The organism is Novosphingobium sp. (assembly GCF_037133355.1).
Taxonomy (GTDB): domain Bacteria; phylum Pseudomonadota; class Alphaproteobacteria; order Sphingomonadales; family Sphingomonadaceae; genus Novosphingobium.
In genome coordinates, this window is record NZ_JBAXOI010000020.1 from 1 (window position 1) to 54,913 (window position 54,913).

Sequence of the window (54,913 nt, forward strand, 5' to 3'; positions counted from 1 at the left end):
TTCCAATGGGCAGACTCTACATCAGATCGAGGGATCTTTCGGGGGGCAGGTCACGCGCACTTCGCGTTCATCCAGGCCAGCAACTAGCCCGGCTGCCATCAACGCACCTTCGGCCTCAGCCCTTCCGATTTCCCCGGTTCCCACCAGTTGCCCGACATTGAAGGCACTCGTGTTCAAGGTGCTGTTTCTTTCGCCCTCGCGGGCGATTGAGATCGCATCGGTCTCACGTTCCAAGGCCTTGGCCGCGTATTTCGATGCCATGCTTTTTGCGGGCCCACCGTCAAACATCTGCGCCAACTCGATGGGCAAGTCCGGGAGCGCCGCGTCGAAACCGAATTTTTCGGCAAAAGCATATGCCGTACCACTCGCGTGCATCGATGGCGGGGCGACAACATAGCCGCCATCCCCACGGCCATCCAAGCCTTCAAGGCGCTTGGCGAAGTTCCCGGTGCTGAACCCCGGATGCTTGAAATAGGCGTGAAAGCCCCCTCCTCGCCGGCCAGTTATAACTATTGGCCCGTTGAAGGTGCCTAGCATCTCCGCCATCATCTTGTTGTCCGTGACGATCTCCGGGTTGTCGATGTCGAGGACGACAAGCCCCGATATGTTGCCTGTTACAATGCCGACGTTGGCGTGGGGGCTGGGCGTAAATAGCGCAATTAGCTCATCTGGTGTCGCGCGCTGCTGCTGCCTGTGCTTCCATTTGCCGATGGGGTGCTTCCCTGGGCTTCCGCACTGCGGATTGCCGCAAGTGCAGCGACCGTTGAGTATGCCGTGCAAAGCGATGACCGAAAGGCCCTGTGCCTCGTATTCTAGCGCGGCGCGCAGGTTCGCGCGGACCTCCGCCATCTTGGGCGGCACCGCTTGCCCCAGAGCGTTAGCTTTGCTAAAGTGACTGAGTTCCATAATTCAGTTCCTTCCCGCCCGCGCTGCCTTCGCGGGCGTTTTTCTTTCAGACGTACTAATCCCGGCGAGGGTTGAAGGGATCGTCGTGCTGGGTGACCTCCACCTCTCCGGTCTTAGTCTTGTCGTCTTTCTTCGACCCTTCGCTCTCAGGGCGGCGAAACGGAAGGACGTTAGACCGGGGCGGGGTTAGGGGTCGCAATGGGGGGAGGATCGAGAACATATCCATTGCCATCCTCCTTCAGCGCACAGCCGGGAGGGCGCTGAGCCACCGGTCCTGCTCTTCGCGGGTGATGAGGGTTCGGCCGCGAGCGCGCACAGCGCGCAGCTTACCGGCATTGATCTCGCGGTAGATGGTAGCGGGTGAAACTCCGAACCGGGCGGCAACCACGGTAACCCCGTCGGCTTGCCGAGCCGCCTCTACATTGATGGACTGAACTGCTCCCATGACTTGCTCCTCTGCGTGTCAATGTGATGCCGAATATCGCAGAGAATGACGATTTATCATATAGTTACACTTTGTATCCAGATTTGGTGGGATCGAGGAAGTCGGCGGGTTACCCCCATATTCACGTCCAAATTCATGCGATAGTTCGTGCTGAATTTAGGCTGTAGTGCGTTTTTGGGCAGTTTTTTTCCGGCCCAAAGTGAGCGCCAACTTTCAAAAAGCGCAAATTTTGTCGAGGCTGGCGAAATAGAATTTCGGCTCAGCGTTGGGGTACCCTCCGGGGGGCGGGCCGGGTTGCCACCGCCTCGCTGCCGACCAGCCGCTCAATCGAGTGGCGAGAGGCTGCGTGCCATCGGTCGATGGTGGTTCTGTTGGTCCGTCGTGCCACAGTTTGGGATGTGGCCGGGGATCGGGTGCCACTAGGACAAGGATCTCTGCGGCGCTGGCTCTGGTGGCTTTGCTGATTATGTCAGCCGACTACTATCTCGTAGACAGAGGCGTTTTCGTGGTAAGAATAGGGGGCTCCAATCAACCAAGGAGCCTCCCAATGTTCAACGTGATCCAGTTTCCCGCCACTGCCGACCGCGCCATGCGCCGCTTCGAGGTCGCGCTGTCCTGCTACGACATTGAGACGATCGTCGAGCTGGTGCTGGCCAGTGAGGTTGCCGAGGTGAGGGACCGCGCCGCGCGCTGGCTGGCCGAGGTCATGAATGTCCGCGTCTCGGCTTGATCATCACACGGCGGCCAGCCAATGCACAACAAAAAGTGGGGCCCTAAGTGGGGCCCCATTTTTCAATTCCGCCTAAACATCTGATTTTATGAGGTATGTTTGGCTATACTGGCGGACAGGGTGGGATTCGAACCCACGGTGAGCTTCCACCCACGGCGGTTTTCAAGACCGCTGCCTTAAACCACTCGGCCACCTGTCCGCGCTGCGTCCCGCAGGGGCGGGGCGCGTTGGGCAATGCCGATAGCGGGCTGGCGTGGCGGAGCAAAGTGGTTTTGCGAGTTGGGCTGCGGCATTGCCAACGCGTTTTGTTGTTTGAGGGATTCCCAGCCCGCTTCGCCTGTGCAAGTGTTGGTTGTGATGATCATGTCGCACCGCATTCGCCTCTTTCACGCCCCGGCCCTGTGGAGCGCGGTGCTGGCTGCGCTGGTGCTTTCGCTGATGGCGGGGCCGGCGGGTGCGCAGGGCGACGAGGGGGCGGCGGGGTTTGAGGGCTATCTTCAGTATCTGGCAGCACGGGCGCGGGCCGAGGGCGTTAGCGATGCGGCCATTGCGTCGGTGATGACGGGGCTCACTGAAAATCCGCGCGTGATCGCGCTCGACCGGGCGCAGCCGGGCACATCCTCATCGATCCCGGCCTTTGCGGGGTATCGGCGCACCCATGTCGATGCGGTGCGCATTTCCCGTGGTCGGCGGCAGATGGCAGCAGCGGCAGACGAACTGGCTGCGATCGAACAGCGCTATGGTGTGCCGCCCAAGATCGTGCTGGCAATCTGGGGTCACGAGACCAATTACGGCGCCTATACCGGCGATTTCGACTTGGCCCGCTCGCTTGCAACGCTGGCTTATGAAGGCCGACGGCGGGCGCTGTTTGCCGACGAGTTCATTGCTCTTCTCAAGATGGTCGACCGGGGCGTGCCCCGCGCCATGCTGGTGGGCAGCTGGGCCGGCGCCTTCGGCAATCCGCAGTTCCTGCCCAGCGTCTATCTGCGGGTGGCACAGGACGGCGACGGTGACGGGCTGGCCGACATCTGGTCAAGCCGCCGCGACACGCTGGCCTCGATTGCCAACTACTTCCGCGATGCGGGCTGGCGGCAGGGGGAGCCCTGGGGCGTGGCGGTGGACGTGCCGGCAGAGCTTGACCGCAGCAGGCTGGGCACCGCACTGGCGAGCCCGCGCTGCCCGCAGGTCTTCGCGCGGCATTCGCGCTGGAAGTCCGTGGGTGAATGGCGGGCGCTCGGTGTTGTCCCGCGCGCGGCGACACTTGCCGACGATGCTATGGCGAGCCTGCTCGAACCCGATGGGCCAGGCCAGACGGCCTACCTGCTAACCGGAAATTATAGGGTCATCCTCGATTACAACTGTTCGAACCTCTACGCCCTTTCGGTGGGACTTCTGGCTGATGAAATTGCCCGGTAACTCGAACCCCGGTGACCTGAAAGGCGCCGCGCGCGTGCTGGCCGCCGCAATGGCGATCTTGCTCGTGATCGGCGGCGCGCTGGCGGTGCCGGCCACGGCGCGCGAGCACAAGGCGCCGCCTGCGGACAGGACGGGACCTGCGGGCGACTATCCGGTCACGCTGGGTGATCCTTTCGTGATCGGCGGGGTGACCTATACGCCCGCCGATACGCTGAACTACGATGCTGTGGGCAAGGCTGTGCCGAGCGAGAACGATACGGGCTTGGGCCTGGTGAGCGGGGCACACCGCACGCTGCCGGTGCCGAGCTATGTCGAAGTTACCGCGCTCGACAGCGGGCACACGATTGTGGTGCGGATCGACGAGCGCGGGCCGATGAGCGGCGAAGGTCTGGTAGCGCTTTCGCCTCAGGCCTGGGCGCAACTGGGGTTGCTGCCAGCGGCTTCGGCGCCGGTGCGGGTGCGCCGGGTCAACCCGCCCGAGGGCGAACGCGCGGCGCTACGAACCGGGCAGACCACGCCCAAGCGCATGGATACGCCGCCCGGATTGCTCGCGGCGCTGCGGCGCAAGCTTGGGCTCGAGCCGCCGGTCGGGGAGCTGCCGGTAACAATCAAGCCGGCCGAAGTGGCGGTGAAGCTGCCGGCTGCGGGCAAGCCTGCGGCTAAACCGGCCTCGGGACCAAAGACGGCCCTCGCGCCAAAGCCCGCACCGGCGCCGAAGCCTGCGCCCACCCCGAAAATGGCGACTGCGCCTGCGCCAAAGCCCGAAGCCAAACCTGCTCCGACCGTCCGGCCCGCGCCGGGACCGGCGGCGACCGCGCGGCTCTATGTCCAGATTGGCGCCTACTCCCAGCGCGGCAACGCAGAGGCGGCAGCGCGCAAGGCCGGCGGTTCGCTGGTGCGCGCCGGATCGGTCTGGCGCGTGCGTAGCGGGCCGTTCTCGGCCGGGGATGAGGCGGAGCGCGGACTGGCGAAGGCGCGTGCTGCGGGCTATGCCGGTGCCCGGATTGTGCGCGACTAGGCAGCGCCCACGCATGGTCCCAACCACCATGGGGGCCGCGCTTGAAGCTTAGGATCATGACCGGAATGCTCGTTGCCGCGCTGGCCGTCTTGCCGGTGCGCGCGGCAGCGCCCGGCCTGCCGCCCCTGGCGCCCGATGCGCGCGCGATGCCGCAGGTCACGGCGCCGATCGCCTTGCTGATCGACGTGAACGGCGGCCGCGTTCTGTTCGAGCGCCAATCACATCGGCGTTTCGTGCCGGCCTCGCTCACCAAGATCATGACGAGCTATGTCGCGTTCGAGCTGATCAAGGCGGGCAAGCTAAGGCTCGACCAGCGCTTGCGCATGAGTCCGGACGCTTTCACGCAATGGCACCGGGTGGGGAGCACGATGTTCCTCGCGCAAGACAGCGAAACCTCGGTCGCCGAACTGCTCGAAGGGATCGTCACTGTTTCGGCCAACGACGGCTGCGTGGTTCTCGCCGAAGGCGCGGCGGGCAGCGTCGCTGCCTTTACGGCGATGATGAACGCTGCTGCAAAGCAACTGGGCCTCAAGGACACGCACTTCCACACGGCCAATGGCTGGATGGACGAGGGCGAGACTTACGTCTCCGCCGCCGATCTGGCACAGCTGAGCACCGCGCTGATCACCCGGCATCCCGATCTCTACGCCCGCTTTTATGGGCACGAACGGCTTGCTTTCAGGGGGATCGAGCAGCCCAATCACAACCCGCTCTATGGCCATGTGGCAGGGGCTGACGGGGTGAAGACCGGGTTCACCAACGAGGCCGGCTACGGCCTTGTCGGTTCGGCGATCCGCGACGGTCGGCGGTTGATGATGGTTGTGGGCGGCTATGACAACGGCAAGGTGCGTGCACGCGAGTCGCGCGATTTCCTTGAATGGGGCTTTGCCGCGTTCGAGGCGCATCCGCTTTTTGCTGAGGGCGCCACGATCGGCGCGGCGAAGGTGCAGGGCGGTGCGGCGCGCAGCGTCGATCTCGTCGCGCCGCATCCGCTCGCGCTGACCCTGCCACGCGGCGCAGGAACGCGATACACGCTGGCGCTGCGCTACAAGGGGCCACTGCGCGCGCCAATCGCCAAGGGCGACGAGGTGGCAAGCCTTGTCGTGCGTGTGGCGGGCGAGGGCGAGACCCGGCTGCCGCTGGTCGCCGCCGAAGCTGTGCCGGCCGCCGGCACCATGGCGCGGCTGCGCAATGGGCTTTTTGCGATGATCGGCCAATGAGCGGGCGTTTCATTGTATTCGAAGGCGGGGAAGGGGTCGGCAAGTCGACCCAGAGCCGCCTGCTCGCCGAAGCGCTCCGGGCGCGGGGTCTGGAGGTGGTGACCACGCGTGAGCCGGGCGGCACTTCTGGGGCCGAAGCGATCCGCGCACTGCTGCTGAACGTCGAGGGGCCGGGCTGGGGCGCGCGGGCCGAGGCGCTGTTGTTTGCCGCGGCGCGTGCAGACCATGTCGAAACGCTGATCCGTCCGGCGCTGGCGCGTGGGGCGTGGGTCGTGTGCGACCGTTATCTCGATAGCAGCCGGGCCTATCAGGGCGGAGGCAGCGGGCTGGAGGACAGCGACATCCTCACGCTTCACCGCATCGGCAGCGCGGGGCTCCTGCCCGACTGCACGGTGCTGCTGACGCTCGACCCGGCCGAAGCGGCGGCGCGGGTGGCACGGCGCGATGCTGGTGCGCTTGACCGGATCGGCGGACGCGCGGCGGACTATCACGCGCGGGTGGCAGCGGCGTTCCGGCACTTTGCCGAGGCCGAGCCGGAGCGCTTTGCGGTGATCGCCGCCGATGGCGGGCCGGAGGCGGTGCATGCCCGTGTGCTGGCGGCAGTGGAAGGCGCGTGACCCGCTATATCGGCCATGACAGCGCCTGGGCGGTGTGGCGCGCGGCGAGGGCAGGGCAGCGCATGCACCACGGGTGGATCCTCGCCGGGCGCGAAGGGCTGGGCAAAGCAGCCTTCGCGCGCGCGGCGGCGGCGGACCTCGTCGCCGAGCCGGGCACGCCGCAGCCCGCACCGGGCGCGCATCCCGACATCCTCCTGCTGGAGCCGCTGCCGGCGAACGACGACGAGGCGAAGAAGCGCGAGGACGGCAAGGCCTATGCCCGCAAGCGCAGCATCAGCGTGGATCAGGTGCGCGAGATGCAGCGCCGCCTCGTCACGCGGCCAACGCTCGGCGCCCGGCGCGCAGTGATCATCGATGCGGCGGACCATCTCGAGAAAAGCGCGGTCAATGCGCTGCTCAAGAGCCTTGAGGAGCCGCCAGTGGGCACGTTCTTCCTGCTCGTGACGCACCAGATCGGGCGGCTCTTGCCGACGGTGCGCTCGCGCTGCACGGTGCTGCGGTTCCACCCGCTGGGCGAGGAGGAGATGGTGCGTGCGCTGTCGGCCGAGGCGCCGCAACTGGGCGGGGCGGCGCTGGCGGCGGCAATCGCGGCAGGGCGCGGGGCGCCGGGGGCGGCGCTTGCCTTTGCCGAGCTCGACCTCGGGCCGGTGTGGCAAGTGATGGCCCGGCTCGTTGCCGAAGGCGATCCCGACCTTGCCCTGCGCGCCGAGCTTTCATCAGCGCTTGGCCAGCGGCCTGATCGCGAGCGGCTGCTGGCCGCGATCGAGGCGGCGCGGCGCGTGCTGACGGGAGCGCTGGCAAGGGCCGATGACGCCGCGCGGCTGCGGATCGTCGAGGCCCATGCCGCGCTGGCCGGGCTCGCCGCGCAGGCGCCGACCTACAACTTCGAACCGGCGCTACTGCTTCTGGAAATCGGCGGCTTGCTGGCATCGGTGGCGCGCACTAGGGAGGGCGCGGCCTGAGAGGCCTTTCCGAGCCAAGGACACACGCAGCCCATGGGCGAGCCCTATTACATCACGACCGCGATCAGCTATCCAAACGGCAAGCCGCATATCGGCCATGCCTATGAAGCGATCGCCGCGGACGTCATCGCGCGGTTTCACAAGGCGATGGGGCGCGACGTACGCTTCCAGACAGGGACCGACGAGCACGGCCTGAAGATGGCGCAGAAGGCCCGCGACCTGGGGATCACCCCGGCAGAGCTTGCAGATGAAATGACCGGCTATTTCATTGCGATGGCCAAGGCTTTGAATGTCGATTACGACGTGTTCATCCGCACGACCGAACCGCGCCACCATGCCTCAACGCAGGAACTCTGGCGCCGCATGGAAGCCAGCGGTGACCTCTACCTTGATCGCTACGAAGGCTGGTACTCGGTGCGCGACGAAGCCTACTACGACGCCAGCGAACTGATCGAGGGGGAAGGGGGCGAAAAGCTCTCGCCGCAGGGCACCCCGGTTGAATGGACGGTCGAGGAAAGCTGGTTCTTCCGCCTCTCGAAGTATCAGGAGCCGCTGCTCGCGCACTATCGCGACAATCCGGATTTCATTCAGCCGGACAGCCGCCGCAATGAAATGACCGCCTTTGTTTCGCAGGGGCTGCGCGATCTTTCTGTGTCGCGCACCAGTTTCGACTGGGGCGTGAACGTTCCGGGCAGCGACAACCATGTGATGTATGTCTGGGTCGATGCGCTGACGAACTATATCACCGGCCTTGGTTTCCCCGATGAAACAGGCGATTACGCGCGATACTGGCCAGCGGACCTGCACCTCATCGGCAAGGACATCGTGCGGTTCCACACGATCTACTGGCCGGCCTTCCTGATGAGCGCGGGGCTGGCGCTGCCGAAACAGGTTTTCGGCCACGGCTTCCTGCTCAACCGGGGGCGCAAGGAATCGAAGTCGCTGGGCAACGTCACCGACCCGCTGGCGCTGGCGGAGACCTTCGGCGTCGACACGCTGCGCTACTTCCTGATGCGCGACGTCGTGTTCGGGCAGGACGGCGCCTATTCGCCCGAGGCGATCGTGATGCGCTGCAATGCCGAACTCGCCAACAGCTACGGCAATCTGGTGCAGCGCACATGCTCCATGATTTTCAAGAACATGGACGGCGAAATTGCCAAGTTCGCGAGCACCGAGGCGGATGACAGGCTGCTCGCGGCGGTGTTCGAGGCCTGCCACGACGAGCTGCCGCGCGAGTTTGCGGCGCTCAACTTCTCGGGCGGGATCGATGCCTGGATGCGCGCCGTTTTCGCCTGCAACCAGTATGTCGACGAGCAAGCGCCCTGGGCGCTGCGCAAGAGCGATCCGGAACGTATGCGCGCCGTACTGATGACCTTGTTCATGGCGATCCGCGATCTCACCATAGCCATTCGCCCGGTGGTTCCGACGGCAGCGGACAAGGTGCTGGACCAGCTTGGTATTCCGGGGGACGAGCGTAGCATCACGGCGATCGCCAAGGCTGACTGGTTCCTTTCGCGCGTTGGGACAGGCGAACGCCTTGCCGCGCCGACCCCGGCATTCCCGCGGCTCGAGCTGCCGGAGGAAGACGCGGCCTGATGCTGATCGATTCGCACTGCCACCTCAATTACAAGGGCCTGATCGAAACCCAGGCCGACGTGCTGGCGCGCGCGCGGGCGCGCGGGGTTTCAGGCTTTCTCAATATCTCGACGCGGCAAAGCGAATGGGAAGCAGTGGTCGCGACCGCGCATCGCGAGCCCGACGTCTGGGCGAGCATCGGCATTCATCCGCATGAGGCCGATGCCCATGCGGACCTTGGCGCGGAGGCGTTGCGCGCGGCCTCTGCCGATCCCAAGGTGATCGCGATCGGTGAGACGGGGCTCGACTACTACTACGACCATTCCGACCGGCAGGTGCAGCAGGACCTGTTTCGCGTGCATATCGGCGTGGCGCGCGAGACGGGGCTGCCCATTGTCATCCATACGCGGGATGCCGAGGAGGATACCTTGCGCATCCTTGCGGAGGAAATGGCGCACGGTGCGTTTCCTGCCCTGATTCACTGCTTTACCGCTAGCGCCGGATTTGGCCGCGCAGTGCTTGACCTTGGCCTCACGATATCGATCTCGGGCATCGTGACGTTCAAGAATGCCAAGGACTTGCAGGCGTTTGTTGCCGACGTTCCCGACGAGCGGCTGCTGGTTGAAACCGATGCCCCGTTCCTCGCGCCGGTGCCGAACCGGGGCAAGGTCTGCGAACCGGGCTTTGTGGCCGATACCTGCGCCTTTGTTGCGGCGCTGCGCGGCACGACGCCAGAGGCTCTGGCGGAGTCAACCGGCGCCAACTTCTTCCGCCTGTTCGCGCGGGCGCGCGCATGAAGCTTGTCGTACTGGGTTCGGGCACCTCGACCGGGGTACCGCGCATCGGCAACGATTGGGGTGATTGCGATCCCGACGAGCCGCGCAACCGCCGGACGCGCGTGGCCATTACAGTCGAGGGCGCGGATGGGGCGCGGATCCTCGTCGACACGCCAACGGACCTCAGGCATCAGTTGCTCGCCACCGGAATCGCGCGGATAGACGGAGTGGTCTGGACGCACGATCATGCCGACCACACTCACGGGATCGATGACCTCAGGCCGCTGCGCATGGGGCGTGGCGCGCCTATTCCCGGCTATGCGTCGGACGAGACAGTGCGGCGCTTGCGCCTGCGGTTCGGCTATGTCTTCGCCGGGCAGCACGGCTATCCCACGATCTGCAATCTCGATAACCTCGAGCGCGTTCGCATGGTCGCAGGCATCGGCGTCACGCATTGCCAGATGCCGCACGGGCCTGCGCAGACGACGGCGTTTCGCTTCGATCAGGATGGCAAATCCATCGGTTACGCGACGGACTTCAGTGCGATCACCGGCGAGATGGTCACGTTGTTCGACCGGGTCGACGTGCTCGTGGTCGACGCCTTGCGCCGCAAGCCGCATCCGACGCATGCGCATCTTGCCATGTCACTTGAACTTATCGAAGCCTGCCGTGCGCGCCGCGCCGTGCTGACGCATCTCGACAAGAGCATGGATTACCGCACATTGTGTGACGAGACTCCGGCACACGTCGAGCCGGGTTATGACGGGATGGAAATCGCGCTGTGACGCCTGACAAGTTCGTCGCGCTGATCGGGATAGTGATGTCGCTGATCCTCGTGACAGCGAGCGGCGAATTGCGGAAGCTCAAGCTCTCTTCGCACATCTGGATGGCGGTGGCCTGGGCGTCGATAATTCTACTCGCGGCCTTGGCGTTTGCTGGATACCGACGCTGAGCGGGCCATTGGGCATTTAACATAATCATTATTATCAAACTCAAGGATCGGCCTCATGAGCCCCACTTCCGCGGACTCCCCTGCCGCCAAGTCAGGCATCGCGCGCCTGCTTGCGATCATGGCGCGGCTGCGCGATCCACAGCAAGGCTGCGAATGGGACGTGGCACAAACGTTCGCCACGATCGCGCCGTACACGGTCGAAGAAGCATACGAGGTCGCCGACGCCATCGAGCGTAATGACATGCCGGCGCTGCGCGAGGAGCTTGGCGACCTCCTCCTGCAAGTCGTATTCCATGCCCGGATGGCAGAGGAACTTGGCGCGTTCGATTTCGACAGCGTCGCGCAGGCGATTTGCGACAAGATGACCGAGCGTCACCCCCATATCTTCGGCGATGCGATGGATCAGGGCCAATCGCGCGAGGTGCGCTGGGAAGCGCAGAAGGCGGCCGAGCGTGCAGCCAAGGGTGCGACAAGCGCGCTGGACGGCGTCGCGCTGGCGCTTCCCGCCTTGATGCGAGCGGAAAAGTTGCAGAAGCGCGCGGCGCGGGTCGGGTTCGACTGGCCGGACTACGAAGGGCCCCGGGCCAAGGTGATCGAGGAACTGGACGAGCTCAAGGCCGCAGAGAACGACGATGAGCGGCTCGACGAGGCCGGCGACCTGCTGTTCGCTGCGGTCAATGCGGTGCGCAGCTTCGGCATCGCGCCCGAGGACGCGCTGCGCCATGGCAATGCCAAGTTCGAACGGCGGTTCAGGGCGATGGAAGCGCTGGCCGGGCCCGCATTTCCGACGCTGTCACTGGATGACCAAGAAGCGCTTTGGCGGCAGGTCAAGGCGGCGGAGCGCTGACCTTCACATCTGGACAAAGCGGCCAAGTTCGCGCGGGGTCAGCCGCACGGTGAGGCGCTGGACGGGCGCGCCCTGTTCATCTTCGGTTTGAACTTCGGACAGAATTTCACCGTGCGCATGGAGCCACGCGAGCTTCTGACCGTCGGCCATCGGCACTGAAAGTTCGAGCACCTGAGCGCCGCCGGTGAGCAATTCCCCAAGCAGCGAAACGAGATTCTCCACGCCTTCACCGGTCGCAGCCGAGATCGGCACGACCTGCCGGTTTGGCACGCCGGCCCTGATGAGATCGCGGCGCATGGCGCGGTCTTCGCCGGAAAGCAGGTCCCACTTGTTCCACGCCTCGATGATGGGGACCGAGGCCCCCTCCTCCCCGATGACGCCAAGATCGGCAAGGATCGCCTCGACTTCCAGCTTCTGCGCCGCGCTGGCGGGATTGGCGATATCGCGCACGTGGACCACGACGTCGGCGGCAGTCACTTCTTCAAGCGTGGCGCGGAAGGCGGCGACGAGCTGGGTGGGCAGCTCGGAGATGAAGCCCACGGTGTCGGAGAGGATCGCCTTGTCGAGGCCCGGCAAGCGGATCGCGCGCATGGTGGGATCGAGCGTGGCGAAGAGCAGGTCCTCGGCCATGACATCGGCACCGGTCAGCCGGTTGAACAGCGTCGATTTTCCGGCGTTGGTATAGCCAACCAGCGCGACAACCGGCCAGGGCGCGCGCTGGCGGCGTTCGCGGTGGAGCGTGCGGGTGCGGCGAACTTGTTCGAGTTCGCGGCGAATGCGCGCCATACGGCCACGGATCAGGCGGCGATCGGCCTCGATCTGGGTCTCGCCCGGGCCGCCAAGGAAGCCGAAGCCGCCACGCTGGCGCTCAAGGTGGGTCCAGCTGCGCACGAGGCGGCCGGCCTGATAGTCGAGGTGCGCGAGTTCGACTTGCAGCCGGCCCTCGGCAGTGGCGGCGCGCTCGCCGAAGATCTCGAGGATCAGGCCGGTGCGGTCGATGACCTTGCGTTCGAGCTTGTCCTCGAGATTGCGCTGCTGGATGGCCGAAAGTGCGCCGTCGACAATCACCAGTTCGGCGTCCGACTGGTTGATGGCAATGCCGATCTTCTGGACCTGGCCTTCGCCAAACAGCGTGGATGGGCGCACCGCACGGATCGGCAGGGCGAAGCTGTCGACCACTTCGATGCCGATGGCGCGGGCGAGCCCCTCCCCTTCCTCGAGCCGGCTTTCGGCATCGAGCCCAAGGCCGCCGCGCTGCCTCAGATCAGGCAGCACCACAACGGCGCGTGCGCCGCGCGTGACTTCGCCCTGAAGTTCGGTCTCGCGGCCGAATTCAAACCCGCTCATGCGGGCCGGCCCAGGAGGGGAATCAGGATGCCTCCCCCTCCCACTCGCCGGAAAGATCGACATGGCCGGCGGGCTGGATGGTCGAGACCGCATGCTTGTAGGCGAGCTGCACATAGCCCTCGCGCTCAAGCAGCATGCAGAACAGATCGTAGGCGGCGACGCGGCCCTGGAGCATGACGCCGTTCACGAGGAACATCGTCACCTGCACCCCGGCATCGCGCACGCTGGATAGGAATACGTCCTGCAGCAGGCGCTTCTTGGCGGCATCGTCGCCGCTGTGGAAGTGCGCGGCCGCGAGTTGCTGGCCGGGCATGATCGTTGAGATCGCGTGCTTGTAGACCAGTTGCGACTGGCCATCGCGGCGCAGCAGGATCGAGAAATTGTCGAACCAGGTGACGATGCCCTGCAGCTTCACGCCCTTCACGAGGAACATCGTGACAGGAATCTTGTTCTTCCTCAGAAAGTTGAGGAACACGTCCTGCAGATTTTGGCCCTTGCCCCCGGCAATGGGGGTTACTGCCGGAGTGGCGGCCGTTGCGGCGGTTTCAGCGGCGGGGGTGGTTTCAGCCTTGGCCCGGGGGCGCGCAGACAGGGTTCTTCCGGTCATATGCCGTTTTCCTTTCTTTTTTGGCGTGGGACCGCTGAGCGACCCAACACAATCTGGCTTTCCGCCGCTTTTGCCCTGCCCGGCATCGGCCTTGGCCGAATCCGGTGTGAGCATCTGCAGCATAAAGGCCGGTTAGCAGGTGTTATCCTATGCCGGGACGGCGTCCGCGTAAACGGGCAAAATGGGCCGCTTCGGATAGTGACCCGCTTCGGAGCGGATCAGTCGACGTCTTCGTCCTCGCGCCGCTCGGCCATGCCGAGGAGCTTGAGCTTGCGGTGGAGCGCCGAGCGTTCCATGCCAATGAAGCTCGCGGTCTTGGAGATATTGCCCGAAAAGCGGCGGATCTGGACCTTGAGGTACTCGCGCTCGAAGTTCTCGCGCGCCTCGCGCAAGGGCACGCCCATAAGCGCCGAAGTGCTCGAATCGCCACCGAGCCGGGTTGTCACGATTTCGGCGGGAAGCATGTCGGCATCGATGCGCAAGAGCCGCTCGCGCGGGGCCAGGATGATAGTGCGTTCGACCACGTTGCGCAGCTGGCGAACATTGCCGGGCCAGTCGTAGCTCTGCATGGCGGCAATGGCTTCGGGCGAGATCGCGGGGGGCGGCACGCCCTGCTCGTTGGCATAGCGGGCGAAGAAATGGTCGGCGAGCGCGGGGATATCCTCGCGCCGTTCGATCAACGATGGGATCGAGACGGGGACGACATTGAGCCGGTAGAAGAGGTCCTCCCGAAAGCGGCGCTCGGTGATTTCCTTCTCAAGCGGGCGCGAGCTGGAGGAGACGACGCGCACATCCACCCGGATCTGGCGGTGGCCGCCCACCCGCACGAACGACTGCTCGGTCAGCACCCGCAGGATGCGCGCCTGGCTGGAGGCGGGCATTTCCGCGACTTCGTCGAGGAACAAAGTGCCCCCATCAGCCATTTCGAGGAGCCCGGCGCGCACCAGCTTGCCATCGATCTCCTCGCCAAACAGCTCCTGCTCGAAGCGTTCGGGGGTGATGCGCGCGGAATTGACCGTGACGAAGGCATGGTCCGCGCGCGGGCTCCACGAATGGAGCAGGCGCGCGGCGACTTCCTTGCCCGAGCCGGCGGGGCCGGTGATCAGGAGACGGCTGCCGGTGTTGGCAACGCGCTTCAAGGTGGCGCGGACCTGGTTGATCGCCGAGGAATTGCCGGTGAAGCCGTCGGCCATCGACATGCCCTGGCGCAGCCGTGCGTTCTCGCGGCGCAGGCGCTCTGTCGCGGTGGCGCGCTCGACGAGCAGCAGAAGGCGTTCGGCCTCGAACGGCTTTTCGAGGAAATCCATCGCGCCGCGGCCGATCGCGGAGACGGCGGTATCGATATTGCCGTGACCGGAAAAGATGATCACGGGCAGTTCCGGTTCGCGCTTTTTGATCTCGTCGAGCACTTCAAGCCCATCCATCGGGCTGCCATGGAGCCAGACGTCGAGGAGAACGAGGCTTGGCCGTCGTTCGTCGACGGCGGCGAGCGCGGCGGTGCTGTCGGCGGCGGTGCGGCAACCATAGCCTTCATCGCTGAGCACGCCGGCGACGAGCTCGCGGATATCGCGTTCGTCGTCCACGATGAGGATGTCGAGTGCCATGGGTCAGTCGTCCTGCAGTCTGGTCTAGCGGGCCACGGGGATCGCGGGGTTGGCGGAATCGCCGGTTGGTTCGGAAGCGGCCTCGGCGGCGAGCGGATTGCGCGCAAAGCGCATGATCACCGAAGTGCCGCCCTCGGCATTCGCGGCGAAGGCCATGGCGCCGCCATGTTCCTCGACGATCTTGTTGACGATGGCGAGACCAAGACCGGTACCCTTCTCGCGCGTGGTCATGTAAGGTTCGAGAATGCGGTCACGCTCTGCAGGTAGGCCGATGCCGTTGTCCGAGACGGTGACGGTAACGGCATTGCGGTCCGCGCCGAGCGTGACCCCAATGCGGCCGCGATAGGCGATGTCCTGAAGCTTGCCGCGCTGCTCGATCGCCTCGATCGCGTTCTTGAGCACATTGGTCATGGCCTGGCCGAACTGGTGGCGATCGGCCTCAATCGGCACCTGCGTCTCACCCTCGAACGTGAAGGTGATGTGGTTGTGCGCCACTTCCTGCAGGAACAGCGCCTGCCGCACGAGATCGCTGGCGTCTTCCGGGCGAAACACGGGCTTGGGCAGGCGGGCGAACGAGGAAAACTCGTCGACCATCTGCCTTAGATCACCGACCTGACGGATAATCGTGGCGGTCAGTTCCTCGAACAGTTCGGGATCGGTCTCGATCTGGCGGCGATAGCGGCGCTTCAGGCGTTCGGTGGCGAGCTGGATCGGGGTGAGCGGGTTCTTGATCTCGTGTGCGATGCGGCGCGCGACGTCGGACCAGGCGGCGCGGCGCTGGTCGAGCAGCTGGCGGGTGATATCTTCGAAGGTGATGACGTGGCCATTGCGATCCGCCGTCACCTTGACCGCAAGCGTGAGGAGGTCCCCGCCCTTGGCATAGTGGACCACGCCGCTGCGCTCGCCACCCGCGATGAACTGGGCAAGCTGCGGTGCGACCAGGCTTAGCGGGGCGCCGATCAGGCTCGGAACCTCTTTGAAATCGCCGGTATCGAGCATCAGCGCCTGCGCCGAGCTGTTGATCAGGCGAATGCTGCCCTCGCGGTCGATCGAGACAATGCCGGCGGTGATCGATTCGAGTACCGCCTCGATGAAGGCGCGGCGTACTTCCAGCTGGGCATTGGCGCTGACAAGCGCCTGGGTTTGCGCCTCGAGCTGTGCGGTCATGCGGTTGAAGGCGCGGGCAAGCAGGCCCACCTCGTCCGTTCCGCTGCCGGGCTGGACGCGCATCGCGAAATTGCCGCTGCCGACATTGCGCGCGGCTGAGACGAGCTCGATCAGCGGGGCCACCTGCCGGTCGGCGAAGCGCAGCGCGACCCATACGGCAAGCGCGACGAGCGCCAGCGAGATAACCAGCAGCGCGATGTTGAAGCGCAGTTGCAGTGCACGGGCGCGGCGAGTGAGGAAATCGTAGGCCTTGAGCACGCTTTGCGCTCGCTGCCACTGGTTTAGCGCCAGCGCATCGGAATTGCGCGCAACGTAGAGGTAGATGCCGCGTGTGCGGTCGACCGGTGTGACGGCCTCGATGCGTGCGGCAGAAGCGGTGACGACCACGGGCTCGCCTGCGTCGATCCGCGCAAGTTCCGCCGGTGTCACGCGCTCGCGCTGTTCGCTGCGTGCGGGATCGACGATGGCGGCGGTGCGCAATGTGCCGTCGGGCCCGCGCTCGATCAGCGCGGATTCGTTAAGCTTGCGGTTGATCACCTGCCACGAATAGCCCTCGGCAAAGTCCTGGCTGGTGATCGGCGCCTGCCCGAGATAGTCGCGCAAGTCGCCCGCCATGGCGACGCTTTCGTTGCCGACATCGCGCAACTTGTCAGCATAGTAGCCGCGCGCGAGGCTGTTGGCGTTCTCCAGCATGCCGCGCGAATTGTCGGAGAACCAGAACTCGACGCCGGACTGGAACAGGAGCGAGGCGAAGACCACGACGAGCAACGTCGGGATCGCGGCGATCAGGGAGAACAGCCAGACGAGCCGGACGTGGAGGCGACCGCTGCTGCCAAGCCCGCTGCGCGCCGCGCGGCGCAGGGCGAGCCGCCGCCCGATCAGCACGATCAGGGCCATGGCCGGCACGAGCGTACCGATCAGGAGGCTCGTCGTCAGCCGCGAGGGCAGGAGCTGGTTGCTGTTGTTGCTGGCCGAAAGCGCCATCCAGGTGATCGAGACCATCAGCCCCAGTGCGAGGGTCGCAGTCATTTCCAGCAGCAGGAACACGTTGGCGCGCCGCATCACCACCAGAAGGCGGCGATACCACCGGGGCGAGCGCCGCATGCCGCGTTTGCCGTGCTGAACCATCGTTGCCGATATACAACAGCGCTGTTGCACCATTGCAAGTTGATTCGGCGAAAGGACCTTGTTTCGCGGCGGATCGTGTTGCTGTTACGCTACGTTGGGCCCCTTTAAGGCCCCTTCCCACCGCGCTCAGATCCGGCCCACAGCCTCGTCCGGGTCGATAGCGAGATCGGACAGGCGTTTCCGCAGCGTATTGCGGTTGATGCCGAGCAAGCGCGCCGCGCGCAGCTGGTTGCCGCCGGTCGCAGCAAGAGCGTGCAGGAAGAGTGGGCGCTCGAAGGCGGCGAGTGCGGCGCTGTAGAGCTCGCCCTCGGCCGGTTCCTCTTGTGTGAGCCAGCTGGCCAGCGCTTCGGCGAAATCGGCCGCGGGCTCGCTGCGGGGCACGCCGGCAGCGGGAGGCTGCGCGCGGTCGAGTGCAAGCAGCGGCTCGATGGTCGAAACGTCGATCACCTCATCACGGGCGAGCAGCGCGAGGCGGTAGACGAAATTGCGCAGCTCGCGCACGTTGCCGCGCCAGGGCTGACGCGCGAGCAACGCAGCGCCCGCAGCGTTGAGTTGGCGGCGCGGCAATCCCTCGGCAGCGGCGCGGACGAGGAAATGGCGGGCGAGCGCCTCGATATCGTCGGCCCGCTCGCGCAAGGGCGGCAGCGCGATGGGAACGACGGCGAGGCGGTAGTAGAGGTCCTCGCGGAACGTTCCTGCCGCGATCATCGGCACGAGATCGCGGTTGGTCGCAGCCACGATGCGGCAATCAAGCGTGATTTCCTCGGTGCCGCCCACGCGGCGGATGCGGCCCGATTGCAGCGCGCGCAGCAGACGGGTCTGCGCTTCGAGCGGCATGTCGCCGATCTCGTCCAGGAACAGCGTCCCGCCCCGCGCCTGCTCGAACTTGCCAATGCGGCGCGCGACCGCGCCGGTGAAGGCGCCCTTTTCGTGCCCGAACAGCTCGCTTTCGATGAGATCACCGGGAATGGCGGCGGTGTTGACCGCAATGAACGGCCCTGCACTGCGTTTACCGAGCTGGTGGATCGCCTCGGCCACGAGCTCCTTGCCGGTGCCGGATTCGCCGAGGATGAGCACGGTGAGATCGTTGCGCAGCACGCGCGTGATCATGCGGTACACCGTCTGCATCGCCGCGCTGCGGCCGACAAGCGGGAGCCCCGGGGCGACATCCTCGGCGACTTCGCCGGCAGAGACGCTTTCGCTGGCGCCGATCGCCTGGCGCACGGTGCGCACGAGTTCGTCGAGATCGAAGGGCTTGGGGAAATACTCGAAGGCGCCGGTATCGCTCGCGCGGACGGCGGTATCGAGCGTGTTCTGCGCCGAGAGAATGATCACCTGCATGTGCGGTGCGGCAGCGCGCACGCGGCCCAGCGTTTCCATGCCGTCGCCGTCGGTCAGAACGACATCGGTGAGCATCAGGCCGAATTGCCCCTCGGCCAGCAGCCGGTCGCGCTCGGCTATCGAGACACAGTGCGAGACCTTGTAGCCCTCGGCCTCAAGCGCGGCGGTGATCACGAGCGCGATCGAGGCGTCGTCCTCGACGAGGAGAATGCGGCTCTTCATGGCTGCGCGGTTCCGGACTGGCCGCTGCCCGCGACCGGCAGGTGGAGGCGGAAGTGAGTCCAGCCCTTCACTTCGTCGCGGTCATGCGTGACGCGGCCGTTCATCTCGCGCACCAATTTCTGGACCAGCGCGAGGCCAAGGCCCTGCCCGTTCTTCTTGCCGGTAACGAAGGGATCGAAGATGTGATCGCGCAGGCCCGGATCGATACCGGGCCCGTTGTCGCTGACGCGCAGCTCGATGGGCAGGCGCAGCGGCTTTCCTCCGGGTCCGGCGTGGAGCTGGATGCCGCTGGCAAAGCGTGTGCGCACGGCAATGCGCGGCGCGGGCTGGCTCTCGCAGGCCTCGCGTGCGTTCGTGAAGAGATTGAGCAGGACCTGCACCAGCGCATCGGGATTGGCCATGACAGGCGGCAGCGAGGGATCGAATTCCTCTTCGACCGTGAAAGCACCGCCCCGACTTGCCGCGACGACCGCCTGCGCGCGGCGCACCGCTTCGTGGAGATTGCAAGCCGCGCCCGGTTCGCGCCCGCGCCGCGAGAGCGACTGCATCTGGTCGACCAACTTGGCAATGCGGTCGACTTCCCCGGTAATGAGGTCGGTGAGCGCGCGGTCGGCATCGCCAAGCTTGCGGCCTATGAGCTGCGCCGCGCCGCGGATGCCGGCAAGCGGGTTCTTGATCTCGTGAGCGAGGACTTCGGGCGCCCGCAGCGGGGTCCCCTCGCCCGCCCCGGCGCCGCCGCCATCGCCCGATAGTGCCTCGACGCCCACGGCCTCGCCCAGCGCGAGGATCTGCCAGCCCGGGCAGTGCGTGATGGGCGAAGTCATGACGTCGATCCGCCGCGCCGGTGCACCTAGAATGCGGACCGACGAATCGCGCGCGAAAAGCTGCGCCTCGCCTTCGGAAAGGCGGCGCAGGATGAGTGGTTCCTCGAAAGCGAAGACATCCTCGACCGGTTTGCCGACGAGGCGCCGCGCGCCCTGCCCGGTAAGCTGCTCGGCGGCCGGGTTGACCGAGGCAATCGTGAGATCGGGCGCGAGAGTGATCACGGCAAGCGGAAGGCTGGCCACTACACGCTTGGGATCGGGGCGTGCGCTCTCTCCGCCCTTGCGCCAGTCGGCCGGACCGCTCATGCGCCCTGCTTCATGCTGCGACGCGGCTTGCAGGAGCGGCCATGGCGCGGGCGTAGAACTCGGCAAGCGCGGCAAGCACGGCCTTGGGATCGTCGATGAAGTTGACGCGGTTGCGGAACTCGGCCGAGCCGGGCAGCCCCTTGGTGTACCAGCCAAGGTGCTTGCGCGCCATGTTGACCCCGGTCATCGTGCCATAATGCTCCAGCATCGCGTGGTAATGCTCTGTTATCAGAGCATATTGTTCGGCGATCGTAGGGTCTGAGCGGCGCTCGCCGGTATCGAGCCAGTGCATGATCTGGCCGAGCAGCCAGGGCCGGCCATAAGCGCCGCGGCCGATCATCAGCCCGTCCGCGCCGCTTTGCTCGAGCGCATTCGCGGCATCCTCGATCTCGCAGATATCGCCGTTGACGATCACCGGGATCGAAACCGCGTCCTTCACCCTGCGCACGAAGCTCCAGTCGGCCGAGCCTTTGTACATCTGGTTGCGGGTGCGGCCGTGGACGGTGATCATCTGCGCGCCAATATCCTGGGCAATGCGCGCCAGTTCCGGGGCGTTGAGGCTGTCATGGCACCAGCCCATCCGCATCTTGACCGTGACCGGCACCTTGACCGCCTTGACCGTCGCCTCGATCAGCGCGGTGGCGAGCGGAATGTCGCGCATCAGCGCCGAGCCCGCATCGCCGTTGACGACCTTGCGCACGGGACAGCCCATGTTGATATCGATGATCGCGGCGCCCTTGTCTTCGGAGAGCTTGGCGGCCTCGGCCATCTGTGCAGGCTCGCAGCCGACGAGCTGCATCGAGACCGGCTCTTCCATCGGATGCCACGCGGCCTTCTGGATCGATTGGCGCGTCTCGCGGATCGCGGCGGGGCTGGCGATCATTTCGGTGACGTTGAGCCCCGAGCCGAAGCGGCGGACCATGGTGCGGAACGGCATGTCGGACACGCCCGTCATCGGCGCAAGCACGACCGGCTGCGCAATGCGCACGGGGCCGACCATGATCGGAGCGAGCGTGGGGGGCTGGGGACAATCGCGCATGAGGTCTGCCTAAAAAAGAGGCATGCGCTTAGTCGATTGCGCGGTTTGCGGCAAGGACTGTAAGGGGCGGTGCATGACTGGCCCTTCCCCCTCCCCGACTGCCGCAGTTGTCGTTGCCGCCGGACAAGGGCTGCGCGCGGGCGGGACTGTGCCCAAGCAGTTTGCGTTGTGGCGCGGCAAGCCGCTGGTGCGCCATTCGGTGGAAGCGCTGGTGAAGGCGGGGGTCGCGCCGATTGTCGTGGTGATCCCTGCAGCATGGGAACAGATTGCCGCGGACGCGCTGGCCGGGCTGGACGGCGTGCGCTTTGTGCACGGCGCGGCGAGCCGGCAGGGATCGGTGCGTGCCGGGCTGGAGGCACTCGCGGCCGATGCGCCGGTGCATGTACTGATCCACGATGCGGCACGGCCTGATCTGCCAGGCTCGGTAATCGCGGCGCTGGTTGCGGCGCTGGAGAGCCAGCCCGGCGCCATTCCCGTCCTGCCGGTCGTCGACAGCGTTGTGCGGGGCGCGCAGGGCCTGCGCGGGGAATTTGTCGAGCGCGACGGGCTCTACCGCGTACAGACCCCGCAGGCGTTCCGGTTTGAAGCCATTCTCGCGGCGCACCGCGCATGGGGCGGCGCGGAGGATGCAGGCGATGATGCCGCTGTCGCCGAAGCAGCCGGGCTTGCCGTAGCCTTGGTCTCCGGTGACGAACGGCTGAAGAAGGTTACCTTTGCCGAGGATCTGAAGGATGACAGCATGACGAAGGTCCCGGTGCGCACCGGCATGGGTTTCGATGTCCACCGTCTGGCCGAGGGCGAGGAACTGTGGCTCTGCGGCGTGAAGATCGAGCACTCCAAGGGGCTTGCCGGGCATTCCGATGCCGATGTTGCGATCCACGCGCTGGTCGATGCGCTGCTGGGCGCCATTGCTGCGGGGGATATCGGCGATCACTTCCCGCCTTCCGATGCGCAGTGGCGCGGCGCCTCTTCCGATCGGTTCCTGGAGCATGCCGGCAAGCTGGTAGCCGATGCCGGCTATGGCATCGGCAACGTCGATGTAACGATCATCTGCGAGGCTCCGCGCATCGGTCCGCACAAGGCGGCGATGCGCGCGCGGCTCGCGGCGATTCTCGCGATTGACATCGCCCGGGTGAGCGTGAAGGCGACAACCACCGAGCGGCTCGGCTTCACCGGTCGCGGCGAGGGTATCGCCGCGCAGGCTGTGGCAAGCGTGATCGCGCAATCCTGAGGGAACCGGCTTCATGGCACTGATTCGCAAGGTGATGGCTACGGCCGCAGTGGGCGCGCTGGGGCTGGCTGAAGTGGCCGCCGCAGCGCAGGCGCCTGCCTGCCTCAGCGAGCGCGAAGTGACGAGCCTCGTCACCTACGCGCTGCCTGTGGTGATCAACGGGGCTATCAAGACCTGCCGCCCTGCCCTCGCGCCCGATGGCTGGTTCGCCACGCAGGGACCCTCCCTGGTGCAGCGCTATGCCGCCCGCAAGGGGGCGGCCTGGCCCGAGGCCAAGGCGGCGCTGATCAAGCTGGGCGGGAACGACGCGCGGATGAAGGACATGGTCGCGAGCCTGTCGGACGAGGCGCTGCAGCCGTTCGCCGAAGGCATGGTCGCCGCGCTGGTGACCAAGGGGATCAAGCCCGGACAATGCAAGGCGATCGAGCGCGCGACGCGGCTGCTTTCGCCGCTCCCGCCGGAGAACACGGCCGAAATCGTCACCTTCATCCTCGTGCTGGCGGCCAAACCCAAAGTGCGCGGCGCGGTGGGCGCACCGCAGAAGTCCGACCTTCCGATCTGCCCGGCGGCCTGAACCATGGACACACTTCTCCCTCCCGAACTCACCGCGCTTGCTGCGCGGGTGATTGCCGAGAACAAGGCCGTGGGCCGCATGGTCGCCTTGGCCGAGAGCTGTACCGGCGGGCTCGTCGCGGCGGCGCTGACCGAGATTGCGGGCAGTTCTGCCGTGGTCGACCGTGGCTTCGTGACGTATTCCAACGAGGCCAAGCAGGAAATGCTCGGCGTATCGGCAGACCTCATCGATACCTTTGGCGCGGTCTCGGTGGCGGTCGCATGGTCGATGGCGCAGGGCGCGCTCAAGCATTCGCGCGCTCAGGTGGCGGTGGCGATCACGGGGATTGCCGGGCCGGATGGCGGCAGCGAGCAGAAGCCGGTCGGTACCGTGGTCTTTGCACGGGCCGAACGGGGCGAGGACCCGGAAGCGGTTAATGCCGAACTCAAGGTGTTCGAAACCGCCAAGACGCGCGCCGAAGTGCGGCTTCAGGCAGTGCTGGTCGCGCTTGAACTTCTGCTTCCGTAAAGCTTTTCCGCACGCGTTTCGAACGCGTTGACCATCTTGCGGAAGGCGCGATCGAGGTACTGACCGGCCAGTGCCTCGAAAATCGCGCTGCGGAAGGTGAAATCGACGTTGAAGTCGATCACGCAGCCGCCGCCCTCATCGGGCGTGAACTGCCAGGTGTTGGCCAGACGCTTCAGCGGCCCATCGAGATACTCGACCGCGATACGGCGCGGGCGCTCCTTGATGACGCGCGAAGTGAACTTCTCGCGCAGCGCGCTGAACCCGACCATCATGTCCGCCACCATTTCGGTCTCGCTGTCGGACTTGATGCGCGTGGCGACGACCCAGGGAAGGAACTCCGGGTAGCGCTTCACGTCGGCGACGAGGTCGAACATTTCATCTGCCGACCAGGCAAGGCGCCGCTGCTGATTGATCACCGGCATGGGATCAGCCCCTCGCAGCGGCCTTGGCCAACTGCGCCTCACGCGCGGCGCGCATTTCGGCAAAGTCTTCACCCGCGTGGTAGCTGGAGCGCGTCAGCGGGCTGGAAGCGACCTGCAGAAAGCCCTTCGCCCGGGCGATCGCGCCATACGCGGCGAAGGCTTGCGGCGTGACGAAATCGATCACCGGCGCATGCTTGGGCGTGGGCTGGAGATACTGGCCCATGGTGAGGAAATCGATGCCGGCCGAACGCATGTCGTCCATCACCTGATGGACTTCGAGTCGTTCCTCACCGAGGCCGAGCATCACGCCCGACTTGGTGAAGACCCGCGGATCGTGGTGCTTGACCTCTTCCAGCAGGCGCAGCGAGGCATAGTAGCGCGCGCCGGGGCGTATCGTGGGATAGAGCCGGGGCACGGTTTCGAGGTTGTGGTTGTAGACGTCGGGCCCCGCCGCCATGATCGCCTCGACCGCCGCACGCATCTTGCCGCGAAAATCGGGGGTCAGGATCTCGATCGTGGTGTTTGGCGTCGCAGCGCGCAGGGCCTGAATGACCTTCACGAACTGGCCCGCACCGCCATCTGGCAGATCGTCGCGGTCAACCGAGGTCACAACGATGTGCTCAAGGCCAAGCTTGGCGGCGGCTTCGGCAACATGCGCAGGCTCGCTGGTATCGACCTTGCGCGGCATACCGGTCTTGACGTTGCAGAAGGCGCAGGCGCGCGTGCAGACGTCGCCGAGGATCATCACGGTCGCGTGCTTCTTCGTCCAGCATTCGCCGATGTTCGGACAGGCCGCTTCCTCACAGACCGTGTTGAGGCCGAGGCTGCGCATGAGGCCCCGGGTTTCCTCGTACCCCTTGCTCGTGGGGGCCTTGACCCGGATCCAGTCGGGCTTGCGGGGCCGCGCAGGGCGTTCCGGCGCGGCAATCGGGGACTGATCGTTCATGCTGTGCGAGATAGGCGCATGAAGCATGACTTGAAAGATGCATTCGTACGCGGCAACAGACCCGGCATGGCCAAACCTTTCTCTCCCGAGCTCGACCATCTCATCGACGGCTATCGCCGGTTTCGCGAGAACGGATGGAATCCGCGCGTCGAACGCTGGCACCAGCTGCGCGAAGGGCAGGAGCCGCCGGTCATGGTGATCGCCTGCTCCGACAGCCGGGTGGACCCCGCGCAGATCTTCGATACCGACCCGGGCGAGATGTTCGTTGTGCGCAATGTGGCCGCGCTCGTGCCGCCGTTCGAGACCTCGCCCGGCTATCACGGCGTCTCCGCCGCGCTCGAATTTGCCGTGCAGGTGCTGAAAGTGCGCAAGATCGTGGTGCTGGGCCACGGCATGTGCGGCGGCTGCCGCGCGGCGCTGACGCAGGAGCTTGAAGGCACCGAGCCGGGCGAAGGCGGCTTCATCAACGACTGGATCGGCCTCCTGAACGGCGTGCGCGAGGAGATTGCCCACGAACACGGCACCACCGGCCGCCACGCCGAGCGCGCTATGGAGCAGGCCGGCGTCAAGGTCAGCCTCGCCAACTTGCGCACCTTCCCCTGCATCCGCCGCAAGGAAGCCGCTGGCGAGCTTCGCCTGCGCGGCGCGTTCTTCGCGATCTCGGACGGGCTGCTGCATGTGCTGGATGAGGATAGCGGCGAGTTTTCGCAGGTGCAGTGACTGCCCCGATTATCGCCTCAGATTGCGGTCCAGAAATGCAAGCAGCGCCGGCTTGAGGTCGTCCGCCACGGTGCTTCCCAGTTCATCATGGTCGACGCCGGCCAGCATTTGCAGTTCTGCGCGGCCCTTGATGGCCTTGTAGAGCGACCGCGTTTCATCGGGCGGCGTGTTGACATCCTTTTCACCGCCTACAACCATTACCGGCATACGCAGATTGGCGACCGCCCGGACCGGTGCGATCTGCGAGGGCCAAACGCCGAAGCGGGGCAGCGACTGGAAGCTCAGGAACGGCTCGATCAGCGCGGCGGGCCATGATCCGAGGCGGACAGCAATGCGGTTGGCAATGGCGCGGCGAATATCGGGGTAGACCCCCTCCAGCACCAGCGCATCCACATCGAGCGGGCCTTGTGCCCCGAGCAGGCTTGCGGCCCCGCCAAGCGAAAAGCCGATAGCGCCGATGCGCGAACCAGGATTGCACCGGCGCAACCAGGAAAGCGCGGCATGGGCATCTTCGGCTTCAAACAGGCCGAAGCTCTTGCCCGCCGGGGGTCGATTGGCCATGGCCGCGAAAATCGATGGCGAGCACAGCGTAGCCCTGCTGGTGGAGCATGGCGCCAAGCGCGTTCATCTGCCCCCGGTTGCTGCCGTTGCCGTGGAGCAGAAGAATGGCGGGCGCTCGAAAAGTCGCTCCGGGCCAGTAGGTCCCGGCCAATTCGATCCCATGGGCGCTCGGGATGGAGACGATGCTGGCAGGAGTTACGGGCCGCGCTACAGCAGAATTGGTGGCGCCTGTCAGGACACTACCGACCAGCCAGAACCCGCCAAGCACGAGGGCTGACCCGATCAGGATTGCCCGTCTCATCGCCATCGTCCGGTGCCGGGCATTGCGGCACGCAAAAAGGGCGGCCGCTGCGGGCCGCCCTTCCTGTCTACTGCAAGGCCCCGGGTTATCAGGGCTTGGACTTGTCTGCGGTATAGACCGCCCAGAGCTTGGCGAGCGGGGCGCGAACGCCAGTGACCTGCGCGAAGCTGGCCTTGGCGGCGTCGAACTTGTCCTGATCGAGCTGCGCGATGCCGAGGCGCATCAGTGCGCGATCCTTGTCGATCGCACCGCCCTTGGTCAGGGCAAGCTGGTAGAACTCCTCGGCCTTGGCGGGGTTGTCGTAGGACAGGTAGGCATCGCCCGTGGCAAGAGCGGTCTTGCCGTCGGCCGCAGCCTTTGCGTCGCGCTCGAGCGCGGGCAGCGAGGCCTTGTCCGCCGCGATGCGGCCACGTGCCTGGGCGAGCGAATCGCTCACGAACACGTCGCTGGCATCGAGCGCGCCCTTCGACAGGCCGAGCTCGATGATCTTCACCGTCTCGCCAGGCAGACGACGCGGGTCGGCGGCCTGAATATATTCGATGAACTCGCGCGTGATGAACTGCTTGTCGTTGTCGAACGCGCCGGTGTGGAGGAACAGGCGGCCGAGATCGAGCGACTCCTCCTTGCCGAAACTGCCGAATTCGCGCACGAGCTGGCCCGCCCCGAGCCAGTTGAGCGCGTTCGGCTGCGCTTCGATCTCAAGCGTCGACCACTCGATCGCCTGCGGCCCGAGCTTGGCTTTGTAGGCGATCACCTTGGCGCGGGTGAACCAGCCATCGGGGATCGCCCCGCCGGCGGCCTTGCGCGCGTCATAGGCAACCTTGAGCGCCGCGATGCCCTCGGCAGGCTTGCCGGTCTGTGCATAGGAATCGGCCAGCATTTCCGCGACGGTATCGTCGGCGACATTGCCGGCGACGGCCTTGGTCAGCGGATCGATCGCATTGGCATAGTCCTTCGCGGCATAGGCGAAGCTGCCGAGATAGGAGTTGAAGACCGGCAGCTTGGCAGGCTCGACCATGCCGCTGTCGATCATGTTGCGCAGACCGCGGCTGCGCATCGCGTTGTCCTCAAGCACGCCGCCGATCACGACGGCCCAGTTGCCGGCGGTGAAGCGGTCCTGCCCGGTCTTTACCGCAGCTTCGACGGCGGCCAGCTTTGCCGGAGCATCGGCAAGCATGCCCTTGAGCTGCGCGGCGGGCGTGTTTTTGCTCTGCGCGGCCTGCAGGTCGGTCATGATCTTCTGGAACGGGCCGGCAGCAGCGACGAATTCCTTCGAATACGTCGCCTTGGGGGCTTCCTTTTCCTTGGCGAAGGCAGGCGCTGCGCCGATCATGATCCCGCCGGCAGCGAGACCGGTGGAAAGCGCCACGGCCAGCGCGGCACGGGCGGCCACGAACTTCATTGCATTACCCCGCATTGCTTCATCTCCTCTTGGCCGATTGCGGCAGACGGGGCCATTCCCCGTTCTGCACTGCCGCAGGCCCTATCCCAATCGTCTGGCCGGATGGCCCTTCATGACCAAGCCTGACGCGCCGAACCTCTGACGCGAAATCGCCGCCTTGGCAACGTCTTGCTGCAATGCCAGCCCCCGCGTGAACCCGGTTTGAATACCAATTCGTCTCATTGTTCAGGAATTGCCAGCCCCGACCTCGGATCAGGGTTCGCATATGTGGAAAAGCCGGTGGAATCGCGGCGGTTTTCTGGTCTTCGCCTATCCTTTGGCCTAGTGCCAAGGGGGACCACACAAGCGAAACGAAAAAAGCCAACGTGAGCGACGATACCGGCCTGACAGATACCCCCGCCCCGCTGCCGGAACACGAGTTCCAGCGGATCGACATCGTCGACGAAATGAAGACGAGTTATCTCGATTACGCGATGAGCGTGATCGTAAGCCGCGCGCTGCCCGATGTGCGTGACGGCCTCAAGCCCGTCCACCGCCGCATCCTGTGGACCAGCCACGAAAACGGCTTCACTTCGACCAAGGCCTATCGCAAGTCCGCGCGCATCGTCGGCGATTGCATGGGCAAATACCACCCGCATGGCGACAGCGCGATCTACGATGCGCTGGCGCGCATGACGCAGGACTGGTCGATGCGCCTGCCGCTGATCGACGGCCAGGGCAACTTCGGCTCGATGGACCCCGATCCGCCGGCCTCGATGCGCTATACCGAGGCGCGGCTTGCCAAGGTCGCCGATGCCCTGATGGCCGATATCGACAAGGATACGGTCGATTTTCAGCCTAATTACGACGGTTCGGAAAGCGAGCCGCAGGTCCTGCCGGCGCGCTTCCCCAACCTGCTGGTAAACGGCGCGGGCGGCATCGCGGTCGGCATGGCGACCAACATCCCGCCGCACAATCTCGGCGAAGTGATCGACGGGTGCCTTGCCTATATGGCGAACCCGGCGATCACCATCGAGGAACTGATCCAGATCATCCCGGCACCGGACTTTCCGACCGCGCCGCTGATCCTGGGCGCCAGCGGCGCGCGCAAGGCCTATACCGAGGGTCGCGGCTCTATCGTGATGCGCGCGCGCTATGTGATCGAGGATGCCAAGGGCGGACGCGGCGAAGGGCGCAAGGCGATCATCCTGACCTCGATCCCCTATCAGGTGGGCAAGAACAACCTCGTCGAGAAGATCGCCGAAGCGGCCAAAGACAAGCGGATCGAGGGCATTGCCGACATCCGCGACGAGTCCAACCGCGAGGGTGTGCGCGTTGTCATCGAGCTCAAGCGCGATGCCACGCCCGAAGTCGTGCTCAACCAGCTGTGGCGCAACACACCTGCGCAATCGAACTTCCCGGCGAACATGCTGGCGATCCGCGGCGGACGGCCCGAGATCCTGACGCTCAAGGACATCATAGAAGCGTTCGTCCAGTTCCGCGAGGAAGTGATCCAGCGGCGGACCAAGTTCGAGCTCAACAAGGCGCGCGACCGGGCTCATATCCTGCTCGGTCTGGTCGTGGCTGTCTCGAACCTTGACGAGGTTGTGCGCATCATCCGCGCTTCGGCCAATCCGGCGCTGGCTCGCGAGACGCTCATCGCGCGCGAATGGCCGATCGGCGAGATCGCACCCTATATCCGCCTGGTCGAGGCGATCGAGGACGGGGTGCTGGAAGGTGACGGCGGCACTTACCGCCTCAGCGAGACGCAGGTCCGTGCAATCCTTGACCTTCGCCTCCACCGCCTGACCGCGCTGGGCCGCGACGAGATCGGCGGCGAACTCGAAGTTCTGTCCAAGGCGATTGCCGAATATCTGGCGATTCTGGGTGACCGGGAAAAGCTCTTTGCGGTGATGCGCGAGGAACTGGTCGCGGTGCGCGATGCCTATGCGACGCCGCGCCGCTGCGAGATCACCGCGCCTGCCGACGGGATCGAGGACGAGGACCTGATCGAGCGCGAGGACATGGTCGTGACGATCACCCTCGACGGCTACATCAAGCGCACCCCGCTATCCACCTTCCGCGCGCAGAACCGGGGCGGCAAGGGCCGCAGCGGCATGGCGACCAAGGAAGAAGATGCGGTCGCGACGATGTTCGTCACCTCGACCCACACGCCGGTGCTGTTCTTCTCGACCGCGGGCAAGGTCTATCGCCTCAAGGTCTGGCGCCTGCCCGAAGGCGGGCCGACGACGCGCGGGCGGCCGATGATCAACCTGCTCCCCGCGCTCGATGCGGGCGAGACAATCGCGACAGTGCTGCCGCTGCCCGAGGACGAGGCGGAATGGGGCAAGCTTTCGGTGGTCTTCGCCACGGCCAAGGGCAATGTGCGCCGCAACGCGATGGATGCCTTCGCCAACATCCCCTCGAACGGCAAGTTCGCGATGCGCTTCGAGGAAGGCGACGAGGACCGGCTGATCGGCGTCGCGCTGCTCGAGGCGAGCGATGACGTGCTGCTGGCAACCCGCTCGGGCAAGGCGATCCGTTTTGCTGGCGATGAGGTCCGCGAGTTTACGAGCCGTACCTCGACCGGCGTGCGCGGCATGACCTTGCGCGGCGATGACGAGGTGATCTCGCTTTCGATCCTGCACCGCGTCGGCACAAGCGCCGAAGAGCGGGAGGAATACGTCCGCTTTGCGCCATGGAAGGGCGAGAAGGAGGGCGAGCCTTCGATTGCGCCGGAACGAATGGCCGAATTGCACGCGCGTGAGCAGTTCATCCTCACCGTCTGCGCCAATGGTTATGGCAAGCTTTCCTCCGCCTACGAATACCGGCGGACCGGTCGTGGCGGCCAGGGCATCACCAATATCGACAACATCGCCCGCAATGGCCCGGTGGTGGCGAGCTTCCCGGCTTCGCAGGCTGATCAGCTCATGCTGGTGACCGACCAGGCGAAGCTGATCCGCCTCCCGCTCGATACCTTGCGGGTAATCGGTCGCGGTTCGGCGGGCGTGCGGCTGTTCAACGTTTCGGGCGATGAACACGTGGTAAGTGCGGTGCGTCTGGCCGAGGAAGAAGGCGAGGCAGAAGCCGAGGCAGAGGGCAGCGCGGAAGCATGAGCGACCTGCCGCAAGCCGCCTACAAAGTGCTGACTGCGGAGCAGATGCAAACGCTGCAGCGTGACGGCGTGTTTGCCGGGGCGCCGATCGATCTGGCCGATGGCTATATCCACCTCTCGGCCGCTGATCAGGTGACCGAGACGGTGGACAAGCACTTTGCCGGACAGACGGGCCTGCATATCGCGGCGGTTGATCTGGCGGCGCTGGGCGATGCGGTGAAGTGGGAGCCGTCGCGCGGGGGGCAGCTCTTCCCGCATATCTACGCAGCTCTGCCGCTCAATGCCGTGTTTGCCTATGGGCCGCTGGAGCGCGAAGCGGATGGCACGGTGCGGCTGCCGGTGTCTGGTTAGACCCAATCCTCGTCATTCCCGCGAAGGCGGGAATCTGGAGTCCGAAACGCGGCGTCCGCCGCTCTGGGTCCCCGCCTTCGCGGGGATGACGAAGTGTGGATTTAGTAAGCGGTAAACTCACCCTTGCGCCGCAGCGCGCCGATCACGCCGACGGTGACCAGGAACTGCCCGAAATAATAGAGCGGCCAGACCAGCAGATGAGGGACCGGGCTGTCCGCGAGCGGCCCCATTCGCGCGAAGATCAGCAGGTCGGACACGGCGAACGTAGCCGCGCCAAGCGCAACGCGGTTGCGGGGGAAGTCGCTGGCGAAGGCGGCAGTGGCCATGCCGCCAAGCAGGAGCGCATAGCCTGCGACATCGGATTTGCCGGTGAGAGCATAGGAAAGTGCGGGAATGCCAAGGACCAAGGCAATGGCTACTACCTTGTCCGGCGCTGACAGTTCAGCGCGCCGATGCCGCAGGTAGAGCGCGATCGCGGCGATGTGGCCAGCGAAGAAGGCAGCCGCGCCGCCGGTGAAGTTCACCTCCAGCACCATGTCACCGACTGAGCCGAGCGCCATGACAAGAGCGATGCGGTGTGCATCCCGGACCGGGTGATGAACCCAGGCGTAGACCGCGAGCAGCGCGACGCCGGCGCCCTTCCAGAGGATGAGGTATAGGCCTGGAACCCAGCTGTCTGCCGCGAACCAATAGCTGATGCCGACGATCAGGCTGGCGAGAAGCCATGGTCTTTGCTCGATCAAGGCGCGTTGCGGCATTCTTGTTTCCTACACCGGCCCACCCCCAACCCCTCCCGCAAGCGGGAGGGGAGCAGCCTGCGCATCATTCCCCCCTCTCGCTTGCGGGAGGGGTTGGGGGTGGGCCCGCTTTCATCCCTAGGGGTTGTTTGCCGGGACATGCAATGCCAATGCGTGCGGCATGACGCATCAGGTACATATCATCGGCGGCGGCATGGCCGGCAGCGAGGCGGCGTGGCAGTTGGCGCGCCGCGGCATTCGCGTGCGGCTTTCTGAAATGCGCGGAAGCGGCGACAGCACGGCGGCGCACAACAGCGATGGGCTGGCCGAACTTGTGTGCTCCAACTCGTTCCGTTCTGACGATGACGAGAAGAACGCGGTCGGCCTGCTGCACTACGAAATGCGCGCATGCGAGAGCCTGTTGATGACGGCAGCGGCGAAGGCGCGGGTGCCTGCAGGTTCGGCGCTAGCGGTGGATCGCGATGTGTTTTCAGCCGAGGTCGAGGCCCTGCTTCGCGCGCAGCCGACCTTGGAAATCGTGCGCGAGCGAGTGGATATTCTGCCCACTGACGGCTTCACCATTGTCGCCACGGGGCCGCTGACCGCCCCTGCCCTCGCTTCCAGCATCGGCGCAGCAACCGGCGCCGAGAGCCTCGCCTTCTTCGACGCGATTGCACCCATCGTTTACCGCGAGTCCATCGACATGGGCGTCGCGTGGATGGCCTCGCGCTGGGACAAGGGGGCGGAAGCCTCGCTCGCAATGGGCGGTGACGGGCGCGATTATATCAATTGCCCGATGACCCGGCCGCAATACGAGGCCTTCCGCGAGGAGCTGCTGGCGGGCGAGAAGACCGAGTTCAAGGAATGGGAGGCGAGCACCCCCTATTTCGATGGCTGTATGCCGATCGAGGTCATGGCGTCGCGCGGCGTCGAGACCTTGCGGTTCGGGCCGATGAAGCCGGTTGGCCTCGATAATCCGCACTGGGCGACGGCAGAGCACCCCAATGGCCGTTGGCCTTATGCGGTGGTGCAGCTGCGGCAGGACAACAAGTTGGGCACCTTGTGGAACATGGTGGGCTTCCAGACCAAGCTCAAGCACGCTGAACAAGTGCGCGTGTTCCGTACGATTCCGGGGCTGGAGCAGGCCGAGTTCGCGCGGCTTGGCGGGCTGCATCGCAACACGTTTCTCAATTCGCCGACCCTGCTGGATCGGCAGCTGCGGCTGAAATCGGCGCCGCATATCCGCTTTGCCGGGCAGATTACGGGCTGCGAAGGTTATGTGGAGAGCGGAGCAGTAGGACTGCTGGCGGGGATGATGACCGCCGCCGAGATCGCCGGTCGCGAGTGGACGCCGCCGCCGCGCACCTCGGCGCTCGGCGCGCTGCTGGCGCATATCACCGGCGACGCGGAGGCCGAGACCTATCAGCCGATGAACGTGAACTTCGGGCTGTTTCCGCCGCCCGATCCTTCGACGAAGAAAAAGCAGCGCAAAGAGGCCTATACGGCGCGGGCCAAGGCCGATCTGGTCGGTTGGCTGCCGTCGGTGGGGTAGTTTTTGAAGGTTTCGCGCAGAGGCGCAGAGAGGGCGGAATCGCAAGGGAACTGCCCGGGCCGCAGGCACAAATCTACCTTAGCCAGGTCCCGCAATCGAGAGCGGCCTTGCCGCAATCCTCGATTTCCTTTTGATCTCCGCGCCGCTGAGCGAAACCTGGTTGCAGGCTCAACACTTGCACGCAGGCTTCTTTGCCGCCTTGAGCTTGGTAGTCGCAAATTCCTCGCGGCTCAGCCAGCCATCGCCGTTCTTGTCGGCGGCCTTGAAGCGGTTGTCGGTGGCGACGGACCATTCGTCGAACGTCAGCAGGTTATTGCCGTCGACGTCGAGCTTGCGGAAATCCTTGACGCGGGGGCTCAGCATTTCGGTGCGCGTGATCTTGCTGTCGCGGTTCTTGTCGAACCGGTCATAGCGCTTTTGCTCCCGGCTTTGCTCGCTGGCTTCGGGCAGGCCCGGGCCTACCGCGTCGCCTGCGTCGGAATCAGGCAGCTCTTCTTCGGCGGCGGGCGCGGAGGCGATTGCGAGGTGGGTGGGCGCTGCGGGTGCGCGGTCGGCAGCGCGGCCCTGCCACCAGAACAAGCCCGAGGCAGAAAGCAGCAGCGCCCCGAGCGCGCCCACGAGAATCCTGTTCATGCCCTGCGCCCTTCCATACGGGTTGAGCCCCAGCATAGGCTGCATGGCGCATGGGCGGCAGGGGCAAGCCATGCCATTTTGGCGGGACTTTCAGCGGCCGAGGAGACCCAGACGCAGGATGGCAAGGAAATCGCGCAGCGGGCTGCCGGCCTTGCCCGAGGTCTCACACAGCGCCATGCCGCGCAAAATGACGAGCGGGCGCATTGCACCGGGAAGGATCGGAGCGGGACTGCGCGGCGTTTCAAGCCCGAGCCATTCGGCTGCGGCACGGCGGACGGGCTCGCTTGCTTCGAACCCGCTAAGCCGGGCAAGCGCACAGATCGCCTCGACCCGCGCTTTGCCCAGATCCGCCCCGCCGTCCTCGCCGACAATCCGGGCTTCCCACCCATCTACCAGACCGCGCAAGGCTGGCCGTTCACCATCCCAGGCCCGGAGCAGCGCAAGCAGCGGTTCGCCCTGCGGCCAATCGCTCGCTGGCTGATCGAAACGGTCGCGCCACCAGGCAAGGCGCAGCTGGATCATGAGCGGGTCGCGTCCCTCACGGGCCGCATCGGCAAGCCGCCGCTCGAGCAGGAGGAAGCCCTCCCACAACGCCTGGCGGCCGCGCGGCGCATAAAGCACCGCGAGTCGTTCGGGCGGGCTGAGCTGTATATCGCCTGCGTTAAGCTCCATCAGCTCAGCGGTAGCAAACCTTCTTTACCGCCGCGATCACCCGCGCGGTATCGACCAGCGCGAGCTTTTCGAGGTTGGCGGCATAGGGCAGCGGCACGTCTTCGTTGCAGACGCGCAGGACCGGCGCATCGAGGTGGTCGAAGCCCTCTTCCATCACGATCGAAATGATCTCCGAGGCGATCGAGCAGACCGGAAAGCCTTCCTCGACCACGACCATGCGGTTGGTGCGGGCAAGGCTTTCGAGGACCGCAGCCTTGTCGAGCGGGCGCAGGGTCCGAAGGTCGATCACTTCGGCCTCGATCCCTTCGGCGGCAAGCTTCTCCGCCGCTTCAAGCGCAAGAGCAACGCCGATCGAGTAGGTGACGATCGTAACGTCGCGCCCGGCCCGCATGGTGCGCGCCTTGCCGATGGGGACGGTGTAATCTTCCAGCTGCGGCACATCGAATGAGCGGCCATAGACCAGCTCGTTCTCAAGGAACACGACCGGATCTTCGCTGCGGATCGCGGACTTGAGCAGGCCCTTGGCATCGGCGGCGTCATACGGCGCAATAACGACCAGACCGGGGACCGAAGCGTACCACGGCGCATAGTTCTGGCTGTGCTGCGCACCGACGCGCGAAGCGGCGCCGTTGGGGCCGCGGAACACGATCGGACAGCGCATCTGGCCGCCCGACATGTAGTTGGTCTTGGCGGCCGAGTTGATGATGTGGTCGATCGCCTGCATGGCGAAGTTGAACGTCATGAACTCGACGATGGGGCGAAGGCCGCCCATGGCCGCGCCGGTGCCGATGCCGGCAAAGCCGTACTCGGTGATCGGCGTGTCGATCACGCGCCTCGGCCCGAATTCCTCGAGCAGGCCTTGCGTGACCTTGTAGGCACCCTGGTATTCGGCGACTTCCTCACCCATCACGAAGACGCGGTCGTCGGCGCGCATTTCCTCGGCCATGGCATCGCGCAGGGCTTCGCGCACCGTGGTGCCCACCATTGCGGTGCCTGCGGGCACGGCCGCTATGGGTGCAGGCGCTGCAACAGGAGCAGGTGCGGGCGTCGGTGCTGCGACGGGTGCAGGCGGCGGAGGGGGCGCGGCAACCACAGGCGCCGGAGCAGGGGCAGCAACCGGCGCGGGCGCAGTGTCCTCCCCTTCCCCGCTGATCGTGGCGATCACGGTGCCAACTTTCACGCCTTCGGTGCCTTCGGCAACCTTGAGTTCGCCGATCACGCCCTCGTCGATGGCCTCGAATTCCATCGTGGCCTTGTCGGTCTCGATCTCGGCGAGGATGTCGCCGGACTTTACGCTGTCGCCGGGCTTCACCAGCCACTTGGCGAGCGTGCCTTCCTCCATCGTCGGGGAGAGCGCGGGCATCTTGAGTTCAATCGCCATGTCAGTAGGTCCCCACCAGCACGTCGGTATAGAGTTCAGGGGTGGCGGGCTCGGGCGAGCTTTCCGCGAAATCGGCGGCTTCTGCGACGATCTGGCGGATCTTCTTGTCGATGGCCTTGATCGCGTCCTCGCTCACGCCCCGGCGCAGCAGGTCCTGCTTGGCGCCTTCGATGGGATCGTGGTGGTCGCGCATTTCCTGCACTTCCTCACGGCTGCGGTACTTGGCCGGGTCCGACATCGAGTGGCCGCGATAGCGATAGGTGTTGAGCTCCATCAGCACCGGGCCATTGCCGGCGCGGACATATTCGAGCGCAACTTCAGCGGCGGCGCGCACTTCGAGCACGTCCATGCCGTTGACGTCCATGCCGGGGATGCGGAAGCCCGTGCCGCGGCGGTGGAAGTGCGTTTCGGCCGAACCGCGCTTGACCGCAGTGCCCATGGCGTAGCCGTTGTTTTCAACAACGAAGATGATGGGAAGCTGCCACAGGGCGGCCATGTTGAAGGTTTCGTAGACCTGGCCCTGGTTGGCCGCGCCGTCGCCGAAATAAGCCATGCACACGCCGCCATCGCCGCGGTACTTGTGCGCGAAGGCAAGGCCCGCGCCCAGCGGCACCTGCGCGCCGACGATGCCATGGCCGCCGTAGAACTTGTGGTCGGTCGAGAACATGTGCATCGAGCCGCCCTTGCCGCGGCTGATGCCCGCACCGCGCCCGGTGAGTTCGGCCATGATCACCTTGGGATCAATGCCGTAGGCCAGCATGTGCCCGTGATCGCGGTAGCCGGTGATGACGCTGTCGTTGCCCTCGTTCAGAGCGGACTGCAGGCCGACCGCGACCGCTTCCTGGCCGATGTAGAGATGGCAGAAGCCGCCGATCAGGCCGAGGCCGTAAAGCTGGCCAGCCTTTTCCTCGAAGCGGCGAATGAGCACCATCTGTTCGTAGAAATGGAGCAGTTCCGCATCGCTCGCGTCATAGCGCTTGTTGTTGGCGTGGGCCTGCTGGAGGCTGCGCAGCGCGAAGGAAGCTTCATCTTCCGGAGCGGCGCCGGGGACAGCGGCGGGAGCTTCGGCGGCTTTGGGCTTGGGCGCTTTGGTGGCGCGCGGCCTGGCGGACTGGGCCAATGCAGGATTTCCTTATGTGGCAGCCTGGGGAGGGCACGGTCGGTACGGCACGAGCCGTGCCGCAAGGCCGCTATAGGACCAAGTGCCTGAAATCCGCAACGGCCAAGGCTCTTTGGATACCTATTCCGCCGGCACCGCACGCGCGCAATCCGCCCCCTGGCCAAGCGGCCCGGAGCAGAATTGCAGCGATGTGGGAAAATGGTGCACCCGGAGCGATTCGAACGCCCGACCCTCAGATTCGTAGTCTGATGCTCTATCCAGCTGAGCTACGGGTGCGTGGGAGAGGCGCCTTTAGAAGCGCGTTCCGGGGTTGGCAAGCCCTATTGCAGCATTTTTGAGATAGGTGACGAGCGCGGCAGCCAGCGGGACATCGAGCGGGGGCATTGGCAGCGCGGCAAGGTCTTCCGGCTGCGTCCATTGCAGAAGAGCGCCGGGCTCGCAGACCGGCTCACCCACCCTCTGGTGGCAGGCATAGAGCAGCAAGAGAATGGGCCGACTGCCCTCCCCGAGCGTGCCTTCAGCAAAGCTGAGCGGTGCAAGGTTCGCCTCGGCCAGCGCGATGCCAAGCTCTTCGGCGCATTCGCGCACCAGCGCGGCGGCGGGTGCCTCGCCCGGCTCGACCTTGCCGCCCGGAAATTCCCAGAGGCCGCCGTGGGCGCGGTGCTCCGGCCGACGCTGCATCAGCACCCGGCCCGCCTCGTCGATCAGGGCCAAGGCCACAACGATGAGACATGTCGGTGCCTTTTCCAGTGGAGTCAAAACCATTTATCCTTTGTTAGCCTCGTACAGCTAAGTGTCTGCGAGGAAGCGGACAGGAGGCATCCGATCAATGTGGGACTTTGTCCGCAAGCCGCTGGTGGACAAGACGGGTGCCACAGCCATCGAATATGGCCTGCTGATCGGCGTGATCGCGATGACAATGTTCTTTGGCATGAGCGCTTTCGTTAATTCGCTGTTCCTGCTCTACGAAGCAATCGACACCAACGTCCAGAACGGCAAGAAATAGCGCTCCAAACTCCGCGACTTTCGAAAGGCCCGCCATGTGCAAACCGCGCATTGCAAAATGCGCGGACCGCACGGCGAATCCGCCACCGCAGCCGTGCGGCTTTACGATTTATCAGGAAATGCCGGATATTTTTACACCCGCTCGTTCGTGGGACCGGGGGGTCGCATGCTGAGAATGAGCACGAAGGTGAAGCGATTCACCAGGTGGAGGAGCATTGGCATGACGCTTTTCAAAACACTGCTCCGGGATGAGCAAGGCGCCACTGCAATCGAGTACGGCTTGATCGCCGCGCTGATCGCCGTCGCCGCCATCACGGCGATGGGCGCGCTTGGCAACGCGCTTTCGAACACGTTCACTCAGGTTTCGACCAAGATGAGCAACGCCCAGGACGGCAAGGGCCCGTTCTAGGGACGATCGGTCTCTGGCCCGCAGAAGTAAACGGGGGTGTGGTTCTTCCACACCCCCTATTTTCACGTGCGTGATCAAGGCGGCGGCCGGCAAGTTGCGATGATCGGTGCAAAAACGTCAATGAGCGCGATCGCCCTGCCGCCGCAGTTATATTCCTGGCGCGTAAAGCGGCGTACTTAATCGTTTGGCAGGGATTGATAGCTATTTTCGCAGGGTTTGCGGGATCGACCGGGGGGTCGGAGGCAGTCTTTCCGGTTGCCGCACAGCTGTTCCGCGCGCAGGAGATACTATCGTCATGACGCTCATTCGCAAAATAATGGCCGACAAGGCTGGCGCAACGGCTATCGAATACGGTCTGATTGCCGCGCTTGTCGCCACCGGTGCCATCGTCGCGATGGGCGCGCTCGGCAACTCGCTGTCGAACACCTTCACCCAGATTTCGACCAAGATGAGCAACGCCCAGGACGGCAAGGGTCCGTTCTAACAGCGACAGAGTCGAAGCTGCGAGCAAGGAGCGGGGATGCGGTTCTCCTCATCCCCGTTCCTTGCTTGCGTGATCGACCCGTGGGGCGGCAAGCCGCATCGGAACGCCGCGCCTTCGGGTCTGTATCGATTTGCCGTGTTTTCAGTAGACGATGAGCTTCACGCGCGAACCGGGCACGAGCCGGCTTGAGGCATCGAGGCCATTGAGCACAAGGAACCGGTCGAGCGGCCGGTCGTCATAAGCCATGCGCGCCGCGAGCGTCTGCAACGTCTCGCCCTTCTTCACGGTGACGACCGCCAGATGCCGCGCCCGCACTGCACCAGCCTCGCCGATGGTGATACGGCGCATCGAGGCAAACATCGGCTCGAAGGCCCCCGCCTGCCCCGCTGCGCTGATCGTGGTGAAGTGGAACGCCTGCGACGGGCTCCAGGCATAGGCATAGACCACGATATCGCGCGTGCCGTCGCTGGTGTTGGTGCGCACGACGCCGTAGGCGGCCGGGATGCCGTTCACCGTGGTGGTGCGGATCGATTCCGGCACAAGCCGCTGCTGATCCGAGAGCCCTGCAAAGACCGTGCGGATATAGGCGGCCAGATCGCCGGAGTAAGGCCCAGTGGCAAGCTCGCCCTTGCCCGACTGGCCGCTGATCGCGACAGAGCGAGCACCGTTGACAAGATAGAACCCCTGCGGTGCCTCGAACGCCAGGCGGAAGGTCGGCTGGACGAACTTGCGCCCGTTGACCACGCCCTGCTTCGGATCATCCCCATAGGTGAGGCCATCGACCCGGGTGAGGAACTGGTCGCGGTTCGTCATTCCTTTGGCATTGGTGCCGGCAAGCGCGAGCGCGGCGGTAACGCGCGAGGCGGGATCGGGGTGGGTGCTGGCCCATTCCGGCACCTTGTCGGTCGTGCCGGTAAGCTGTGCGTCGAGCGCGGTCTGCTGGGCGAGGCTGCGCAGCACCGTACCCATCGCCCGCGGATCATAGCCGGCGCGCCGCAGATACGCGACGCCGAGCGAATCCGCCTCGCTCTCCTGCCCGCGCGAATACTTGAGCGTGAGAAGCTGGCTGCCGGTGGAAAACAGCTTCTGTCCGAGCTGACCAATCGCCGAATTGCCCAGCACCGCGCCCGCCAGCACCGAGCCGAGCACGCCGAGGATCGTATTGCGCGTCGCCGCGCTCTGGCGCTTGGACGCATGGCGCGCGGCGACATGGCCGACTTCGTGCCCGAGCACACCGGCCAGTTCGGCCTCGTTGTTCATCAACGCGACAAGCTGGCGGGTGACGTAGACATAGCCGCCGGGGATCGCGAAAGCGTTGTTGACCGGTGAGTTGAGCAAAGTGACGGTGAAATCGCTGCGCGCGTTGCCGAGGCCCGATTGCAGCGCGATCGTCTTGCCCACGCTTTCGACATAGACCGCCTGCGGACCGGTCACCGCGCCGCCGAATTCGCTGAGAAGCTGCGGATGGGCCTTGGCGCCTTCAGCCTTGTCGGAGGCGCTGATGGTGGCGACGGTGCCTTGCGCGCCGACCCGCGAAGTTGGCACGGCCGGCCCTGCCAGCACGAGGCCGCAAGCACCGGCAGCGAGCAGGACAGCGCGGAACGGACGATTGGTCATGGTGTCTCCCCCTCATGCCGCTGTGCGCCGACGGCTTGGGAGCTCGGCGCTACGGCTGACGTCAGGCCAGTTTAGCCAGCCTCGTCGGGGAATGGCCAGAGCCAATTGCGGTCAAAAAGAGGGGCACAAAATAAGTGGGGACTGTCCCCGATTACTGGCTGGCCCCGCTTGCGGTAACGGCGGCTCAGGCGCCGATGCGCAGGAACCGCTCGGCGCGCAGGGCGCGCAGGGTGTCGGCAGGCTTTCCGGCAAGCGCGGCCAGTTCCTCGCCGATTGCCTTACCCAGCGCCAGCGCTGCCGCCTGCCCATCGCGGTGCGCCCCGCCGACGGGTTCGGGCACGATCCTGTCGATCACGCCGAGACCGAGCAGGTCCTGCGCGGTCATCTTCATCGCCTCGGCCGCTTCCGGCGCCTTCTCGGCCGTGCGCCACAGTATCGAAGCGCAGCCTTCGGGCGAGATCACCGAATAGACCGCATGTTCGAACATGAGCACCCGCTCGGCACTGGCCAGCGCCACCGCGCCGCCCGAGCCGCCCTCGCCCACGATCGCGGCGACCATTGGTACGCCGAGCGCTAGGCATGCCTCTGTGCTGCGCGCGATTGCCTCGGCCTGGCCACGTTCCTCGGCTTCCACGCCCGGAAAGGCGCCCGAGGTATCGACGAGCGTTACGACCGGAAGGCCGAAGCGGCCCGCCAGTTCCATCAGGCGCACCGCCTTGCGATAGCCCTCCGGCTTGCCCATCCCGAAGTTGTGGCGGATGCGGCTCTGTGTGTCATGGCCCTTCTCGTGGCCGATCAGCATGATCGCGCGGCCTTCGAGTGTGGCGAAGCCGCCGACGATGGCATTGTCCTCGCCGAACTTGCGGTCTCCGCCAAGCGGCATGAAGTCGGCAAAGGCGCGCGCGACGTAGTCGCGGAAATGAGGCCGCGCGGGGTGGCGGGCGACCTGCGTCTTCTGCCACGGCGTGAGCGAGCGGTATGTGCTTGCAAGAAGCTCGGCCGACTTGCCCTCAAGCCGGCGAATCTCAGCCGAGATGTCGAGCGCACCGGACTGCGCGGTTTCGCGCAGCTCGGCAATGCGCGCCTCGAGCGCGGCGATCGGCTTTTCGAATTCGAGATAGGAAATCATCCGCGCCGCGCTAGGACTGAGCGGCGTTCTGGTCAACCTCTGGCGCCTTGTTTTGCGCCGCCGCGCCAAGGGGATGCCGCGCATTGACGAGTGCGACAAGCCGCGCGGAGTCTACGTGGGTGTAGATCTGGGTGGTCGCGATATCGGCGTGACCAAGCAGCGTCTGCAGCACGCGCAAGTCCGCGCCGCCTTCGAGGAGGTGCGTTGCAAAGGCGTGGCGCAGCACGTGGGGGCTGACTTTTTCGGGATCGATCCCGGCGCGCATGGCCAGCTCGCGCAGCAGTTGGAACAAGCGCACCCGCGTGAGGTGGCCGCCCCGCGGGCTGGGAAAAACCCAACGCCCACCCCCGGCGCGCACGGCAAGCCAGCGGGTCAGTGCGGTGCTCGCCCGCTGGCTCACCGGAACCATGCGCTGCTGGCCGCCCTTGCCGGTTATCATCAGGAACGGCGCATCGCGCGGGACTGCAGCCAGTGGCAACGAGACAAGCTCGGTGGCCCGCAGGCCCGAACCGTAGAGCAGTTCGACCAGCGCAAGCAGGCGCGCGCTCTCCCCCTTCCCCGCAGCGGCGCATTCCTCGGCGCAGGCGAACAGAGCGGCAATCTCGGCGTGGCCAAGCAGGCGCGGAAGCGGGCGCCGGCTCTTTGGCCGGGGAAGCGCTCCCGAGGGATCATCAGCGCGCAGCCCCTCGTCCTGCAGGAAGGCATAGAACTGGCGCAAGGCCGAAGCCTTCCGCGCGAGGCTTGAGGGAGCAAGCGCGCGCCAGGCCTCGGCCAGACTGGAAAGTTCGGCGCTGTCAGCTGCGACAAGATCTCCGATCTCGGCGCGCGCGGCGCGCAGATCGCGGCCATAGGCACTCAGCGTGTTCGCGGCGGCACCGCGCTCGGCCGCCAGCATGGCGAGGAAGGCGTCGATCGGATCGGGGCGCGTCACGCGCCGTCAGACCCGCGCCACGGCCTCCGCCGCGATCATCCGGGCCTCACCCTCCAGCCCGGCTCGGCGCAGCGCGGCAATGATGTGGTAGAGATGAAGCGGGGTCATCTTGTCCCACCCGCTGCCCTGCATGCCAAAGCCGGCCAGCAGCGCAACCAGCGCAGGGTTTTCAGACGCCGCAGCGGCATCGATCGCGCGGGTCCAGCGCGTCTCGCGCGCAAGGTCGAGCTTCAACGTATCGGCAAAGGCGCGGGCGGTTTGCGGATCGACCCGACCAAGGCCCATCAACCCGGCAAGGAGGAAGCGCGAGCGCAGGCCCCCGGCGCTGCTGTCATCCGACTGGAAACGGCCAAGGGTATCGCTGGTGATCGCGGCAAGCTTGGCCGGAGCGGACAGCGCGATGAGGCCCCAGGCCTCGCTTCCGACCGGCACGACCGGGCCCCAGCGCAGCGCGTTGCGATCGAGCCCGGCAGTGAGCATCGAGGCGATGAGCGCCTTAGCATCCCCGGCAAGGCTTGCATCGGGGCTGATGCGCGCGGCGGTATAGGCGGTGAGCACGAGACGCGAATAGGCGCGGTCGGGATCGCTGGCATCGCCCCACAGCGTGCGGATCGCGGCAAGGCGGTCAGCGGCGGCCTGCGCCAGATAGGCGCTGCGCAGTGCGTCGGCGAGCGGGCCCCATGTGCGGTCGGGCTCGTCCAGCGCGTGGATCTCGCTGTAGAGATCGACCATCGCGGCCGCGGAGAGAATGCCGCGCTCTGCGGCAATATCGGCTGCCTCGGCCCGAGCGGTGAGCGGGAGCATCGGCGCGCGAACCGCCAGAACGGCATAGGCGGCGCCGGCCTGCTTGCGCAGGGCTTCGGGCGGCTCGATTCCCGTGGCGAGCGCAAGCCCGGTGCGCCAAGGGGTGAGGCTGTCGACCCCGTCCCATTCGATCTTGACGGCGCGGTGCCCTTGCGATGCGGCCCCGGCGAATTTCTGCGCAAGGAGAATGTCGACCTTGGCAGCAAGGCCGCGGCGCATCGCGTTGTCGAGCACGGCGAGCGCGGGCGCGCCCTCGCCGCCGGTGAAGGCGGTGCAGATCGCGCGGGTCAGTGCCCAGTCCCAGCCCGGGCGGCCCGCCGCGGTAAGCGCAGTGACCGGGCACAAGCCGACAGGATCGGCGGCGGCGAGGAAGCTCCCCATGGCCGCGTCCTCAAGCCCTCGGGTGTAGAAGCCGTTGTCGACCTCTTGCACCATGGCGCGGGCGGCATCGACCTCGCCCATGCGCAGCAGCAACTGGGCGCGCATCGCCGCCCAATCGGCGCCGTTCATGCCCACCGGCGTGTCGAGCCGGCTAGCCAGCGCCCGGCGCATGAGGATGTGGCCCCAGCGCGAGACGAACTCGCCGCGCATGTTCGTGAGCAGGCCCGCAACGAAGGGGCCGTTGAGGTAGTGGCTCGAAACCGCAGGCAGGCCGCCATCGGCTTGATCGAGGAAGCCCACGCGCGCGAGGCTGCGCTGCGCCTGGGGCGGGATATCGGCGCGCGGCTTGGAGCTGGCGACGAGCTGGTCGATCAGCGCCGGATCTATATCGGCAAGCGGATCGCGCCCGGCAGCGGCGGCAACGGCGGGCGGCGCGGCCCCGTCCGGCAAAGGCTGAACCTGAGGAACGGCCACCACCTGCGGCGTCGCCGAGGAGGCCGGGCGCTGGATCTGGACGACAGCGGGCGCCGGGGTGCGCGCGGGGGCCGGAGCAGTTGTGTTGCCCGGGCGCGGGGCGGCAGGCGGGGGCTTGCGCGGGGGCGGCGCGGGTTTGTCGTCAAAGCCCGGGGGCAGCAGCGATTCCTGCGCCGCGACGACGCCGGAAAGCCCGGCGAGCGCGGCGCAGGCCAGCAGCACGAGCCGCAGGCGCGCTCTCATGCCCCGGCCTTTGCGGGGGTCGCGACAGGCGTTTCTATCCAGCGCGTCGGCTGCGCATCACCCATGATCCATGCCACCACCAGAATTGCCACCAAGGCCAGCACAAGGCCGCCACCCGCCCAGATTACGGAACTGAAACGCGCATTCACCCAAGTGCTCCCGAGGCTGAGCCCCCTGCTCCCTGAAAGGCGCCGCTACGGCGCTTGCACTGGCCCTAGCGCAAGTATAGGCGGCGCGGCAATGGAGCACGACGACGACGCCCTTTCTTCAACCGCGATCACGCGCCTTTCCGCGCGGATCGACCGGCCGATCGTGCTCGTCGGCATGATGGGCGTGGGTAAGACAACGGTGGGGCGCAAGCTTTCGGCCATGCTCAACATTCCGTTCTGCGATGCCGACGAGGAGATCGAGCGCGCCGCGCAGATGTCGATCCCGGAAATCTTCGCGCACTTCGGCGAGGCCTATTTCCGCAGCGGCGAGCGGCGCGTGATCGCCAGGCTGGTGGGCGAGGATGGCGCGCCGGTGCGCCGCGTGCTGGCAACCGGCGGCGGCGCCTTTGTCGATCCCGAAACGCGGGCCCTGATCCTGCGGCGCGCGATCGCCGTCTGGCTCGACAGCGATGTCGATACGCTCGTCGCGCGCGTCGGCCGCAAAGGCAACCGGCCGCTGCTCAGAACCGGCGACCCGCGCGAGATTCTCTCCAGGCTCAAGGCCGAGCGCGCACCAGCGTATGCGGAGGCGCCGATCCACATCACCAGCAGCAACCAACCCCACCAGGCGACCGCGCTGAGCATTCTGAAGGCAATCGACGCATGGCTGTGATCCCCGTCAACATCGCCGGTGCGCCCTATGAGGTGCGGATCGAAGCCGGGCTGCTGGCGGCGGCCGGCAAGCACTGCCGTCCCTTCATTCGCGGCAGCAAGGTGGCGGTGGTGACCGACGAGCACGTTGCAGCGGCATGGCGCGGGCCGGTCGAGGCTTCGCTGGGGGCGGAAAGCATCCGCAGTGAATGGCTGGTTCTGCCTGCGGGCGAGGCGACCAAGAGCTGGGAATTTCTCGCGAAGACTGCAGACTGGCTGCTCGAACAGGGCGTCGAGCGCAAGGACAGCGTGATCGCCCTCGGCGGCGGCGTGATCGGCGACCTGACAGGCTTTGCCGCCTCGATGGTGAAGCGCGGCTGCGGCTTTATCCAGATGCCGACGACTCTGCTGGCGCAGGTCGATTCAAGCGTCGGCGGGAAGACTGCCATCAACACTTCGGCGGGCAAGAACCTGGTCGGCGCATTTCATCAGCCGGTTCTGGTGCTGGCCGATCCCCTGGCGCTGGATACTCTGCCGCCGCGCGAGACACGCGCGGGATATGCGGAAGTCGTGAAGTACGGGCTGATCGACGACGCCGCGTTCTTCGACTGGTGCGAGGCGGACGGGGCTGCACTGCTGGCTGGCGATGCTTCGGCGCGCGAGCATGCGATTGCTTCAAGCGTGGCGGCCAAGGCGCGGATCGTGGCGGCGGACGAGAAGGAAACGCTTGGCCTGCGCGCGCTGCTCAATCTGGGGCACACCTTCGGGCACGCACTGGAAGCCGAGACCGGCTTTTCGGACCGGTTGCTGCACGGCGAAGGCGTGGCGCTCGGCATGGTGCTGGCGGCGCGTTATTCGGTGCGGCGCGGGTTGATGAACGGGCAGGATGCCGAGCGGGTCGCGGCACATATCGCAGCGGCGGGGCTGCCGTCGGCGATCAGCGCGCTGGGCATGGACTGCGACGGCGCGGCGCTGACCGCGCATATGCTGCACGACAAGAAGATGGATGCGGGCACGCTGCCCTTCCTGCTGATGCGCGGCATCGGGCAGACGTTCCTCGCCAAGGACGTGGATCTTGCGGACGTCGCCGCGTTTCTCGATGCGGAACTAGTGCGGGGCTAGAACAGCCGGGCGCCGTTGGGCACCTTGCGGTCGAGCGCGAAGAGGACGACCCGGCCCTCCTCGTCGGGGAAGCCGACGGTGAGGACTTCGGACATCATCTTGCCGATCTGGCGCGGCGGGAAGTTGACCACCGCCGCGACCTGGCGGCCGATCAGTTCCTCCGGCGCATAAAGCGCGGCGATCTGGGCGCTCGAACGCTTAACACCGATGCCCTCCCCGAAGTCGATGGCGAGCTTGATGCTCGGCTTGCGCGCTTCGGGGTAGGGTTCGGCGCTGACGATCGTGCCCATCCGGATATCGACCTTGAGGAACTCGTCAAAGCCGATGAGGTCTGCCGCAGGGGCTGCCGGATCGTGTTCGAGATGCACTCGGTTGCCCCCAGATTACCGACCGGTGAATTCGGCTTTGCGCTTTTCGAGGAAGGCCTTGATGCCTTCCTTGGAATCGCTGCTGTCGCCCGCTTTCCACTGGCCTTCGGCCTCGATCAGGAGCGCAGCCGGAAGATCGGTTTCAAGCGCGCGGGCAAGGTTCTGGCGCATCGTGCCCAGCGCCACGGTTGGGCCGCTGGCGAGGCGTTCGGCCAGAGCCATGGCTTCGTCGGCCAGCGCGGCATCATCGACCGCTTTGTAGATCATGCCCCAGTCCTCGGCCTTTTCAGCAGGAACGCGCTCGCCCAGCATCATCATCTGCGTGGCGCGGGCCTTGCCGATCAGGCGGGGGAGCACCCAGCTTGCGCCGCCATCGGGCACGAGGCCGATATTGACGAATGCCTGAAGGAAATAAGCGCTCTTCGCCGCGAGCACGAAATCGCCCATCAGCGCAATCGAGCAACCGACACCGGCGGCGGCGCCGTTGACGGCGGTGACGAGCGGGACCGGCAGACGCGAAAGCTTGGCGATCATTGGATTGTAATGCTCTGTCAGCGCCTTGTAGCTGCCCGCGCCTCCCGCGATGCTGCGCGAGCCTGAAGCGGCAAGATCGGCGCCCGAGCAGAATGCGCGACCCTCGCCGGTGATGAGGACGCAGCGCGCGCCTTCGAGGTCATAAAGCGCGTCGCCGATTTCAACCGCCATGTTCGGCGGGCAGGCATTGAGCCGCTCGGGCCGGTTGAGGACGATGCGGCGGACAAGGCCGACATTTTCGACGCGGATCGTTTCATAGGACATCGCTGTTTTTCCTTAATCGCTCGGTTAAGGCATGGCTAAGCGAGCCGGACGGGCTTGGCAAGGTCCATCCGGCGTCCCTCGTAAAACAGCTTATCAGCCGGCGTGCGCCTGCGCAAAAGCGGCAGCAGCACCGAACAGGCCGGGCTGCGGGTGGGTGATGAGCTTGACCGGAATCGCCGCCATAAGGCCCTCGAAGCGGCCCTTTGCGCAGAAGCGCTCGGCAAAACCGGAGCGGATCAGCGAATCCTTTATCCGCAGGCCAAGTCCGCCCGCCATGACAAGCGCGCTCGCTCCGTGTGCGAGCGCAAGATCGCCCGCGACGCTGCCGAGCGAAAGGCAGAAGCGGTCCACCGCGGCGGCGGCGAGGCTGTCTTCCCCGCTGGTGCCAAGTGCCCACAGCTCCTTGTCGGTAAGCGTGGTGATCGCCCTGCCCTCGATCGCGGCGAGCGTTTCGTAGATATCGACAATCCCGGGGCCCGCGACGACACGTTCAGCCGATACCCGGCGGTGCCGCCCGCGCAGGCGCGCAAGAATCGCGTCCTCGATCTTGTCGAGCGGGGCGAAATCGATGTGGCCGCCCTCGGTGGGCTGCACGCGATAAGCGCCGCGCTGGCGCCAGAGCTGTGCGACGCCAAGGCCGGTGCCAGGGCCGACAACGCTGATCGTGCCTTCCTCGGGAAGCGGCACATCGGGTCCGCTCAAGTGGAGGAGATGCGCTTCATCGGCCTGCGCCACGGCATGGGCGACGGCCGCGAAATCGTTGACCACGACGAAACGCGGCGCGCCGAGCTTGTCCGGGATCAGCGCGGGGCGGATGATCCAGGGGTTGTTGGTGAAGCGGATGATCTCGCCCCCCACCGGCCCCGCAACGGCGATGGCAACAGCGGGTGGCAGCGTGCCGCCGGAGAGGCGGGCAAATTCCTCCCAGGCGAGCTGGAAGCTTGGGTGATCGGCGGTCTTGAGTGTGACCGCTTCGCCCAGATGAGTGACGCGCCCTTCGGCCACTTCGGCAAGAGCAAAGCGCGCGTGCGTACCGCCGATGTCGACTGCGACCAATTGCATGCCTGCTCTCCCCCTTGGTGTTCGTCCGGCTGTTTCGCCGGTCCAGTTATCCTGCCCTCAAAGCCCGCCCAAGGCCAGCATGGCCGAACCACCGCGCTCGGCGGGATCGGCAAAGTGGCGCATCATGGCGAAAAGCTCGCGGCCGACGCCCATTTCCTCCGCCGGAGCCTCGGCAGGTTGGCGCGCGGACCATTCGGTCTCATCCACAAGTGCCACCAGTTCGCCGCTCTCGGCGCAGACGCGCACAATGTCGCCATCCCTCAGCAGCGCCAGCGCGCCGCCCTTCTTCGCTTCGGGCGAAACGTGGATCGCAGCGGGGACTTTGCCCGAAGCGCCCGACATGCGGCCATCGGTGACGAGCGCGACGCGAAAGCCACGGTCCTGCAGTACGCCGAGCGACGGGGTGAGTTTGTGCAGTTCGGGCATGCCGTTGGCGGCGGGGCCCTGGAAGCGCACGACGACGATGACATCGCGTTCCAGCTCACCCGCCTTGAAGGCCTTGATCACGTCGTTCTGTTCAGCGAACACGCGGCACGGCGCCTCGATCGTCCAGCGCGAACGATCGACCGCGCTGACCTTGATCGTGCCTCGGCCAAGGTTGCCGTGGACGAGGCGCAGGCCGCCCTCTGGCTGGAACGGTTCGGCGACGGGGCGCAGCATGGCCGGGTTCAGGGTTTGCGCTGGCGCGGGCTCCCAGCGCAGCGCATCACCTTCCAGCATGGGCTGCTGCGCGCCCTCAAGCAGCGAGGTGCCGTAGACAGTGCGAATATCGCCGTGGGCAAGCCCGGCCTCGACCAGTTCGCGGATCACGAACGGCATGCCGCCCGCTTCGGCAAAGCCGTTCACATCGCCCGAACCGTTGGGATAGATGCTGGTGATCAGGGGAACTGCGCGGGAGAGCTCGTCCATGTCGTCCCAGTCGATCTGAACCCCGGCAGCGCGGGCGATGGCGGGGAGATGGATGACGTGGTTGGTCGAACCGCCGGTTGCAAGCAGACCGACGATGGCGTTGACGATGGCTTTTTCATCGACGCAGTGGCCCAGCGGCCGATAATCCTCACCGTCCCATCCGATCTGTGCCACGCGGTGAACGGCGGCGCGGGTCAGTTCCTGGCGCAGCTTGGTGCCGGGATTGACGAAGCTGGCGCCGGGCATGTGGAGGCCCATCATTTCCATCATCATCTGGTTGGAATTGGCGGTGCCGTAGAAGGTGCAGGTGCCCGCCGAGTGGTAGCTAGCGCTCTCGCTTTCGAGGAGTTCGTCCCGCGTCGCCTTGCCTTCGGCATAGAGCTGGCGGATGCGCTGCTTTTCCTTGTTAGGGAGGCCCGAGGCCATCTGCCCGGCGGGCACGAGGATTGTCGGCAAGTGGCCGAAGCGCAGCGCGCCGATGAGGAGGCCGGGGACGATCTTGTCGCAGATGCCAAGCAGCAGCGCGGCCTCGTACATCCCGTGGCTGAGGCCGACGGCGGTACCCATGGCGATATTGTCGCGGCTGAACAGCGACAGTTCCATCGAAGCTTGCCCTTGCGTCACGCCGTCGCACATCGCGGGAACGCCGCCCGCGACCTGCGCCGTCGCGCCCACTTCACGGGCGAAGATCTTGATCTGCTCGGGGTAGCGGCCATAGGGCTGATGGGCCGAGAGCATGTCGTTGTAGGCGGTGATCACACCGATATTGAGCGCCCGGCCGCCGCGCAGCGTTGCCTTGTCCTCGCCCGCGGCCGCAAAACCATGGGCAAGATTGCCGCAGGACAGCACGTCACGGTTGACACCGGCATCGCGGGCGCGGGCAATGAGATCGAGGTAGGCGGCCCGCGTTTGCGCCGAGCGCGCTACGATCCGGTCGGTAACCTTGGCGACTGTGGGGTCGAGAGGCATCATTCGCTCCAGTAGATCGTGACGGGCGGTCCGTAACCGCGGAGGATATCGGAGACCGGATAAGCGTCCGAGCCGGCGAGGACCTGCTCAAGCAGCGCCTTCTTGCTCGCGCCGGTGACAACAAGGATGATCTCGCGCGTGGCTTTCAGCGCCCGCTTGTTGAGCGTGAGACGATCGAAGGGGGCTTCGGGCGGCAGCGGGATCGGTGTGGTGGCGATCACGCTCGGGCCGGGGCGCACGAGCGCGTGCATATGCGGGAACAGCGAGGCGATATGGCCGTCCTCGCCCATGCCGAGCCATACGAGATCGAAGGGCTGGACCGCCATGCCTTCTTCAAGCCGCTCGAAGGCGGCGCCGCTGGCGCCCAGCGCGGCGTTGAGCTTGCCGAAATTGCTGGCGGGGTGATCATCGGGCACGCGGCGATCATCGGTGAGCGTGATGGTGACGTCCGACCAATCGAGGCCCTGCTGCGCCAGAAGAGCGAAGACCTTTAGCGGGGTCGAGCCGCCCGTGAATGCAAGCCGTTTGGGGCCGTGGCGCGCAATCACGCGGGCGACATGCGCGGCAACCGCTCCGGCATCGCCGGGATAGGCCCAGACGACGTCAGTCATGCCAGCTTCTCCCATCGCGTTCTGTCAGCGCGATGCCGGCATTCGGCCCCCAGCTTCCCGCTGCATAGGGCTTAACGTCCATTGAAGTTTCGGCCCAGACGCGGCGAATCGCATCGACCCAGGTCCATTGCGCCTCGACCTCGTCACGCCGCACGAACAGCGTCTGCTCGCCCTCGATCAGATCGAGCAGCAGACGCTCGTAGGCGATACGGCGGCGGGCCTTGGCAAACGCGGTGGTGAGCGAGAGATCGAGATTGACCTCGCGCAGCACAATCCCGCCACGATCAAGCCCTGGTTCCTTGGCCATGACCTGGAGGCGGACATATTCCTCCGGCTGGAGGCGGATCACGAGCCGGTTGGCCGCGAGTTTTCCGCCGCGCTGGGTGAAGATGTTGTGCGGCACCTGCTTGAACTGGACGACAATCTCGCTGCGCCGCTCGGCGAGGCGCTTGCCGTGGCGCAAGTAGAACGGCACGCCCTGCCAGCGCCAGTTGTCGACATGGGCCTTGATCGCGACGTAAGTCTCGGTGTCCGAGGCAGCGCCAAGATCGTCGAGGTAGCCCGTCACTGCGCCGCCGCCAACGGCCCCCGCGCGGTATTGCCCGCGCACCATTTCCTCCGCCTTCACCGGGCGCAGCGCGCGCAGGACCTTGACCTTTTCGTCGCGGATCGAGGTCGCGTCGTATTCGAGCGGTGGCTCCATCGCGGTGAGCGCAACCAGCTGGAGCATGTGGTTCTGCACCATGTCACGCAGCCCGCCGGTATCGTCATAAAAGCCCTTGCGGCCTTCTAGGCCGACGGTTTCGCTGACGGTGATCTGGACGTGGTCGATACCGGCGCTGTTCCACAAGGGCTCGAACATCATGTTGGCAAAGCGCAGCGCGAGGAGGTTCTGCACCGTCTCCTTGCCGAGATAGTGATCGATGCGGAAAATCTGCCTTTCCGAGAAACCCGCCGCGACCGCATCGTTGATCCGGCGGCTCGAGGCCAGATCATTGCCGAGCGGCTTTTCAAGACCGATCCGTACGCCTTCATGGGCGAGCCCGGCGAGGCGCAGGCCCTCGATGGTCGGCTCGAACAGCGCGGGCGCGGTCGAAAGGAAGATCGAGAGCCCGCACGAGGTGTCGCCAAGCTTTTCGGCAAGGCCGGCAAAGCCTTCGGGCTTCGAGGCGTCGAGCGTCTGATACTCGAGCCGCACAAGGAAGCTGGCGAGCTTGGTATCGTCGCGGCGATCCGCAGGCAGGAATTCCTCGAGCGAAGCCCGGGCCATTTCACGGAACTCGGCATCGTCGTGGACCGAACGCGCGGTGCCGACTATCCGTAGCGTCGGATCGATCAGACCGTCCTCATGCAGGGCATAAAGCGAGGGCAGCAGCATGCGCCGCGAAAGATCGCCGGTCGCGCCGAACAGAAGCAGGGCGGAACAGCTGGTCACGGCCATGGGCGGCTTACTCCTCATCCGGGCTGCTCGACGCAGGGCCCGCCAGGTTCCCCTAGACCCGAATGGTCCCTATTTGCACTGGACTTCAGCACGCATAAGTATGCGAATTGGAATGAACAAGCCCGGCCGAGGCCGCGCCGCAGTCCTCAATGCCGGAAGAGCCATGCCAGGATCTCGGGCAGACGCGTCGCCCAGGCGTTTTCCTCGTGCTCGGCACCGGGATAGACGCGGCTCTCGAAGTCGGTGCCGCGCTGCCAGCCCAGCTTCACGAACTCGGCGTCGATGGGTTCCTGATAAGGTGCGTAGAAGGCATCAAGCGTGGCGGTGCCGTGATCCATCCAGATCCGCCGGCCCGCCGGAGCGCCGAGTGTCCGGTCGAAGAAACCGGTCCAGAGACCAAGTGTCTCGGGATTGAAGCCCTTGACCGTATCTGGGCCGATGGCGGGCCAGTGGGAGCTGACGCAGGCAGCCTGACCAAAGACATCGGGGCTTGCGGAAATGGCGTAGCAACTCATCAGGCCGCCCATGCTTGAACCGGCAATGGCGGTGTCCTCGCGCCCCGGGCGGGTGCGAAACGAATGGTCGACCCAGTCCTTGAGAGGCCCGGAAAGCCAGGCGAGATAGGCGTCGGAAATGACCGGGCCACCGGTCATCTCGTCCATCTTCGCCTTCAGTGCGGGGGGCGCGGCGTCATAGGCGGGGCGCGGGAGGTACTGGCGGAAGCGGTCCTTGCCCGGGGCCCAGATACCCACAATGATCCGCGGCTCGATCCCCTGCTCCGCCATGACCTTGAGCATGGCCTTGTCGGCCGCCCATATCTTCTGGAAGTTGGAATTCGCAAGGTCGAACAGGTTGTGCCCGTCGTGCATGTAAAGGACGGGGTATCGTCTGTTGGAACTGTCATAGCCCGGCGGGAGCCAGATCGTGAGGCGCTGGGGCGGGAGGCCGGCAGCCTCGACCTTCTCGTACTCGATTCTGCGTCCGCCATCCTCTGCTCGCGCAGCACCGGCGATCAACCCCAGCAGCGCGAACAGCGCAAGCAACCAGTTCCTCATCATGCCTCCTCAAGCCGCGCCAGCAAGTCGTCGTGCGCCGGGAAGTTCAGCGCGCAGCCCGCGATGAAACGGTCGATCCGAGCCATGTCGGCCAGCGGCAAGCCAGCCTCGGGCGGGCGCAGCCGAGCGGCCTCCGGGAACTGACCATAGCCCGCGAACAGGCAGTGCCATGACAGCGCGGCATAGTAGTGCCCGACCCCGAGCCGCGCGACTTCCTCATCGAGCTCGCCGCCCTGAAACCAGCAGCTGATCAACGCCTTGAGATTGTCCGAGAGGTTGTCGTTTACGCCATTGGCGCGCCAGTAGTCGCCCTGCCGCCGGTTCATCCGGTAGTGGCAGACGATATAGTCGCGGATGCCTTCATAGCGGGCATGGATCGCCGTGTTGAAGGAAATGCGATTGGCCGGACCGAAGTCATCGGCGAAGAGCGCATCGAGCCAGCCGGTCAGCGTGGAGTGGACGATGTGCAGAGCGGTTGCCTCGAGCGGCTCGATGAACCCCTGCGCAAGGCCGATGGCGAGGCAATTGCCGACCCACGAGCGCTGCACCTGCCCAACCCGCATGGATAGGTGGCGCGCCGGTACATCCGCGTCCAGCAGACCGAGGTGGCGGCGCAGTTCGGTTTCGGCGTCGTTGGCGCTGATAAAGTCGCTGGCATAGACATAGCCGTTGCCGGTTCGGTCGGTCAGCGGAATGCGCCATGTCCAGCCGCACGACAGCGCGGTGGACACTGTCTCGCAAGACGTTGCCCCTTCGTCGCGCGCACCGGGCAGCGCGATGGCTGCATTGTTGAAGAGGTTGTCGGCAAAGCTTTCAAAGGGCTCGCCCAGGGCCTCACCGATCAGGCTTGCGCGGAAGCCCGAGGCATCGACGAAGAAATCGCCCGCGACCTCGCCGCCACCTTCCAGCACCAGCGCGGCGATTTCGCCAGCCTCATTGCGCCGCACACCTTGAACCCGGCGCTGGATGTGGATGACGCCAAGCCTCGACTTGGCATGACCGGCAAGGAACTGGCCAAGCAAAACCGCATCGAAGTGGTAGCCATAGC

At 65.7% G+C, this 54,913-nt stretch carries 56 protein-coding genes and 2 tRNA genes (1 of these 58 cut by a window edge); 23 read left to right on the forward strand and 35 right to left on the reverse strand.

Features of this window, described 5'->3' with window-relative positions:
- Positions 1-21: 21 nt before the first annotated feature.
- Complete coding sequence (locus WCL10_RS17210) at positions 22-906, reverse strand: bifunctional DNA primase/polymerase (RefSeq protein WP_336896876.1); 885 nt, start codon at positions 904-906, stop codon at positions 22-24.
- Positions 907-1,144: 238 nt separating this feature from the next.
- Positions 1,145-1,351, reverse strand: coding sequence for a helix-turn-helix domain-containing protein (locus tag WCL10_RS17215; RefSeq protein ID WP_336896877.1), 207 nt, complete (start codon positions 1,349-1,351; stop codon positions 1,145-1,147).
- 547 nt (positions 1,352-1,898) lie between these two features.
- On the opposite strand from WCL10_RS17215, the gene WCL10_RS17220 reads away from it, so the two are divergent.
- The gene (locus WCL10_RS17220; RefSeq protein WP_336896878.1) at positions 1,899-2,081 is read left to right on the forward strand and encodes a hypothetical protein; all 183 of its coding nucleotides are present in this window, start codon (positions 1,899-1,901) and stop codon (positions 2,079-2,081) included.
- Positions 2,082-2,190: 109 nt separating this feature from the next.
- On the opposite strand, the gene WCL10_RS17225 is transcribed toward WCL10_RS17220, so the two are convergent.
- Positions 2,191-2,280: transfer RNA gene (locus tag WCL10_RS17225), tRNA-Ser, on the reverse strand.
- Positions 2,281-2,519: 239 nt separating this feature from the next.
- Here WCL10_RS17225 and WCL10_RS17230 point away from each other — a divergent pair.
- The 10 genes from WCL10_RS17230 to mazG are packed head-to-tail and all read left to right on the forward strand — an operon-like array spanning position 2,520 to position 11,464.
- Positions 2,520-3,497 (forward strand): lytic murein transglycosylase, encoded by a 978-nt coding sequence (locus tag WCL10_RS17230; RefSeq protein ID WP_336896933.1) that lies wholly within the window; start codon positions 2,520-2,522, stop codon positions 3,495-3,497.
- Positions 3,481-4,515 carry an SPOR domain-containing protein gene (locus tag WCL10_RS17235; RefSeq protein ID WP_336896879.1) on the forward strand — a complete coding sequence of 345 codons (1,035 nt, stop codon included), beginning with the start codon at positions 3,481-3,483 and terminating at the stop codon, positions 4,513-4,515. Before WCL10_RS17230 ends, WCL10_RS17235 begins: the two co-directional genes overlap by 17 nt.
- A gap of 56 nt (positions 4,516-4,571) precedes the next feature.
- Positions 4,572-5,735, forward strand: a complete 1,164-nt coding sequence (locus WCL10_RS17240; RefSeq protein ID WP_336896880.1) for a D-alanyl-D-alanine carboxypeptidase family protein — start codon at positions 4,572-4,574, stop codon at positions 5,733-5,735.
- Entirely contained in the window at positions 5,732-6,352 is a 621-nt protein-coding gene (tmk, locus tag WCL10_RS17245; protein ID WP_336896881.1) for a dTMP kinase, read from the forward strand. Before WCL10_RS17240 ends, tmk begins: the two co-directional genes overlap by 4 nt.
- Positions 6,349-7,314 (forward strand): DNA polymerase III subunit delta', encoded by a 966-nt coding sequence (locus WCL10_RS17250; protein WP_336896882.1) that lies wholly within the window; start codon positions 6,349-6,351, stop codon positions 7,312-7,314. The genes tmk and WCL10_RS17250 overlap by 4 nt, the downstream gene beginning before the upstream one ends.
- A gap of 33 nt (positions 7,315-7,347) precedes the next feature.
- Entirely contained in the window at positions 7,348-8,910 is a 1,563-nt protein-coding gene (gene metG / locus WCL10_RS17255) for a methionine--tRNA ligase (protein WP_336896883.1), read from the forward strand.
- Positions 8,910-9,686: a TatD family hydrolase gene (locus WCL10_RS17260; protein WP_336896884.1), complete on the forward strand. Its 777-nt coding sequence runs from the start codon at positions 8,910-8,912 to the stop codon at positions 9,684-9,686. Before metG ends, WCL10_RS17260 begins: the two co-directional genes overlap by 1 nt.
- Positions 9,683-10,450: an MBL fold metallo-hydrolase gene (locus WCL10_RS17265; protein ID WP_336896885.1), complete on the forward strand. Its 768-nt coding sequence runs from the start codon at positions 9,683-9,685 to the stop codon at positions 10,448-10,450. The genes WCL10_RS17260 and WCL10_RS17265 overlap by 4 nt, the downstream gene beginning before the upstream one ends.
- Positions 10,447-10,617: a hypothetical protein gene (locus WCL10_RS17270; protein ID WP_336896886.1), complete on the forward strand. Its 171-nt coding sequence runs from the start codon at positions 10,447-10,449 to the stop codon at positions 10,615-10,617. Before WCL10_RS17265 ends, WCL10_RS17270 begins: the two co-directional genes overlap by 4 nt.
- Before the next feature lie 55 nt (positions 10,618-10,672).
- Entirely contained in the window at positions 10,673-11,464 is a 792-nt protein-coding gene (mazG, locus tag WCL10_RS17275) for a nucleoside triphosphate pyrophosphohydrolase (RefSeq protein WP_336896887.1), read from the forward strand.
- A gap of 3 nt (positions 11,465-11,467) precedes the next feature.
- On the opposite strand, the gene hflX is transcribed toward mazG, so the two are convergent.
- The 7 genes from hflX to dusB form a co-directional block, all read right to left on the reverse strand.
- Entirely contained in the window at positions 11,468-12,811 is a 1,344-nt protein-coding gene (gene hflX, locus WCL10_RS17280) for a GTPase HflX (protein ID WP_336896888.1), read from the reverse strand.
- Between the two features lie 22 nt (positions 12,812-12,833).
- The gene (hfq, locus tag WCL10_RS17285) at positions 12,834-13,418 is read right to left on the reverse strand and encodes an RNA chaperone Hfq (RefSeq protein ID WP_336896889.1); all 585 of its coding nucleotides are present in this window, start codon (positions 13,416-13,418) and stop codon (positions 12,834-12,836) included.
- Positions 13,419-13,636: 218 nt separating this feature from the next.
- Positions 13,637-15,022 (reverse strand): sigma-54 dependent transcriptional regulator, encoded by a 1,386-nt coding sequence (locus WCL10_RS17290; RefSeq protein ID WP_336896890.1) that lies wholly within the window; start codon positions 15,020-15,022, stop codon positions 13,637-13,639.
- 24 nt (positions 15,023-15,046) lie between these two features.
- Positions 15,047-17,317, reverse strand: a complete 2,271-nt coding sequence (locus WCL10_RS17295; RefSeq protein WP_336896891.1) for an ATP-binding protein — start codon at positions 17,315-17,317, stop codon at positions 15,047-15,049.
- 126 nt (positions 17,318-17,443) lie between these two features.
- Positions 17,444-18,880 carry a sigma-54 dependent transcriptional regulator gene (locus WCL10_RS17300; RefSeq protein ID WP_336896892.1) on the reverse strand — a complete coding sequence of 479 codons (1,437 nt, stop codon included), beginning with the start codon at positions 18,878-18,880 and terminating at the stop codon, positions 17,444-17,446.
- Positions 18,877-20,010 carry an ATP-binding protein gene (locus tag WCL10_RS17305; RefSeq protein WP_336896893.1) on the reverse strand — a complete coding sequence of 378 codons (1,134 nt, stop codon included), beginning with the start codon at positions 20,008-20,010 and terminating at the stop codon, positions 18,877-18,879. Before WCL10_RS17305 ends, WCL10_RS17300 begins: the two co-directional genes overlap by 4 nt.
- 10 nt (positions 20,011-20,020) lie before the next feature.
- Positions 20,021-21,049, reverse strand: a complete 1,029-nt coding sequence (dusB, locus tag WCL10_RS17310) for a tRNA dihydrouridine synthase DusB (RefSeq protein WP_336896894.1) — start codon at positions 21,047-21,049, stop codon at positions 20,021-20,023.
- Between the two features lie 73 nt (positions 21,050-21,122).
- Between dusB and WCL10_RS17315 the strand changes: the two genes are divergently transcribed.
- The 3 genes from WCL10_RS17315 to WCL10_RS17325 are packed head-to-tail and all read left to right on the forward strand — an operon-like array spanning position 21,123 to position 23,361.
- The gene (locus tag WCL10_RS17315) at positions 21,123-22,280 is read left to right on the forward strand and encodes a bifunctional 2-C-methyl-D-erythritol 4-phosphate cytidylyltransferase/2-C-methyl-D-erythritol 2,4-cyclodiphosphate synthase (protein WP_336896895.1); all 1,158 of its coding nucleotides are present in this window, start codon (positions 21,123-21,125) and stop codon (positions 22,278-22,280) included.
- 13 nt (positions 22,281-22,293) lie between these two features.
- The gene (locus WCL10_RS17320) at positions 22,294-22,854 is read left to right on the forward strand and encodes a hypothetical protein (RefSeq protein ID WP_336896896.1); all 561 of its coding nucleotides are present in this window, start codon (positions 22,294-22,296) and stop codon (positions 22,852-22,854) included.
- A 3-nt stretch (positions 22,855-22,857) separates the two neighbouring features.
- A complete protein-coding gene (locus WCL10_RS17325; protein ID WP_336896897.1) occupies positions 22,858-23,361 on the forward strand; it encodes a CinA family protein in 504 nt (167 codons plus the stop codon).
- Here the strand turns inward: WCL10_RS17325 and WCL10_RS17330 are convergent.
- The gene (locus WCL10_RS17330; RefSeq protein ID WP_336896898.1) at positions 23,322-23,783 is read right to left on the reverse strand and encodes a type II toxin-antitoxin system RatA family toxin; all 462 of its coding nucleotides are present in this window, start codon (positions 23,781-23,783) and stop codon (positions 23,322-23,324) included. The genes WCL10_RS17325 and WCL10_RS17330 overlap by 40 nt on opposite strands.
- A gap of 4 nt (positions 23,784-23,787) precedes the next feature.
- Positions 23,788-24,729, reverse strand: a complete 942-nt coding sequence (lipA, locus tag WCL10_RS17335) for a lipoyl synthase (RefSeq protein ID WP_336896899.1) — start codon at positions 24,727-24,729, stop codon at positions 23,788-23,790.
- Between the two features lie 66 nt (positions 24,730-24,795).
- Here lipA and WCL10_RS17340 point away from each other — a divergent pair, with 66 nt between their 5' ends.
- Positions 24,796-25,449: a carbonic anhydrase gene (locus WCL10_RS17340; RefSeq protein WP_336896900.1), complete on the forward strand. Its 654-nt coding sequence runs from the start codon at positions 24,796-24,798 to the stop codon at positions 25,447-25,449.
- A 9-nt stretch (positions 25,450-25,458) separates the two neighbouring features.
- Here WCL10_RS17340 and WCL10_RS17345 read toward each other — a convergent pair whose 3' ends face one another.
- The 3 genes from WCL10_RS17345 to WCL10_RS17355 all read right to left on the reverse strand — a co-directional run bounded on the left by WCL10_RS17345 (position 25,459) and on the right by WCL10_RS17355 (position 27,728).
- The gene (locus WCL10_RS17345) at positions 25,459-26,010 is read right to left on the reverse strand and encodes a hypothetical protein (RefSeq protein ID WP_336896901.1); all 552 of its coding nucleotides are present in this window, start codon (positions 26,008-26,010) and stop codon (positions 25,459-25,461) included.
- The gene (locus WCL10_RS17350) at positions 25,967-26,311 is read right to left on the reverse strand and encodes an alpha/beta fold hydrolase (RefSeq protein ID WP_336896902.1); all 345 of its coding nucleotides are present in this window, start codon (positions 26,309-26,311) and stop codon (positions 25,967-25,969) included. Before WCL10_RS17350 ends, WCL10_RS17345 begins: the two co-directional genes overlap by 44 nt.
- 88 nt (positions 26,312-26,399) lie before the next feature.
- Entirely contained in the window at positions 26,400-27,728 is a 1,329-nt protein-coding gene (locus WCL10_RS17355; protein WP_336896903.1) for a hypothetical protein, read from the reverse strand.
- A 368-nt stretch (positions 27,729-28,096) separates the two neighbouring features.
- Here WCL10_RS17355 and gyrA point away from each other — a divergent pair, with 368 nt between their 5' ends.
- Both gyrA and WCL10_RS17365 read left to right on the forward strand, forming a co-directional pair.
- The gene (gyrA, locus tag WCL10_RS17360; RefSeq protein ID WP_336896934.1) at positions 28,097-30,808 is read left to right on the forward strand and encodes a DNA gyrase subunit A; all 2,712 of its coding nucleotides are present in this window, start codon (positions 28,097-28,099) and stop codon (positions 30,806-30,808) included.
- Positions 30,805-31,158: a DUF952 domain-containing protein gene (locus WCL10_RS17365; protein WP_336896904.1), complete on the forward strand. Its 354-nt coding sequence runs from the start codon at positions 30,805-30,807 to the stop codon at positions 31,156-31,158. Before gyrA ends, WCL10_RS17365 begins: the two co-directional genes overlap by 4 nt.
- A gap of 101 nt (positions 31,159-31,259) precedes the next feature.
- Here WCL10_RS17365 and WCL10_RS17370 read toward each other — a convergent pair whose 3' ends face one another.
- Positions 31,260-31,916 (reverse strand): lysoplasmalogenase, encoded by a 657-nt coding sequence (locus WCL10_RS17370; protein WP_336896905.1) that lies wholly within the window; start codon positions 31,914-31,916, stop codon positions 31,260-31,262.
- A gap of 160 nt (positions 31,917-32,076) precedes the next feature.
- On the opposite strand from WCL10_RS17370, the gene trmFO reads away from it, so the two are divergent.
- On the forward strand, positions 32,077-33,447 hold the full coding sequence (gene trmFO / locus WCL10_RS17375) for a methylenetetrahydrofolate--tRNA-(uracil(54)-C(5))-methyltransferase (FADH(2)-oxidizing) TrmFO (RefSeq protein WP_336896906.1): 1,371 nt from the start codon (positions 32,077-32,079) through the stop codon (positions 33,445-33,447).
- A gap of 168 nt (positions 33,448-33,615) precedes the next feature.
- Here the strand turns inward: trmFO and WCL10_RS17380 are convergent, their stop codons facing one another.
- The 6 genes from WCL10_RS17380 to WCL10_RS17405 all read right to left on the reverse strand — a co-directional run bounded on the left by WCL10_RS17380 (position 33,616) and on the right by WCL10_RS17405 (position 38,018).
- Positions 33,616-34,080, reverse strand: a complete 465-nt coding sequence (locus WCL10_RS17380) for a hypothetical protein (protein ID WP_336896907.1) — start codon at positions 34,078-34,080, stop codon at positions 33,616-33,618.
- A 90-nt stretch (positions 34,081-34,170) separates the two neighbouring features.
- Entirely contained in the window at positions 34,171-34,752 is a 582-nt protein-coding gene (locus WCL10_RS17385) for a hypothetical protein (RefSeq protein ID WP_336896908.1), read from the reverse strand.
- A gap of 4 nt (positions 34,753-34,756) precedes the next feature.
- Positions 34,757-36,133 carry a pyruvate dehydrogenase complex E1 component subunit beta gene (locus tag WCL10_RS17390; protein WP_336896909.1) on the reverse strand — a complete coding sequence of 459 codons (1,377 nt, stop codon included), beginning with the start codon at positions 36,131-36,133 and terminating at the stop codon, positions 34,757-34,759.
- A gap of 1 nt (position 36,134) precedes the next feature.
- A complete protein-coding gene (pdhA, locus tag WCL10_RS17395; RefSeq protein WP_336896935.1) occupies positions 36,135-37,145 on the reverse strand; it encodes a pyruvate dehydrogenase (acetyl-transferring) E1 component subunit alpha in 1,011 nt (336 codons plus the stop codon).
- Between the two features lie 307 nt (positions 37,146-37,452).
- Positions 37,453-37,529 (reverse strand) — tRNA-Arg (locus tag WCL10_RS17400).
- 15 nt (positions 37,530-37,544) lie between these two features.
- Complete coding sequence (locus tag WCL10_RS17405) at positions 37,545-38,018, reverse strand: (deoxy)nucleoside triphosphate pyrophosphohydrolase (RefSeq protein WP_336896910.1); 474 nt, start codon at positions 38,016-38,018, stop codon at positions 37,545-37,547.
- Between the two features lie 64 nt (positions 38,019-38,082).
- On the opposite strand from WCL10_RS17405, the gene WCL10_RS17410 reads away from it, so the two are divergent.
- From WCL10_RS17410 to WCL10_RS17420, 3 genes are all read left to right on the forward strand, one after another.
- Positions 38,083-38,259 carry a Flp family type IVb pilin gene (locus WCL10_RS17410; RefSeq protein WP_336896911.1) on the forward strand — a complete coding sequence of 59 codons (177 nt, stop codon included), beginning with the start codon at positions 38,083-38,085 and terminating at the stop codon, positions 38,257-38,259.
- 219 nt (positions 38,260-38,478) lie between these two features.
- A complete protein-coding gene (locus WCL10_RS17415; RefSeq protein WP_336896912.1) occupies positions 38,479-38,667 on the forward strand; it encodes a Flp family type IVb pilin in 189 nt (62 codons plus the stop codon).
- 295 nt (positions 38,668-38,962) lie between these two features.
- On the forward strand, positions 38,963-39,151 hold the full coding sequence (locus WCL10_RS17420; protein ID WP_336896913.1) for a Flp family type IVb pilin: 189 nt from the start codon (positions 38,963-38,965) through the stop codon (positions 39,149-39,151).
- 141 nt (positions 39,152-39,292) lie between these two features.
- On the opposite strand, the gene WCL10_RS17425 is transcribed toward WCL10_RS17420, so the two are convergent.
- The 5 genes from WCL10_RS17425 to WCL10_RS17445 form a co-directional block, all read right to left on the reverse strand.
- On the reverse strand, positions 39,293-40,768 hold the full coding sequence (locus tag WCL10_RS17425; protein ID WP_336896914.1) for a M48 family metalloprotease: 1,476 nt from the start codon (positions 40,766-40,768) through the stop codon (positions 39,293-39,295).
- Positions 40,769-40,952: 184 nt separating this feature from the next.
- The gene (locus WCL10_RS17430; RefSeq protein ID WP_336896915.1) at positions 40,953-41,897 is read right to left on the reverse strand and encodes an acetyl-CoA carboxylase carboxyltransferase subunit alpha; all 945 of its coding nucleotides are present in this window, start codon (positions 41,895-41,897) and stop codon (positions 40,953-40,955) included.
- Between the two features lie 10 nt (positions 41,898-41,907).
- A complete protein-coding gene (locus WCL10_RS17435) occupies positions 41,908-42,828 on the reverse strand; it encodes a tyrosine recombinase (protein WP_336896916.1) in 921 nt (306 codons plus the stop codon).
- A 6-nt stretch (positions 42,829-42,834) separates the two neighbouring features.
- A complete protein-coding gene (locus WCL10_RS17440) occupies positions 42,835-44,730 on the reverse strand; it encodes a hypothetical protein (protein WP_336896917.1) in 1,896 nt (631 codons plus the stop codon).
- Positions 44,727-44,879 carry a hypothetical protein gene (locus WCL10_RS17445; RefSeq protein WP_336896918.1) on the reverse strand — a complete coding sequence of 51 codons (153 nt, stop codon included), beginning with the start codon at positions 44,877-44,879 and terminating at the stop codon, positions 44,727-44,729. The genes WCL10_RS17440 and WCL10_RS17445 overlap by 4 nt, the downstream gene beginning before the upstream one ends.
- Positions 44,880-44,970: 91 nt before the next feature.
- Here WCL10_RS17445 and WCL10_RS17450 point away from each other — a divergent pair, with 91 nt between their 5' ends.
- Together WCL10_RS17450 and aroB are read left to right on the forward strand one after the other, a co-directional pair.
- Entirely contained in the window at positions 44,971-45,552 is a 582-nt protein-coding gene (locus WCL10_RS17450) for a shikimate kinase (protein WP_336896919.1), read from the forward strand.
- Positions 45,543-46,652, forward strand: coding sequence for a 3-dehydroquinate synthase (gene aroB, locus WCL10_RS17455; protein ID WP_336896920.1), 1,110 nt, complete (start codon positions 45,543-45,545; stop codon positions 46,650-46,652). The genes WCL10_RS17450 and aroB overlap by 10 nt, the downstream gene beginning before the upstream one ends.
- Here aroB and WCL10_RS17460 read toward each other — a convergent pair.
- The 8 genes from WCL10_RS17460 to WCL10_RS17495 form a co-directional block, all read right to left on the reverse strand.
- Complete coding sequence (locus WCL10_RS17460) at positions 46,649-47,020, reverse strand: tRNA-binding protein (protein WP_336896921.1); 372 nt, start codon at positions 47,018-47,020, stop codon at positions 46,649-46,651. The two genes, aroB and WCL10_RS17460, sit on opposite strands and share 4 nt — an antisense overlap.
- Before the next feature lie 15 nt (positions 47,021-47,035).
- Positions 47,036-47,818 carry an enoyl-CoA hydratase-related protein gene (locus WCL10_RS17465; RefSeq protein WP_336896922.1) on the reverse strand — a complete coding sequence of 261 codons (783 nt, stop codon included), beginning with the start codon at positions 47,816-47,818 and terminating at the stop codon, positions 47,036-47,038.
- Between the two features lie 93 nt (positions 47,819-47,911).
- On the reverse strand, positions 47,912-48,880 hold the full coding sequence (locus tag WCL10_RS17470; protein WP_336896923.1) for a glucokinase: 969 nt from the start codon (positions 48,878-48,880) through the stop codon (positions 47,912-47,914).
- Between the two features lie 57 nt (positions 48,881-48,937).
- Complete coding sequence (edd, locus tag WCL10_RS17475) at positions 48,938-50,758, reverse strand: phosphogluconate dehydratase (RefSeq protein ID WP_336896924.1); 1,821 nt, start codon at positions 50,756-50,758, stop codon at positions 48,938-48,940.
- The gene (locus WCL10_RS17480) at positions 50,758-51,369 is read right to left on the reverse strand and encodes a 6-phosphogluconolactonase (protein ID WP_336896925.1); all 612 of its coding nucleotides are present in this window, start codon (positions 51,367-51,369) and stop codon (positions 50,758-50,760) included. The genes edd and WCL10_RS17480 overlap by 1 nt, the downstream gene beginning before the upstream one ends.
- Entirely contained in the window at positions 51,362-52,810 is a 1,449-nt protein-coding gene (zwf, locus tag WCL10_RS17485) for a glucose-6-phosphate dehydrogenase (protein ID WP_336896926.1), read from the reverse strand. The genes WCL10_RS17480 and zwf overlap by 8 nt, the downstream gene beginning before the upstream one ends.
- Before the next feature lie 146 nt (positions 52,811-52,956).
- Complete coding sequence (locus tag WCL10_RS17490; protein WP_336896927.1) at positions 52,957-53,868, reverse strand: alpha/beta hydrolase-fold protein; 912 nt, start codon at positions 53,866-53,868, stop codon at positions 52,957-52,959.
- A protein-coding gene (locus WCL10_RS17495; protein WP_336896928.1) for a tryptophan halogenase family protein crosses the window boundary here: on the reverse strand, positions 53,865-54,913 show its 3' portion. 463 nt of this gene lie beyond the right edge of the window; 1,049 of the gene's 1,512 nt are visible here — the last part of the coding sequence; its start codon lies off the right edge, out of view; it ends in the stop codon at positions 53,865-53,867. Before WCL10_RS17495 ends, WCL10_RS17490 begins: the two co-directional genes overlap by 4 nt.

Excerpts from the sequence above, each read along its gene's own strand:
- WCL10_RS17210 (WP_336896876.1), bottom strand. The coding sequence starts at position 906 with ATGGAACTCAGTCACTTTAGCAAAGCTAACGCTCTGGGGCAAGCGGTG.
- WCL10_RS17215 (WP_336896877.1), bottom strand. The coding sequence starts at position 1,351 with ATGGGAGCAGTTCAGTCCATCAATGTAGAGGCGGCTCGGCAAGCCGAC.
- WCL10_RS17220 (WP_336896878.1), top strand. The coding sequence starts at position 1,899 with ATGTTCAACGTGATCCAGTTTCCCGCCACTGCCGACCGCGCCATGCGC.
- WCL10_RS17230 (WP_336896933.1), top strand. The coding sequence starts at position 2,520 with ATGGCGGGGCCGGCGGGTGCGCAGGGCGACGAGGGGGCGGCGGGGTTT.
- WCL10_RS17235 (WP_336896879.1), top strand. The coding sequence starts at position 3,481 with ATGAAATTGCCCGGTAACTCGAACCCCGGTGACCTGAAAGGCGCCGCG.
- WCL10_RS17240 (WP_336896880.1), top strand. The coding sequence starts at position 4,572 with ATGACCGGAATGCTCGTTGCCGCGCTGGCCGTCTTGCCGGTGCGCGCG.
- tmk (WP_336896881.1), top strand. The coding sequence starts at position 5,732 with ATGAGCGGGCGTTTCATTGTATTCGAAGGCGGGGAAGGGGTCGGCAAG.
- metG (WP_336896883.1), top strand. The coding sequence starts at position 7,348 with ATGGGCGAGCCCTATTACATCACGACCGCGATCAGCTATCCAAACGGC.
- WCL10_RS17260 (WP_336896884.1), top strand. The coding sequence starts at position 8,910 with ATGCTGATCGATTCGCACTGCCACCTCAATTACAAGGGCCTGATCGAA.
- WCL10_RS17265 (WP_336896885.1), top strand. The coding sequence starts at position 9,683 with ATGAAGCTTGTCGTACTGGGTTCGGGCACCTCGACCGGGGTACCGCGC.
- mazG (WP_336896887.1), top strand. The coding sequence starts at position 10,673 with ATGAGCCCCACTTCCGCGGACTCCCCTGCCGCCAAGTCAGGCATCGCG.
- hflX (WP_336896888.1), bottom strand. The coding sequence starts at position 12,811 with ATGAGCGGGTTTGAATTCGGCCGCGAGACCGAACTTCAGGGCGAAGTC.
- hfq (WP_336896889.1), bottom strand. The coding sequence starts at position 13,418 with ATGACCGGAAGAACCCTGTCTGCGCGCCCCCGGGCCAAGGCTGAAACC.
- WCL10_RS17290 (WP_336896890.1), bottom strand. The coding sequence starts at position 15,022 with ATGGCACTCGACATCCTCATCGTGGACGACGAACGCGATATCCGCGAG.
- WCL10_RS17295 (WP_336896891.1), bottom strand. The coding sequence starts at position 17,317 with ATGGTTCAGCACGGCAAACGCGGCATGCGGCGCTCGCCCCGGTGGTAT.
- WCL10_RS17300 (WP_336896892.1), bottom strand. The coding sequence starts at position 18,880 with ATGAAGAGCCGCATTCTCCTCGTCGAGGACGACGCCTCGATCGCGCTC.
- WCL10_RS17305 (WP_336896893.1), bottom strand. The coding sequence starts at position 20,010 with ATGAGCGGTCCGGCCGACTGGCGCAAGGGCGGAGAGAGCGCACGCCCC.
- dusB (WP_336896894.1), bottom strand. The coding sequence starts at position 21,049 with ATGCGCGATTGTCCCCAGCCCCCCACGCTCGCTCCGATCATGGTCGGC.
- WCL10_RS17315 (WP_336896895.1), top strand. The coding sequence starts at position 21,123 with ATGACTGGCCCTTCCCCCTCCCCGACTGCCGCAGTTGTCGTTGCCGCC.
- WCL10_RS17320 (WP_336896896.1), top strand. The coding sequence starts at position 22,294 with ATGGCACTGATTCGCAAGGTGATGGCTACGGCCGCAGTGGGCGCGCTG.
- WCL10_RS17325 (WP_336896897.1), top strand. The coding sequence starts at position 22,858 with ATGGACACACTTCTCCCTCCCGAACTCACCGCGCTTGCTGCGCGGGTG.
- WCL10_RS17330 (WP_336896898.1), bottom strand. The coding sequence starts at position 23,783 with ATGCCGGTGATCAATCAGCAGCGGCGCCTTGCCTGGTCGGCAGATGAA.
- lipA (WP_336896899.1), bottom strand. The coding sequence starts at position 24,729 with ATGAACGATCAGTCCCCGATTGCCGCGCCGGAACGCCCTGCGCGGCCC.
- WCL10_RS17340 (WP_336896900.1), top strand. The coding sequence starts at position 24,796 with ATGGCCAAACCTTTCTCTCCCGAGCTCGACCATCTCATCGACGGCTAT.
- WCL10_RS17345 (WP_336896901.1), bottom strand. The coding sequence starts at position 26,010 with ATGGCCAATCGACCCCCGGCGGGCAAGAGCTTCGGCCTGTTTGAAGCC.
- WCL10_RS17350 (WP_336896902.1), bottom strand. The coding sequence starts at position 26,311 with ATGAGACGGGCAATCCTGATCGGGTCAGCCCTCGTGCTTGGCGGGTTC.
- WCL10_RS17355 (WP_336896903.1), bottom strand. The coding sequence starts at position 27,728 with ATGCGGGGTAATGCAATGAAGTTCGTGGCCGCCCGTGCCGCGCTGGCC.
- WCL10_RS17365 (WP_336896904.1), top strand. The coding sequence starts at position 30,805 with ATGAGCGACCTGCCGCAAGCCGCCTACAAAGTGCTGACTGCGGAGCAG.
- WCL10_RS17370 (WP_336896905.1), bottom strand. The coding sequence starts at position 31,916 with ATGCCGCAACGCGCCTTGATCGAGCAAAGACCATGGCTTCTCGCCAGC.
- trmFO (WP_336896906.1), top strand. The coding sequence starts at position 32,077 with ATGACGCATCAGGTACATATCATCGGCGGCGGCATGGCCGGCAGCGAG.
- WCL10_RS17380 (WP_336896907.1), bottom strand. The coding sequence starts at position 34,080 with ATGAACAGGATTCTCGTGGGCGCGCTCGGGGCGCTGCTGCTTTCTGCC.
- WCL10_RS17385 (WP_336896908.1), bottom strand. The coding sequence starts at position 34,752 with ATGGAGCTTAACGCAGGCGATATACAGCTCAGCCCGCCCGAACGACTC.
- WCL10_RS17390 (WP_336896909.1), bottom strand. The coding sequence starts at position 36,133 with ATGGCGATTGAACTCAAGATGCCCGCGCTCTCCCCGACGATGGAGGAA.
- WCL10_RS17405 (WP_336896910.1), bottom strand. The coding sequence starts at position 38,018 with ATGGTTTTGACTCCACTGGAAAAGGCACCGACATGTCTCATCGTTGTG.
- WCL10_RS17410 (WP_336896911.1), top strand. The coding sequence starts at position 38,083 with ATGTGGGACTTTGTCCGCAAGCCGCTGGTGGACAAGACGGGTGCCACA.
- WCL10_RS17415 (WP_336896912.1), top strand. The coding sequence starts at position 38,479 with ATGACGCTTTTCAAAACACTGCTCCGGGATGAGCAAGGCGCCACTGCA.
- WCL10_RS17420 (WP_336896913.1), top strand. The coding sequence starts at position 38,963 with ATGACGCTCATTCGCAAAATAATGGCCGACAAGGCTGGCGCAACGGCT.
- WCL10_RS17425 (WP_336896914.1), bottom strand. The coding sequence starts at position 40,768 with ATGACCAATCGTCCGTTCCGCGCTGTCCTGCTCGCTGCCGGTGCTTGC.
- WCL10_RS17430 (WP_336896915.1), bottom strand. The coding sequence starts at position 41,897 with ATGATTTCCTATCTCGAATTCGAAAAGCCGATCGCCGCGCTCGAGGCG.
- WCL10_RS17440 (WP_336896917.1), bottom strand. The coding sequence starts at position 44,730 with ATGAGAGCGCGCCTGCGGCTCGTGCTGCTGGCCTGCGCCGCGCTCGCC.
- WCL10_RS17450 (WP_336896919.1), top strand. The coding sequence starts at position 44,971 with ATGGAGCACGACGACGACGCCCTTTCTTCAACCGCGATCACGCGCCTT.
- aroB (WP_336896920.1), top strand. The coding sequence starts at position 45,543 with ATGGCTGTGATCCCCGTCAACATCGCCGGTGCGCCCTATGAGGTGCGG.
- WCL10_RS17465 (WP_336896922.1), bottom strand. The coding sequence starts at position 47,818 with ATGTCCTATGAAACGATCCGCGTCGAAAATGTCGGCCTTGTCCGCCGC.
- WCL10_RS17470 (WP_336896923.1), bottom strand. The coding sequence starts at position 48,880 with ATGCAATTGGTCGCAGTCGACATCGGCGGTACGCACGCGCGCTTTGCT.
- edd (WP_336896924.1), bottom strand. The coding sequence starts at position 50,758 with ATGCCTCTCGACCCCACAGTCGCCAAGGTTACCGACCGGATCGTAGCG.
- WCL10_RS17480 (WP_336896925.1), bottom strand. The coding sequence starts at position 51,369 with ATGACTGACGTCGTCTGGGCCTATCCCGGCGATGCCGGAGCGGTTGCC.
- zwf (WP_336896926.1), bottom strand. The coding sequence starts at position 52,810 with ATGGCCGTGACCAGCTGTTCCGCCCTGCTTCTGTTCGGCGCGACCGGC.
- WCL10_RS17490 (WP_336896927.1), bottom strand. The coding sequence starts at position 53,868 with ATGATGAGGAACTGGTTGCTTGCGCTGTTCGCGCTGCTGGGGTTGATC.